Genomic DNA, 57,671 nt, shown 5'->3' on the forward strand with positions numbered 1-57,671 from the left:
CCCGGTGTATGAAAGCCTGCTGGCTTCCGACTCGGCAGCCCAGGCGCGGGAGGCGTTCAAACAACTGTCGGGGCAACTGCAATCGGATGTGGCGGCGGCGCAAATGGCCGACAGCCGTTACATTCGCGAAGCCGTCAACGGCCGCCTGCAACAGGCTCAGGCGCAGGACTCCAGCGCGCAGATCCTGGCCACCGACAACGGCGGCTGGGTGCAACTGCTGGGCGGTCGCGATAACGTCAGCGGTGACAACAATGCCAGTGGCTATTCGTCGTCCACCAGCGGCGTGCTATTGGGTCTGGACACGGATGTAGGCGATGGCTGGCGCGTGGGTGCGGCCACCGGCTACACCCAGAGCCACCTCAATGGCGAGTCGTCGGCCTCGGCGGACAGCGACAACTATCACCTGTCGATCTACAGCGGCAAACGTTTCGATGCGATTGCCCTGCACTTGGGCGGTGCCACCACCTGGCACCGTCTGGACACCTCACGGCGCGTGGTTTACGCCAGCCAGTCGGACCATGAACGAGCCGACTACAGCGCACGCACCGATCAAGTGTTCGCCGAGATCGGTTATACCCAGTGGGCCGCGTTCGAACCCTTTGCCAACCTGACCTACCTGAACTACCAGAGCGATTCGTTCAAGGAGAAAGGTGGCGCCGCGGCCCTGCATGCCAGCAAGCAAAGCCAGGATGCAACGCTCTCCACCCTGGGTCTGAGGGCTCACACCCAACTGCCGGTCAGCAGCACGTCGGCGGTGACCTTGCGTGGCGAGTTGGGCTGGGCACATCAGTTCGGTGATACCGATCGTGAGGCTTCGCTGAAATTCACTGGTAGCGACAACGCCTTTGCGGTCAATAGTGTGCCGGTGGCTCGCGACGGTGCGATCATCAAGGCCAGTGCGGAAATGGCCCTGACCCAGGACACGCTGGTGTCGTTGAGCTACAGCGGTTTGCTGTCCAACTGCGGTAACAACAACGGGATCAACGCGGGCTTTACCTTCCGCTTCTAACCCAGGGAAGTTGTCCAGCGATAATCTGTGGTGAGGGAGCAAGCTCCCTCGCCACAGTGATGCATGGAATAAACAGCCCTGCGCAAAATTGACTCACAGGTTTACAATTGTCGCTCCTGATCAGGAGTATCCCTGTGCTGACTCCGGTTAGATGCGAGTCAAGCGCCTTGATATCCCCACATGAAAAGGTAGATGGTGCGACCGCTCATTCCGAACTTACTCCAGGTTGCTGATTACACTAATCTTGCGACGGGCGATAAGTTCAGGTTCATTTCACCATGTATTCCACAGTTTATAGCGGCGTTGATAAAAGTCTCCGCGTCGATGCGCTCCAATGAGGTAGGCGCTCCAGTTCTTAGCAGGTAGTACTGCTCATTGGCACACACCAACTTTTCTCCGCCTCCTATTGAATCCAGCTCATTGCAGCAACGAAAGATTCCACGTACCTGGAGCCAAACTTTTCGTTCGGTACGTTGTACAGCAGAGCATTCGCCCGCCGCATTGAAAATGCAGATTCCTTGGTCATACTACATGTCGTAACTACTATTGAATTTCCTATAGCGGCGGTACTGCATTGCGACGATGACAGTTACAGCCACAGTTGACACTTAAAGGCAGCATTAAAACCTACTCTCTGGCATCCGATGCGTAATAGTCGACTTATGGATGAGGAGGGCGAGGCAGTTCCTATCGGAACACCTTATACCGGTTTTGATGAGCCGTTGATTCCTGTGCGTTCCGCGCCGACATGGCAGTACTAGCTCCACCTAAGCAGAGTGCGCGCTGATTTGTTTATTCGTCGCCATTGGTTCAAAGCAGCAAGCTGAATAATTTAGGTGTAGTCCTATAGAACCCTATGATGGTCTTTGCTTAAGTATGTTGTCTTATTAAACATCAAGCGATATTCAAGTTGGATAAATTACCTCCCCGCCTTAAATTTGTCTTTCTGTCCCTTCGTCACGTGGTGCCGATCCTGGGACTTGCCGCCATAACCGTGCAGCCATCCCTAGTGGGGAGTGAACGTCAGGTCAAACCGACGGACGGCACCCAGACTCTGGTATTCGTGCGCCACGCCGAAAAACCCAGCGAGGGATTGGGGCAGCTGAACTGCCAAGGGCTCAATCGCGCCCTGGACCTCGCTATAATGCTGCCTGAGCGTTTCGGCAAAGCCGACTACGTGTTCGCTGCCAACCCCTCGCGATATGTTAAGGAGGGGCGTCAGGACCAACGCTATAGCTATATTCGCCCGCTGATGACTATCGGCCCCAGCGCCATCCGCCTTGGCCTGTCGGTAAATATCGACTTTGGGGCAAACGACACTGACGAACTGGCGGACGAGCTACTGCGCAAGAAATATCACAACGCGACGGTCTACACCGCCTGGTCTCGTGGTTATCTCCCGGAACTGATCAATGCCGTAGCAGGCAAGGCCCTTGGTGAGGAGGGGATGATCGCCGAGGATTGGAGGCGTGATGATTTCGACACGCTATATGTATTAACCCTGACCTGGCGCGATGGCAAGGCGAGCCTGTACAGCCAACGCCTGCTCCAGGGCCTCAACCATGGTGAGCCTACTTGCCCAGCCTGATTCGCGGATTACTGCCGGGCTTTGGAGCCGATACCGGGATGACTGGTGGCTTGCGGTGTACAGGGAAGGGTACGACCGGCGGGTAGTAGCGAGACACTGATCTGCCACTCTTCGAGCGTCAGGCGCAGTTGCTCGAATACGTCGTCGCCGTAATAGCTCTCAGGCTCCGGTGGCGAGCGCGCGTATGAATTCGTCCACCTCCAGAGGTAACGACAAGGCAAAGCCCTGTCCCGTGCGGTACCCGTACTTGAGCAACGCCTCAACCTGCGACGAAGATTCAATCCCTTCGGCGATGACATCCAGGTCCATGGCCTGGCCTATCGAAATCGCCGCGCAGACTGCCGCACAACAGCCGCAGTCATCGGCCATACCTTGTACGAAGCGGCCATCAATTTTGAGTTTGGAAAATGGCATTTGAGTCAACAGGTCTATCGAAGCAAAGCCACACCCAAAATCGTCCATTGCAATCGGAAAGCCCCACATGCGCAGAGAACCCAACTCCATCGACAAGGCAAGCCAATCATGAACTGGCACATCTTCCGTCAATTCGATCGTCAGCAGTGAAGTGGGCACGTCTGCTTCTCGAAGCCTTCGCGCGAGTGATTGACCAATCCCAGTCGTGGATAATATCGAGGCTGATGCATTTACCGCTATCGGCACCGCAATACCTTGACGGTGCAGATCGCTCAACAGCGCTATCACTCTAGTCAGCACTGTGTGGAAGAGCAGTAGCTCCACACCGGCTTGGCGGGCCAACGGCACAAAGGTTGCCGGCGCAATATTACCTTTGGATACATGGTTCCAACGCGCCAGCGCTTCGGCACCTACGATCTCGCCGGTTTGCAGGTTGAGTTGTGGTTGCAGCACTATTCTGAGGTCGATATTGGCCATCAGGGCGCGCATCAGCTCAACTGCGCTGGGCGCTTGATTTTTGCTGTGCTGGCCTGGCCCGACATGAGTGCTCTCCAAGAGCGCGCAGGCGACATTCATATCGATATTTGCACTAGCCAAGTCGAAGAGCAGGACTTTTACACCCGCACGTCCGGCTACTCGTGCATGCCATTCCAGGGAATTCTGCTCCTGTGCGTTGTACCATATGACAACAGGCAAATTCGACAATATGCATTGCCGCCTAAGATCCAGCAGCAATGACGGCAATGCTAGCCCCTCGGTACGCTCCGCCGAGATACTGTTCAGCACGACGTCAAACCGTCGCGTGGCCAGTACAATTGCAGCTGCACTCAAGTTCGCTACGAACTGCGCCTCGTAGGTGAAAGATGGGCTGTAGCCGATAACGTCAACTGCTCCTACAATCAGCACCTGAGGCAAAGTTTTGTAATGCTCCGTCTGCATCGGACTCGATGGCATCGTATCTGCCCATAGAAATATATTGATGCCAAATACTGTACGTAGTCGTGCAGAGTGCAGACTATCGGAATGGGATTAAAAGGCGTTCAATCATCCCCTCATGGTGAAATTCTGTCTGATCCTGTGGATGACGCATATTGCCCCAGTAGCTGCTCCAATGTGAGAAGATCCGTCTGTACAGAGCTAAAGGCCCCGACCTTGAGGCGGGCCTCCATTGATTTCGCCAACGATGCCATATCGGGTTGTTTCAATATCGCGAAGGCACCAAACAATCGATGCGCGTAATGAGTCGCGTCTTCCATGTCAGCCATTTCAACTGCGGCCCGTAACGCATGCATGTCGCTCCAAAGGTGCGCGAAAGCTGTTCGTTCATCTGTAACGAATGCGGCCTCATCATCAATATGTGCCAGTGGCAAATCTGTCCAGAGTTGAAGTGCATCTCTTAACTTGCCCAGCTTGATGGGTTTTTTCAGTACGCCGTCCATGCCTGCTTCGAAGCAGGTGGTGGTGTGTTCATCATCGGTCGATGCGGAGATCGCCATGATTGGCGTAGGTACAAGGGCGAGCGACGACTCTATGGCTCGCCACTGGCGGGCCACCTCATAACCGGAAATGCTCGGGAGATCACAGTCTAATAACACAATGTCAAACGTGTTTTGCTCAAGTGCAAACAAGGCTTGTTCCCCATCGGGTGCGAGTGTCGGGCTGTAGCCCAAGACTTCGAGCTGGGCGTGGAGGACGGCTTGATTCGCAGGCATATCCTCTACCAGCAAGACCCTGAGTACACGCTCCGTCGCTGGCACATCAAATTGTTGTCTGGATAGGCCCTGTTCTTGTAGGTGGAGCGGCGGAACGTAAATATCACAGGGTAGCCGCACTGAGGCGATAGAGCCTTTACCAGGCTCGCTCTCGAGATCTATAGAACCACCCATCAATTCCAATAGTTGCCTGCAGATGGTCAAGCCAAGCCCGGTGCCACCAAACTTGCGCGCAGTATTCGTGCTTGCTTGGGTGTATGGTTGAAAAAGCCGTTGAAGAGAGTCGGCGTCTATTCCGATACCTGTATCCACTATGCGGATTTGTAATTGATGCCGGTTTAGCGGGGGAGGGCTGGGATCCAACCGTATACTGATCGTCACGCCACCTTCAGGCGTGAACTTGATCGCATTTGAGATGAGGTTATGCAACACCTGTTCAACGCGAAACCTATCCAGCATCAGATGGGGTTCAATGGGGTGTTCTTGTATCAGCTCAAGCTCAACTCCGTTCTTCGCTTTCAGCGCCAGCAAATCCACAACTGAGCTGGTCAGCTCCATGATATCGACGGGCCCCAGATCCAGTTGAAGCCGTCCGGCCTCGAGCTTGGAAATGTCCAGAACGTCATCCAACAAATACAACAAGTTCTCCGCACCGCTGGAAGCAACCGCCAGTAAACGAAGAGACTCTTCTGGCAGCTCGGGACGCTGCATCAGCAACTCCATGGAGGCGAGGATGGCATTCATCGGCGAGCGAATCTCATGGCTGAGGACGGCCAGAAACATAGTTTTCTCTTTCTCGCTTCGCATGGCCAGTCGCCGTTGCTGCCTAGCGTGAACCGCAAATCCTGCGATCAACAATAGTCCAGTCAAGACCAGTGCCATTTGGAGGCCGTAATAGCGCAATAGTACGTCTAGCGACGGCCTGCCATAGTTGTTGGCCGACTCGAGCTCGTTCTGGACCATCGCATCGATTTGCTCCGCGGTCAGAGATGCTAACACCTTGTCTATAATGTCACGTAAGATGGGCAGATCACGTCGTACAGCCATGGAAAGTTCCATTGGCAAACGGGCTATCCCACCGGATACATACAGTTCCTCATCATATTTGCTACGTAAAAAAGGCAGCAGCACAGGTGCAACGTCTAGCGCCGCATCAGCCTGCTTGTCAATGACTGCAGTAAGCGAATCTTCGGACGTTTTCGTCCCAAGGATTTTGACAGCTGGGTAGAGTGCTCTGATTGCGCTCTCATATGAGCTGCCCTTCTTGACGGCAACAATATGCCCGTCTAGTCGATGTAGATCGAACACCGCCTGACTGTTTTTACGTGTTACAACTATTGTTGCGCCCGTATAATAGGTGTTGGTGAAGAGGGCTGCGTCGATAATCGATTGCTGCGCAAACATCGGCGTGATCCCGGGAAGAACATCTACTTCGCCCCGCTGAAACTTCTCTATCCTACTCCGACCGAGACCCGAATCGGGCACAGGCTCAAATCGAAGGCCTGTGCTGTGTTCGATGAAGTCTATGTACTCGGTGGCCAGTCCCATGAGCTGACCGTCCTCCACATATTGTATCGGCTTCCAGTTAGGCTCGACCGCCACATGGACGACCGGGTTTGCAGCAATCCAGGCGCGTTCTTCAGGGGTGAGATCCAGAGGATGGGAGAAAACTGACGGTAACCAGACCAATAAAATCGCTGGCCAAAACGCCGCTCTCCGCTTCATGGTGCTTTCACCTGGTACTTCGCTTGGAAAAAGTCAATATTGAAGATAACAGCCGACCTGTCGGATTTTTCTGCATTTTTTCTCACGGCCATGCCTCCTGGAAAGCAGTGAATGACCTCACGCTTTTGATCGAAACCCTACCGTTGGCATGAGCGGCCGTCAATTATACTGTACTGCTCGCGCGCCACGAGCGAGATAAGAATAAGAGTTGTCATCTCACATTATTTTTAAGAGCAGTCTTATAGTCTGAAATGATCGGGCGTTGTTTAAATGAGTTGTCAGTACACTCATGAAGCGATCGTCAAGTTGAAAAACTCGCCCCTTACTCTAACGCCTCCCCCCCGAGTCAATCTGGTCGTATTAAGCCACGATGAACAATATGTGTTACGCATGACAGAGCGCCTGAACGGTAGTGGTCTTTTCCATATCGAGCACGTTGAGTCGCTGAGCAGGCTGCGCCTGCGTAAGCAACCTATGGACATCGTTATGGCCGAGATTCATGCTGATCATGTCGACAGTCTGATGCTACCGTGTTGGGTCGGTGAACTTAACGCCTACGGCCGGGTACGCAGAGCTCCCCATATTGTCTGGACCATAAAGGCCTGTGCGCTTGATGATGCGACTTCGTCGGCCGCTGCCATCGAGCAGGGCCGTACGGATATCGTCAAAGGTATTTCCAGTATAGCCTTGGCCTCGTATGCCCGACTCGCCAGAGCATCGGGCATACGGGTTGAGATCGTTGCCGAGAATCATCCCACTCAGCTTCTACAAGTACTCGAAAAGCTTGCTACTGCCGAACACTTGCTACCGCAGCTGTCGCAATCTGACAGATTTGAGTTGTTGATCAGCGAAGACGAGGTCGTGTCAGTGATAACGTCGGGTGAAAATCTGCGTGTGGTGCTGCAGCCGCAATATAACTTGGCCAGTCGTCAAGTGATCGGTGCCGAAGCGCTGATACGCTGGCAACACCCAATCCACGGCGACATCCCCCCGATGATCCTGATCCCGATGGTCGACCAGTTAGGGTTAGGCCTCTTGCTGTTCAGTCATGTAGAGAGAGCGGTGATTGAAGTCCTCGGTACGCTCGATCGTCTGGGTATAGATATTCCCATCGCTATAAATGCCTCGGCCCGCACGCTGTGTGCCACCGGACTGGCTACCCGGTTGGCAATCAAGATGCACAAGGCCGGTTTGCCTGCCCGGCGATTGAAGATCGAGCTGACTGAGCAAATCACCCCTGGAAACGAACTGGTGTTGTCAGCGTCCATCATGGCACTCCGAGCGAAGGGTTTTCTGATTTCGCTCGGAGACTTCGGTGCCGGCGCCGCAACGCTCGCTCTGTTGACGCACATACCCTTCGATGAGATGAAAGTCGACGGAAAGTTAGCTGGAATTGCTGAGCAATCGCCACAATCGAGCGAGATCATTTCCGGCATCGTTAACCTTGCCCGCTACTTCAACTTGAATCTGGTGACCGAGGGCATTGAGGACCCATCCAGCATCGAGATGCTCAACCGTCTAGGTTGCAGCGCCGGACAAGGATTGGCTCTGGCCCCTCCATTGGAGCAGGCTGATTTCCTGAGACTCGTCGCGCGATAGTGCACGACAAAAGCCTGGGTGCGACTTTCCAGAACTGTGTGTTTGTACTTAAAAATTCTCGATCAGGTGCCAGTATTGACTATTCTCATTTTAGTCTTTGAGTTACCTGGTCCATACCGAGTGACGTCCGAACGCCATGAAGTCTATACGTGTTGCATTACTCGACGACCATGCTGTCGTTCGCCAAGGTCTTGCCAGTCACCTAGGCGACGCCCCCGGCATAGAGATCGTCGGGATATATAAAAACAGCCGGGAACTGATGCGCGGCATGTCTACAGTGCCCGTCGATGTGCTTTTGCTGGACTTCGTTCTCGGTCGCGACGAGCTTGATGGTGTTTCACTGATTCGCGCTTTGCGGGTTCGCTTTCCTGCCTGCCGGATCCTGGTGCTCTCAACTCACCACGATCCTGCCACTGTCTCGCTGGCCCTGCGGGTTGGAGCGCGCGGATTCATTGGCAAGGATGAGGATCTGACATGCCTCGCCAAGGCTATCCGGGTGGTTGCTTCCGGAGCTATTTACCTAAGTGCAGAAGCTTCTTATAAAGTAGTCGATGGCATCCAGCAAAGTGACAATTCACCTCAATTAATCAGCAGTGACACTAACGTGCTGCAATTGGCTTTACTGTCGGCGCGTGAGCAGGAGGTGATCCGCTGTTATCTCGACGGCATGACCATCACGGAAATCGCCGAGAAGTTCAACCGTAGTATAAAAACCATCAGCACGCAGAAAGCCACAGCTTTTCGCAAACTAGGAATAACCTCTAACAATGGGTTGTTCAAGATAATGAAGACACTAGAGTAGCCTGTGAAGTTTTACGCATATCCGTAGGTTTATTCTTGAATTTGAGAAAGCTCACAAGTTATTGCCTGTGAGTTTTTTTGGCGGCAGCTACATGAAATCTGTAAAAGGAAAATCATGATGTCAGAAAAAAGCGGAGGCTCGAGGAGAACGGCGAGGAGTTTTTCTCTATTATGGAAGATGGTCTACCTCGCTAGACATCAAAGCAGCGTTAGGATTATTTCACGCCGACAGCATCATGATTGATGCGGCGGGGAAAATGCATCGTGGTAAAGACGCCATTGCCCTTGAGTAGGAAGGGTTCTTCAGCCTCGGATTTCCTGTATGCAGTACCAGGCGACATTTGTTTGTCTATGGCGATATGGCTTTGCAAATTTCTGATTGGAGTCTTAGTCGTGTCAGCGAGGACGGAACGATAATAAACGTAGGGGGTACTGCGACCGATGTTGTATGTCGCGGGCATGATAATATCTGGCGTTGCGCAATCGATAATACATTTGGAATTTTAAGTCGCCATCTGAAGTAGATTGTTAGGCCCGGGAATGAGTAGAGAAATAGCGTGGGGCAAAAGCCCGTAGCGAATAAACGCTACGGGCCGATTTTGCATTACAAATAGACTAACTCTAGCGTGGCTGAACCGTCCAGAGACACATCGCTGCTCAGATCCAGTTCAGAACCTTTATTCAACGCGGCCTGCACGTTTAAAGTACCTGACAGAGTCTTGAATGCGATTGGAGCGCCAGCAGTTGTTGCCGACCATGACATGAGAACTGAACCATCATTTGCAATACCTCCTGAACTTGAGTTTAGCCATGTAGTGCCGGAGTCTTTGCTGAAGGTTGATTCAACTTTGGCGCCGTCAGCAGTGAAGTCATTTACGGCTAAGGTCATCGCATAAACACCAATATTTTTTCCGGACGCATTGCCCAAACCAAAGGCGCCGACTTCATTCAAGGCTGGCCTGATTTTCTTTACTGCTCCAGGGACTCGTGTGCCCGCACGATTATCTATAGCCTTCAGCGCAACTTTTGTCGGTGCATTGCAAACAATAGTGAATGCAACATTTTTTTCAGGCAACAGGGTAAAGTCGTTTGCGCTCAAGTCAGTAGAACTGCGTGTGCCGTAATCGATAGTGCCACCACCCGCCAATGTCGGAGTGCAGGCGTTCGGAATAATAGTGCCAATTACTTTTACCTCAACCGATGCAGCATGTGCACCCAAAGAAAAGGCTGTCGCAGTAGTGGCGAAGGCCCATGCGGCGAGTTTTGGATTGAAACGCATTTTTATTTCTCCGTTACGAAAAGTTAGGTAGGCCGCTCCAATGGCAGAGTGGCTGGCTTCCATTCCAGCTGAATGCTATTTTCTTATTAATAATGTTTGCGAAGCTCTAGGAACAAGCCTAAAAATAAAAGTCGATATGCAATCTTCTATTGTGTATCCAGTGTCAAACTACCGAGCCCTTCAAGTACGGTGATGTCGCGCGCATATGTCTCTGTGTCACTGATATACGTTTGAATTTCAACCTGAGCCAAAAAAACTTTGCCAACAGCCCGCTGACCTTGAACCATAGTTGTCACCACTTCATTTGGGCGCAGTAGCTCCGTTGGCGATAACGGCCTGGCACTGCCAGCCTGAGCGAGTTGCACGGTATTTCCATCCAGCGTTGCGTTACTCAGCGTGATTGTGAAATGGCCTTTATCGGCAAACCGGTAGCTATTCAAATCCGCCGCTTGTCCCTCAAACCGCAATCCAAAGCGGGTTTCTTCGCGACAGACCACCGTCAGGTTTAGTTGCCGGTTTCCGAGGGCAATCGGAGCACTCCCGCGGATATCCATATCGCTCCGGTTAAGTGTGCCGTAATCGACCTCCGGGTTGCTCAAACGCATTTCGCAGTCGGCCGCGAACGTACTACTGGCAACCAGGGTAAGCGCAGTGCCAAGCCATCGCGCGCAATCTGCACTGGTGCTACGGCGCATGACAAACAGCCGGTGCAACATCGTAAAAAGCGTCATAGTCAGTCTCCTTGGGGAAGTCGATCTTCAGCAGGCAGGGCTTTTCATCAGTGAGAGAAACCCTCAGTACTTCAGTAGGGGCCAGGTCAGAAAGAAAGATGACGCCCTTGTCCAGGACCGTCGTAAGGAAGTGGTTTTTGTCATCAAGTACCGAAGAACCTTTGGGCAGCGGTTGTCCTGCTGTGTCGGAGGCGTTAATCAGGATGCGTTGAACCTTGATGACCTTGAAGTCGAGGTGACTCACCGAACCACGGCCGGCGCCAATTCTCTGGAAGCCGTTCTGTAGGTCGATCCGTTTCGGCAGCGATTTTGTTTGCACCTCGACGCGGCTATCTCGATAGGCACTCAGTTGTGGTACCACTGCTTTGCCTTTGTAGTCAGTCCATACCGGGCCATAAGGTGTCGACACCTTGACCCCGGACAGGTCGCCGACGTCCACGATGCCGAAGGTGTCTTGCACCGGATATGGCGAGAAGGTCACCCCATCTTGATGTGCTACTGCGCCGCCGGAGACTCGAGCGTTGTAGTTCTCGCTGTCCGGGCCTTGGGCATAACCCAGGTCCACGCTGGTGAAGCGAGGAATGGCCGAGAGGTTGGCGGTAGAATAGTTGTCACCCCGGTCGCCAGTGCTCTCGGTGCTAAGACGGTAATTGAACTGGTCATTGATGGTTTCGGAATACGTTGCACCAAAACGCTGGTTGTCGCCGCGTCGGCTGGCATAGGTGCGCACGCTACGGGACTGGCCCAGGGGCACGCTGACGCTGAAGTAGATTGCGTCGTCGCTGTCACCCTGACTGTTGGACGAGCCGCTTAATGCGGTTTCCACGGTGGCAGACACAGTGGCATGTTTGAACGTTTTCCCCCAGGAGCCCACCAGGCGGTTGGTAGAGTCGCCATTGAAGGTACGGCTGGGTGAAATGGACACGTTGAAGCTGCCCAGCGTGCTATTGGACCAGCCCAGCGAGGCACTGTATTGGCTCTTGTAGCGGCGGTTGTACCAATCGTGATCAGCACGCAATGTGGTGTCGGACAGTTCTCGATAGCCGGTGGTCTGCTGGGTAGCCGACACACTGCCCGACACGGCCTCGGTGAAACGCGTGCTCAAGGTGACACTGGCCTGGGTGCCTTTTACGTCTTCCTTGGCTGTGTGGGAGTAGAGGTTACGCACACTCAGGCTGGTGTCCTTTGCGAGGTTGGTGTCCACGCCCCATCCGGTGGATTGATAGTCGGGGGCTGCCATCAGCCCGGTAGTAGCGGTCAGGCTTTCACTCAGGCCCCAGGTACCGGTGCCGGTAATCACCCAGGGTTGGCTCTCATCATTGGCGCCCTGGTTGCGTATCTTGCCGGCAGAAAAGGTGTAACCAGGTCGGACTGTAACAGCGTTGCGAAATGACGCTGCTGACACGACGTAGTTTCGCTCTGCGCCAGTGATGTCTCGCACTTTGACGTCCAGATCGGAGTTGCTGTTGAGCAACGGTATATCGCTCAGGCTGAACGGTCCTTCCGGCACTATCGTGGTGTAGATCAACGCACCGACCTGACGTACTTCTATCGTGGATTGTGTATTGGCGATGCCCTCTACCCGTGCCCCGGAACGGGCCGACCCCAGTAGCGCCGTTTCGGGCAGTATCTGCACGCCGGTAATCGCCCCCCCGGAAAAAAGCGGGTTGTTGATATTGATCTGCCCGACCTGCAGCAGGGCCTTTTGCTCGGTGAATGTGCGTTGCGCGTATGCGTATAAATGTTCGAAGCTCTCTCTGTCGTCGCTCTTGCTATAAAGCTGGTGACTGCGAACGATCCAGTTACTCATGTTGAACCCCAGATCGGTCGAGCCCGACAGGTAGTCGCTAGACTGCGAACCGAATTCCGAACGCATGGCCATTACGTCATAGTTGAAAAGGGCAGCAGTGCCACCACTGCTGAAGTTCGTAGTCTGGGACGCATCGCTCTGTAAGGCATGCTGCGGGACCACTAGAAAAATCTCATCCTTGTTCGGGTGCAGGCTGACCTCGGTTTGCGGGTACGCTGCCACAAAGTCATAACGTTTTTCGGTGGCGTCCTTTGAACTCAGCACGTACTGCGAACCGGGAACCTTCAGACGGGCCTTGGTCAGCAATGCCTCGTCAAAATACAGCTCTCCGTGGTTGTCGAACCGGGCATCCACTCTGCCCAGCTTGACCCCGTTAACCACCAGTGAAGCCACGTGCGCGCCCTCCGTAAACCGCGCGGGCTCGCGAAAATAATCAGCCAGTTTGGGGTCAATGCCGCGTGCTTTAAGGGTTTGCATATCGAACCTTGCGAAATCGCCGCTGGCTTGCCCAGCCCTCTGCGACATGTCCGCCTGGGCGGCAATCGGCGTAAGCAAGAGTGCGTTCCAGATCGCGTACGCAAGGGGCGCAAAGATCGGTAGGAAAGGGCGCGTGCTTTGTTCAGGCACGAGTTTGCAGCGGCCACCCTTATAGGTAGCCAGGAAAGGCTTTTTCATGGTTTAGGACTGCTAGGTAGAAACAGGCGGGGAGTGCAAAAGCTGTTGACTATTGCGCGTGCTCAGTAACTAGTAGTGGCATCGATAGGCGCTTCGTACTTATCGACAGAGAAACCATAGACCGTGCCAGGGCCGATGGTTACCGAGCTTGAGTGGATAGCTTCAGGTGCCAACGCCATCTTCAATGTCTCACCAGGCAGGACATAGGTGCGTGGCAGCAAGGCCGTCTTGCCCGAAGGCTTGAGTTTCAGCTCTTGAGACAACCGCACGACATAGGCGCTGTTGTTGATTACCACCAGCTTGCCGTTATGGATACCCCATTTCAGCAACTTCCAAGGCTCACGGTTAGGCTCCAGACCTTTGGGGTGAACGATCAAAGGTAGGTTCTGACGCATGCTGACACCGACAGTCGAGCGACCTTGGCTGTTGAGTTTTGGAGCGATGCCTTCAAAGATTACGCGCTTGAGTCGCTGGGTTGTCACCGGCTCGCCTCCTTGACGCAGGAAACGCACAAGCTGGGTTTCACCGGCCTCAACGCGGGTGACGGGTGGAGTCAGCACTACCAGGGGCTCGGTGTCCTCGGGAATATTCTCGATAGTCGAATACAACAGTGCCGGAGTGCCGTCGGTGTTCTTGACGTTGATGCTGGTTTCACCTTCGGCCTCATACAATATCACCACAGAGGTCTCAGGCTGCATACCGGTCGCGTAAATGAACGGTGCGGCTAGCGCTGCAACCGAACCTGCCAACAGGGCACACAAATGTTTTTTGGAGATAGTCATGTCTATACCTCATTGAATTGCCGCCAATCGATGAGTTCAGATGGGGCGCTCATTGAGGTGAATTATGAAAGTCCGGTACTAAGCAAAACATCGGAATAGGATTAAAAGTGAGATGAGCTGCCGATAAATCGTGCCTAGGAGGCTAAGCCCTCAAGAACTCGATGGCATAAGCTTGAGTCAGCAAACAAAATCGCCCCCTCAAATGACCAACCATAAAGCAGCTACAGTCCTAGCAGCGGTCCAATAGCGAGCACACAGCTCCTAGCAAGGCTCATCGAACAGGTGTTAATCCGCCGAGCTTCATGGCACTCCTAGCGGCTTCTGAACTGAGGAACTTTAATAGCTCGGCAGCCTCCTCTTGCTGCACGCTGCCCGTGATGATGGCCGCTGAGTACATTGTCATTTTCTGAACCTGATCGGGGATAAGCCCAATCACATCGATGCCTTCCATGTGCATCAGCTCACTCAATTGTTGGAAGCCTATCTCCGCTTCGCCACGGGCTACTGCTTCTGCGACAGGCTTCGCGGAAATTGTTCTGGTCTTGATCCTCAACCTTTCTGAGATGTGCATTTGAGGGAAGAGAATACGTGACAGGTATGTTCCGCTGGGCGTATCCGATAGAGCCAGAGACGTTGCGTTATCCAGCTCTCGGCGTTTGGCATAGGTGTAGAAAGCCTGGATCGCACGCAGGTGCGCTGCGGCCGTGTTGTATGCACGGTGCCTGAGTCTGAGCTGGACGTAGATAAATGGTACCAGCTTGGGCAAGAGCGCCTCTGGACCATCCTGCACAAGCAGTGGCACGCGCTGACCGGACGAGAAACGACACTGAACCAGCTTCATTGGCTGCCACCTCATTAGGACGCACCATGAACACAAAGGACATTGCCCGTTGGGAGAATGGACACCAGAAGCGGGAGTACGCTGAAGTAAAACTCGCAGCAAAGTTCCTCAGGACGATTCTTTTAAATATCAAGGGGTTCGAAATATCTCTTGAGGAATCTGAAAAGCATTTGTCCAAACTTAGACTTCAATATTTTTGAAGTAAAGATGCATTAGAGCGTGCCTTTGTACTAATTAATAGTCTCAGCACTCACCTGAACACAATATTAGGTATTGCGTACAGCACTAAGATTGGCGACACACTCACCGCATCGCGATCCACCTGCGATGTGGGGCACGAACCGCCTTCGCTGGGAAAGATCACGAGCGGGACGAAAAATCGATGTGCAGTGATTAGTTTGATAAAACATAAAATACAGTCCGCTTAATAAAAAAACTGGGTAATTCTCAGTGGGCTGCAGACTTAGCCTTCAAGCTAAATCAGATAGTTGGCTTCGCTCGTCCCGGCTTGTACGTTATATATGTCTGCCTGTATACACTAGATAAGTTGGCATGTATATGGGAAGGAGGGCTGAATGTCACGGATTTGTGGGCGAACTGACCCGTTGACGGAGCCGTGAACCTATGCGATAGCTTAAGTGTTCACTGGAACTTAGGAACTTGTCATGCCCTCACTCAAAAGCCAAATGCGTGGCAAGCTAGCTTCAGCCCACGGGAAAAGAACTAATACCTCGAACAATCTATGGATTTGCTTTAGCCCAAAGCTTGATCAGGATATTTCTCTTGCCAGCAATAATGAGTTGGTATATTGGCTTTCTATTTTGGAGTCTGATCCCAACATCAGAAGCTTCGAATTTGGTTCTATTGTACAGGTTAGGCTTGGGGATACAGAAAAATATCGATCTCTCGAATTGATCAAGGTTGTATTGAGGGATGGTAAGGAAGAATATCACCATATTTCAAGTGCCGCTGACAAAGAGGCAGAATATGAAGTCGATTGTTTAGACAAAAATGGTGAGCCTGGAAAATTCCTGTACAAGGCCGTAACGGAGGATTTTATAGCTCATCATTCGAAGTATGCTGCGACATTATTCGGCATCTTACCTTTTGTTGCACAAATTCGCGGCAAAGCATGGAAGTTCGAACAGGACAATATTCTTAATCTCTTGAAGATGATGCGTGAGGGTACCGTCGGAGAATTAATCGAACAGTGCATACAGTATGACACTATGATTGTAATGGGCGTCTTCGCTAAATTCATACTACAAGGAAAAGTAGTGGTTCACGACATAGTGGCCAGAGGCTTAGGGCGCGCTACAAGATGGGCGCTGAAATGAAAGGTAGACGTCCACGTTCAGTGATAATTTCCGGAATAACAGCGACGCAACCGTGGCCTCCTGTTTTGATCGAACTGTTAACTGCGGACAGTGGCGAACTATTTAAAAAGAGGAAATTTGCAGTTGATCTATATATAAAAGGTGAGGCGCTTGATTCTATCGAGAGCCAGACGGGCGTTCGAAGGTCTGACTTGTCAAGGCTAATTGAACGGTGCATGAAAATTCATTCAGACGGTTTGGTGTATGGTTATCGTGCTTTGATTCCCCACATCAGAACCACGTCTTACACTAGAGTTACAGCTCCGGAAAGCAATAAGCCCTCCGGACGCGGAGGGTATGCCGGCGCTTTCGAAGCCTTGTTGAAAAAATATCCAGAACTACACGAAAAGCTAATTCAAAAAATACTCCCAAGAAAAAATGGATCCAAGATAGTTGAAAGAAATATAAAGCCTGCAGCTTTGCATTCTTTCTTTGTTAAGTATCTTAAGGATAATGGGCACCCAGAAACTGAATGGCCCTTTAATGCCGATTTGCAGGGTTATAGAAGCATCTGTAGCCTTATAAAAAAAGTCGAGGGGAAAAACTATGCCATGTCCGTTGTGCTAAATGGGCGGTCGCGCGCCATGGCACAGCTATCAGTTGGGACTGGAGTTGAATCCATCCTTAAACTCGAAAAGTTCATGGATGTGTTTGAGATAGACACGTACAAGACGGATGCTATATTTGTAGTCGGGATGAGAAACCCTAGCGGTCATCTTACCTATGTCACTCTAAAACGATTGTGCTTTATCGCAATAGTTGAGCGCGCTTCAGGTGCTGTTTGGTGGTGGCGAATAGTTTACAAGCCTGAGGTGAATGCTCAAGATATCATTCAGGTCATCACTGAGGCACTGAGGGCACAGCTACCAAGGCCGAGTACGAATCTATTGTGTTTAACAACCCCAGAAGGTGCTGGATATCCTGGTGAGATATTTCCCCAACTTCACAATGCCTTGCCCGCCAGCATATTCTTCGACAATGCGTTAGCACATCAGTCGGCAGATGTCTCGACGGAGCTACGTAGAATGCTCGGGTCGTCCTTATGTTATGGTGCGCCAGGCAAGTTCGAGATCAGACCGAGTATCGAGCGTTTATTTAGAGATGTTGCGGCTATGATACAGCGTTTGCCTAACTCCACAGGCTCGAAGCCGGGAGAAGGTAAAGAGGCTGCTGATACGGCCATAAAATACCATGTAGAAGCCGATGCTGTTGAAGAGATCATGGACTACTTTTGCGCTAGGTATAACTGCCTTCCAGCTGAAGGGAACTATGGTACAAGTCCGTTGAAACAGATCGAACAGATTCTAGCGGCTGACGATCAGTCCTTCATCCCAAGAAGACCTCTTGAGGAGGTTATCCCGCTACTTACGTTCAAAAAAACAACGCAGAAGGTCAAGGTCAGGGCGTACCCAGAAGATGGCGTGCGACCATTCATCGAAATCGAGCGAGTAAGGTATAAAAGTGAGCTTCTGAGTAATTCGATGTGGTTGAAAGGCGAGACCCTGACGGTGCTCATAGATGAAGCTGACATGAGATCTGTTGAGGCTTATCTTCCCGACGGGCAAATACTCGGAGAGCTCAAGGCAACGGCAGGATGGGACAAGATGCGGCATAGCCGGGCTACGCGAAAAGCGGCTATTAAACTAATCAGAGATAGAGTCATTATCCTCGCGCATTCGGACTGTCCCATCACGGCTTATATGAACTATCTTAATGCCAAGGCTCAAGGCTTGAAAAAGTCTAAGGATAAAGTCGCTGTAACTCCAAAATCTAAGCAAGATGCGGCTGCCGCTACCGAATTCAAGAAAGTTTCGATGGAGGCCCAGGCGGATATTGATCAACTGGTTGGAAGTTTAAAGATTGATGGCCGACCGACAACCAAGGTGGATACTCCAGATCCGACTAAAGGCTACAATTCTATTAAGCCACCCCGAACCATTACGCGCAAGAAGTCTCTTGATTAAAGCGGAGAGATACGATGAGCGATTATGAACCTCATGATACTAAGGCTCGTGATTTATTAATGAATAGCCACCCATTAGTGCTCGGAAAATACCTTGTCGTCACACCGACCATTAACTGGGCATATGATCAGATCAGCGAGCAAGTCTGGCTACGGATGCCAAGCGTGTATTTCCAGTCCCTTTCTCGTATGGGGAAAACGCAGTGCGCCACGGCTATCGTCAAGTTCCTGCGTGAAGAGTTTCCGGAACGATACATATTATTTTTAACTGTCGACGTGACTGGTGAAGAAAACATCATACAAACGATGGTCAAAGCTATGAAGCTTGAGACTAGGGTTAAAGAGAAGCTAAGCAATCTGCGAGACGCAGTGATGAACCATATTATTTGCGAGCTGGCAAGTCTAGGGGATACGCACTTTATTCTCGTGGTCGATGAAATGCAGGCTTTAACCTATAAAGACCTTCAGCATCTGCAAGTAATCCAGAACAGGCTGAGTCTTAGTGAAGTACAATTGACGACGATCGGGTTTGCTCAAGAGCAAATAAAAGGATTGATAACTTCTCTCCATAAAGGACGGCATATGGCATTATTGGGCCGATTCTTCAGTCGGAAAGTGGAGTTTGTTGGCTGTGTATCTGCAGACTGGTTGAAGGAAACGCTGAGCGCATTTGATCAAGACATGACCTACCCACGGGGTAGCGGGTGTAGTTATACAAGGTTCTTTCTGCCAAAAGCATTCGACTCAGGGTTTAGATTAGATAGTCTTGCTGAACTTATTTTTAGCGAATCCATTGAACATATCAAAAGCGTTGGTGCTTCGCTGATTCCCACCGAGAACATGTTTCTGGCCTTGGCGTATCTTCTTATTAGCGCTAGGGACGATGATGCAGATGGATTTGAATTAACTAAAGAGCATGTAATTAAATCTATCGTTAAGTCTGACATGCAGCAAGTCTCTGCATTAATGGGAGATAAGTTGCCCACAGGGTACGAATAATGCACAACGGTTCCGTGTTTTCGTTTATCAGAAAATTGGCTAGTTGCGAGTCGCTCTGGCTGATCTTGCTAAAAATTTTGGTAATCAACCGTGTTCAAGGTAAGCAAGTTGTTGAATTGATCAAAAATGAAAATATTGACTGGGGTACCCAAAAATTTCGCTGGTGGGGCGCTGGCTCAATTAGTCAGGAGCGATTAGAGAAAGCGATACAGTTGCCGGCAAGTGCATTAACTAACTCGTTCATTGAAAATGTAGTGGGCAGGCGAGTTGGATCGAAGCAGGCCATCCGTCACTGTGAATTGTGCATTGCTATGGGATATCATTCATCACTATTTTTTCTTGAGGAAATTACCCACTGCCCATGGCATGGAAAGCAGTTATTAGCTTGCCGCAGCTGTTATTTTGCGCTTGATTATTTAGATCGTTCCAGCGTACATACTCGTGATTTTTTATTAGGCAATCATTGCGATCACGTTAAGGCGATTATAGAGCGAATGCCGGTATGTGATCTGTCCAACCCAGTGTTTAACTTTGTTGAACGATGACATGAATTTTTTTTAGATTGGCTGAAGGCTGCAAAGGATCGGTGTGGAAATGATCTATACCGGTGGCTGGGGCTAACGGGATACTATAGTTCTAAAGATACTGACTATATTTTAAGGTTTTTAGAGCCAAAGATCGACGTGCCGACGGGTTTCGATGTTATAACAGACTATCCAGTGTCTAGGTTGAATATCCCTCACGCAGCCACAGCTTGGTGTCAAAAGGATGAGCCATTAGTTAAAGGTTGGCAGAGTATTCGCCAAGAAAAAATTCGTGACATGGGTATGCAGTGTAGCTTTAAGACTGATCAAATTGCGTGTGTCAAATCGATTTGTAGATATGTCAGAAGGCGGTATCTGGCAAGGCACCGCCGGTGCTTCAAGTCTTTCGCTTCCCTCAAAGCAAATCATCGCATGGGCTTAGAATACGAACACACTTGCTGTGTTTCCGTGGCCTACGCATGTTGGCTTGTGAATATTCATGATGTACATACCGTTGATTCAGCTTTGAAAAAGAAAGCTCGTGCCTACAGGATACCTCGATCGGAGCCAGTCTATCCTAGACCAATATCGCTGCTCGCTAAAGATTTGAATCTCTTACTTGCGCAGTTTTATGAAATATGGGCAGGTCTTGTTGTTTCGGAGCAATCGAATGAAACTATTGTTATTTTGGAGAGCGTGAGACTCCACCCATGGGCCTCAGCCAATATTGCATCTATAGATAACATTGTCACTCAAGATGAATGCTTCGGCTCTAGCGATTACGGGTTATACTACCCGGCGCCTAAGTACTTGTCAGAGATGACTGAGTTACGTTGCAAACGCAACTGTTTGAAAGAGAATTATGCATCTCCTGATCTTATCGCCGATCAGGGTGAGTATTTTTTTTCCGAGCAAGGTAGGCTATGTGTACTTACAGATCGGCGATGGCGGCTGGGTTCTTATAGGTATTTGAAGATTTAGTAATCGCTTTAGCTAATACACGATGCCGGCGTTCGTTGAATAATAACAGTAAGGTGAAGCTATGCCCGCAAATCCTTATGTCCGCAGGGACTCTGCATGTTTCCCATAGGGAGTTTTATCCACCTGTGCGAGCACCTCTCTAGGCTCCGGTCGCATATGATGCGCAGAATCAATTCTTATTAGCTGCAGCTTTTGTCACCACTTATCATTTTTAGATGATGTGCGACCCGCTGCCTCGAAATGCCCAGGCTTTTGGCCACCTCGACAGGAGCCAGCCCTTGATCGCTAAGCGCTTTGATTTTTGCTCTTAGCTCCCGCGCTGCAGCAATCCCCGGATGCGGGTCTCGGGAAGGTTGGGACGGAATTTCACAGGTCATTAAACCATCTGCGGAGAGATCTGCCTCAAGGTGATGCAGAACCTCTTGCGGTGTCTGACCACGCTGCGCTGCATACGCTAGTACCAACAGGGTGAGGGGATCCACTCCGAGCCCTTGAGCGAGGTTTTGGCTAACGTCGAGTGTCACTGAACGGCGGCCTGCTTCCAATCGGCTGATGTAGGAAGGGTCGGCAGCCTCTGCTAACGCCTGCTGCGAAGACTCGCGGCGCATTCGAAGGAATTGCAAGGCAGAGGCGTAAGCGTTGCGAAGTGACATAAGCGTTCCCGGCAAACGGAACGATATGCTGAATTTGCTTTGTCAAAAGCAAATGCCTATAGTCATGGCCTTTGACGGACGACCGATCGCTAGCCCGTATGGCCCGCAGTCAGGCAGTCGCATCAATATATGCTTGAATCGAACATCAGCTCTGCCAAGCATCGAATTGGGCCTCGACCCGGTTAGTCGCATCCCGGCAGCAAGGCCAAAATCACCAGCTCATGAAAGTCCTGATCTACTCAGACCTGCACAACGAATTCGACCGCTTCATCCCCCCAGATGTGTCGGTGGATGTGGTGATGCTCGCCGGCGACATCGATCTGCAAGCGCGGGGTGTTTTGTGGGCAAATGAGACCTTCAAAGCTCCAGTCGTGTACTGCGCTGGAAATCATGAGTGCTACAAAGGGCATATCGATCGAACAATCGAGAAGATGCGAGCGGCAGCGGCCCCTCACGTTCACGTGCTTGAAAACGAGTCGTGGGTCTTTGGGAATGTGAGATTCCTGGTGGGTACCGCATGGACGGATTTTTCTTCGACGGGCGATACGGTCGCCGCATCCATGACCTGCGGCCGGGTGATGAACGACTTCAACATGATCAGAGCCGACTCGAATTATCGGCGCCTGCGGCCGGCCGACCTTATTGCCAAGAACCACGCGACACGGGAGTTTCTTAGCCTGGAGTTGAGCCGGCCATTCGCGGGGAAAACATTCGTTGTCACTCACCACGCTCCATTGGCTGAGGTGGCGGGCGATGAGCACGATGGGCATGTCAGCGCCGCGTACTACAACACATGGCACTCTCTGGTGGAGCAGGCCGACTTCTGGGCGTTCGGCCATACCCATTACTCCATCGACACCGTATTGAGCGGGTGCCGACTGGTGTCGAACCAACGAGGTTATCCAGGTGAAGTCTGCGGATTTGACCCAGGCAAAATCATTGAAATTGTATGAGGTATGGAGAACAGCGTGAGTGCCTGTGAATTGATCGAACTCCCAACGGGGGTTGTACGGGCGAGCGCCATAGGGTGGGGCGTGACCGTCGATGGTTATTTAGTAAACGCAGCGCGGGTGGGGGATCGCTACGCGGCCACTGTCTACGGAGACCAGTCAGGAACGATTAGCGATGGCATGACTGTCGTCACTCCCTCGGTTCGCGCTGTCGAGCAGCGCGGCGGCTTCACGCTGGTGCGTAGCCGGAGCGGCGATGATCACTATGTCATCGTCACCGAGCTCCCGGAACGTGATGCTGGAGACGCTTGAAGCCACTGTGCTGCAATACCAGCGCGGGGCAGGGGGCGAGATTCACGAGGCAGGCTGGCTGACTAGTTGTATCAGTACCTGAACTTTGGTGATTGGCAATCTATGTCATGCACTAAGGGCGCACTTACCTGTTTCGAAACTTTTATATAGCCAACTCCCAGCAGATAACGTTCCACAAATACTTAAGGAAAGGCATGTCGGAACTCAAAAAAATTACAGTTGTTGTCAAGAATTTCAATCTGAAAGCGAGCGGAGATATTGACGCGCTTTTTACAATGGTGCGATGCGAAGATGAGGAAGGAAATACTCACCACTTCAAAGAGGTTGTGATGCTGAACTACCTCAAGAGACATGGTGCGATGACTACTGATACCCCCCGAACTTGGTTCTTCAAGCATTTAGGAAAAAAATCAATCGTGCTTGTGGCATTTGAAAAGGGCAATGGGAAGGTTGAGTACGACCTTGATCATATGCGACTCGTTGCCAAATCGACCTTCCTGAAGGGCATTGTGTACGGGTTGGCTGCAGTACCCGCAGGGGTGATTGTTGGCACAGCCACGTACGGTATTGGTTTGCTGCTTATTCCTGTGTTCCTTTTTTACAGCTACAGGAATATTTTCAAACTCCCGAAAATGCTGCGCCGTAAGACCTTGATCAGTGATTTAGCATCTCATGGTGTTGTCGTGCAGTGATGACGAGTGCGTCGCACAGGCACTGGTTTGCGCAGTTGCACATGGGTCGACCTGGGCCGCTCAGCAAACCGATCGACGGGTACTTGGCGGGTCTGAACGACGTCCGCCGGTGCGACCTTGCGCGAACGCTGGGATACTCAGCCATCGGTGACAAGGAAGCGATCGGGGAGTTGCTCACCAACTTCATCAAGCAGACGGGCGCCGATGAGGTGATGATCGATTACAGGATTTATGACCCTGTCGCACGCTGCCGCTCCTATCAGTACGCTGCGGAAGCGATCTCGTACTAGCTTGCAACCAAAAATGCGGAGGAATTCGCGCCCTCTTGAATTCCTCTGAGGTACTTGCTCAGACTAACCTGTCGCGCCGGTAAGCGCCGGACACTGCGTGGAGGAGGGTGTCAAGCTCTGCACTGGTCGCAAACCGGGCTTCAAATTCCCCTGTTTCACCAGCGAACACGTACTCCGCACACTGGCAATCGTCTTCACCCTCATCGCAGATTATGCACGTGGGGTTGCAAGCGTTGATCAGGGCATCAATCGGGTCGTCGTCATCGATCCCGCTGTGCGCTCCGAAATCCATGTCTTCCATACCGCCTCGGGCGAACTCCGCGACTGCCTCCTCGTCTTCGAAGTGCCAAGTGCATAGGGCTTCCAAGACCGGAAGAAGCACGACTCGGACGTAGTCAAATCGAAATCCGTCCAGGAGGCAAAGGATCCTGCCGTCGTCCTCAACTAAGCATTCGAAGCTGACCTGGCCGTACTGCTGAATTAATTCCTCATAGCGTTTCGGCTCAATGCGTATATGTTTCATGGCGTTGTTTACTGCATCCACTAGCGTCATCTTTCCGCCCTGGATCCGAGCACCAGCAACTGCATATTCAGCGTCAAACACCTGGATCAGAGCTCCCCGGCCCTCCTTTAAACCGAGCGCGCGCCGGATAGCGATGATGTAGTCGATAGCGTGTGCGGCGCAGAGATTGGCCCCAATAACCTGATGCAGCTTCAGGCAGCGGTTATCAGAGTGGCTTCTGAGCTCTTCAAAAACGGGGAGGAGGAGTGTGTCCAAGTACTTAAGATAATCGGCGCAGGCGCTCCTGCAGGTCTCTGAAAATTCGTGATCCAGGCTGTCGATCGCGGTGCTTTTGCTCATTGAGTGCTTATGCTCAGCTTCGGGAAGTTGTAATCGTGATTGTACACCGGGGCCATAGGGTGGGAGTGGGGGCACGTGTGGCGGTTACCCGTGCCTTGGGGAAGGTAGACATTATCCTGGCGCTCTGCCCAACACTTTGGGGCACACCACTCGCCACATCGGCGCTCCGGCATAGCCCGAATCCACTGTCCGCCCATCCCCACAATGGGCGTCCGCTTTTGGTCGAAATTTCGACGGTCGAAGCCATCCAACGTACGGGTCAAGTCCATCGCAAGCGCAGATCACCTCGACTGCAAATCGCTATCAAACCCACGCAATTATGCAGCGCAGTGGCTCTGACGCCTGCGCCTGCTGGCCTGAGGCGCCTGAAGGCGTGCACAATGGTGGTGAGTAAGCGTCGGAGTTGTCATGAGGCGCGGCCTGAGACCAGAAAACCATCGAGCAAGGAGTGCCTATGCTGCAAGCCGCGACCGGAAAGCTGTTCACGAACCGTGAAAATCCAAGGAAGACGCTCCTGAAGGGAGTCGTCTACACCAACCTTGATCTCGCAGTGGTAGACCAGGTCACCACCAAGGTAGGGACGCTGACCAGCATGGACACCTCGCATACCCCAACAGCGCTCGGGTATGAAATGACGGAGTACATGGAGGCAGCTGAACCCGAGCCGGGCGTTCTCGTCTCGCGAACCATGGGCGCCTACATCGATGACTTTGCAGATGTGGCTTCTTTCAGCCTCCGGGCCATTTGCTCGCCTGATGTCCATATTGCCGAGCGCCTGTTGAATCAACGGCGCCGGCCAGGGCAGCCGCACCCCAGTGAACGCCTTGCGCGTTTTTACGATGCCTCAGTCCGGGCGGATCTTGCCGAGATTGCAGCCTTCAACGAGTTCACCGAACAGTTGATCGGACTGCAGCGCGTGACCTACATGGCGGTCATTCAGTCGATCAGAACCTACGTCGCTGCCGTTCACAGGATGAGCGACGACCTCAACCTTGCATACACACTGCTGGTTATGTGCATCGAATCACTGGTTCAGAAATTTGATGGACACGAACCCCAGTGGTCGGACATTCCCGAAGAAAAGAGGCGAGGGGTGGACAAGGCTTTGGATCGTATCGATCACGACTCTGCGCAAGCGGTGAAGGACGCGGTACTAGACGTCATTCATCCACGCCTGAGTTATCGGTTTGGGCAGTTTATCCTGGCTCACCTGCCGGCCGATTACTTCACCGTACAAGCAGACGCACAAAAACACCCGATTGGGCGTCGCGATTTGGAAGCCGCACTACAAAACCTCTATGGCGTGCGCTCCGGCTACGTCCACACGCTCAAGCCTTTGACCAAAGAATTTCTTCATTTCGCCAGTCACCGGGAAACCTGTGAAGACGATGACAAGCTCACCTTTACCTTTCAGGGGCTATTTCGCCTCACACGTGCGGTGATCATTGAATACGTCCGCAAGGCGGAGAAGGTCGATCAAGAGCCGTACCATTACGAGTGGGATAATCCACACCTGCTCAGAATGAAGCTTGACCCATCGCTCTGGATCTACAATCCCGAGGCCTTCAATAGCCAGACGCCCAGACACCATCTAGAAGGGCTCGTGCTTCTACTTGATCAATGTTTGGTCGACTTCCCCAATCGCAAGCTTCATCACCCAACGCGCGTCATCGACAAGGGATTCAGCATTCAGTCCCAGATGGCCGAAGCCATGAGAGTGTCGTTTTTGGGGTTCGCCTACCTGTCCGATTTCTTCTTGGGAACAGAGCAGACACACAGGGTGTTTTCCCAAACTGAGGTCGACCTTTTGAACCGGCCAGGCGTTGACTCGTTGATCGCCCAGGCTCTGATGGGAAGTGATACTGGCTGGGCACCTTCCGAGCATAAGAAGCAGCTCGACCAATATTACAAAAAACGCCACACGAAGACCGGTATCAAGGTGTCGCATAACGTGGAAGCGTGCATGGGGCTCGCGCTGGCCGAGCGATACCGACTGGCTGGCGACTCGCCTGGTGCGTTGGCAGCATTGAGTGCAGCCGCGAAGGACTTTCCGCACCTTAAGCAACTGCGCCATATGGGCGAGGAATTCGACCAGGAGAGGCCGATCGACTGGCGCTCAATCATCTACCCAAGATGGGCCGCTCCGAGAGCCACGCTTGAATGCAATGGCTTGTGAAGGGCTTGTAGACGACTGTCTACAAGTTGGTAGACGACTGGTCAGTTTGTAGTAAACGTCCAATGCTGCCCACACGATCCGGAAGCGTGACTACACATGGCGCATCGCGATCGGTCTCTCAATCCAGAAATCTGCGCATGCTGCGCAGCTAGCCGGGCTCTGACGAGCAGCCTGGTTGAGCGTTATCCCCGTGAGCATCGCCGATAGCCGTGTGCAGCAATCCTAGTAGAATCTGCTCATCTAAAGATGCCCCCCACCGAGAATTACGATGACTTCAGATCTAAGTGAAGAGGAAATGCGCCGGGCGCTTTTTGGTGATGCTGAGCCCGCACCGCTGGTGACGCCTCCACCAGTGCCGGAGGCGACTGGTGAACTCGTGTTCGAGAAACCGAAGGCGTCTTTGCAGAAAAAGAAGGTGGCAAAGGCCTTCACACCCAGGTTGCAAGTGACCCTGATGGTCGGCAACGAATACGAAGGCAAGATGTTTGAGTTGATCCATCAAGCCGACACCCTGAGCAAGTTGCTGGCGGAGCAGGAGGCGGTGAAGGCTGCCCGGAAGAAATTTCGCTACGTCGAGGTGGTGGAGGTTAAGTCGATGTAGTCGCTGACGCCGGCATGATCACCTGATGCTCGGTGGTTTGAGCCTGAGTGATTGTCCACGTGCGACGCTGGCCCACATCAGGGTGGTCAGGTTCATCTCCATCCCTTCCTCCATCCTCTTACGAGATCAATCCAACGATCACGCTTGGTACTCTGCCCTCGACTAATTTAGTGCCCTTTGCGCGCGAATCCTGCGGAACTCTGTGCCATCTTTTTTCTCATCTCGCAAACCCTTAGGCTGTTTCGACAGACAAGGAGAATTGCTATGTCCCCACTGGCCACTGCGCTCATGAATTCCCGGATCGAACATTTGATGTCCAGATTCAGGGCCGCAGAATGCGCAGGCGTGAGCGAACGAACCTGGAGATATTACGAGCAGGGTCAGCGCTCACCGCGCAAAAGCGTCGTACGAAACTTTTTTGACCGATCGGGTATTTCGATGCCCTCGAACATCGCCAAGCTGCTTAAGGTTGCGCGATCAGCCCGCGTGCTGAGCATTACATCTCTCAAGGGAGGGGTCGGTAAGTCGCCCATTACCGTTGATGTAGCAGCATGTTTGGTGGAGCGAGGAAGCAACGTCGCAATCATTACGCATGACTGTTGTTATGAGGATGACGCTTCAAATGGGAAGCACCCCAAGGCCCATTCACTGGCTGCCGGTGTCGACTTCTTTGGCTATACAGACGTATTTTTTAGCGTGGCCGAAAAAAGCAGTTTCACCAAGCGACTGCGACACATCGTGGATCATGGATCCCCCATGGATCGCAGCGGACTGGAGCTCGAAATGGGTGGAACGCTGGGTTCAATGGTCGAAAGGATTGCTTCCTCCAGAATGTTCAAGGACATCAAGGCTGACTATGACTATGTCCTGCTTGACCTAAATCTCAAGGTCGACCTCATTCGTGCCCATTCAGACCTGGTTGTGATCATTATCGACAGCGCCTGCCATCAATCAGTGGATAGCGCCCAGCGATTGAATGTGCGATTGCTCACAAGCAAGGGCGGACGCCGTACGCCGAGATGCTATGGGTTAGTCACGCGCAATGATGTAGGTGGCAGAAGCCAAGAATTGGAGGAGTTTTTTGGAGGCTTGGAGATTCCTCCTGCGCTGGTAGAAGGGCTGGAAGCAAGGCGGCTCAGCTCCAGTAAATTCCGAGAACATATTCTCAAGGACATCAAGTCCTTGCCTTTGACTCGCCTGATGACTCACTTGACCAACGCTCATGAAGTCGTGATCGACAAATACAACTATGACCAACCATTCATGGAGGGTTTTTCGTACTTCGATTCCGTCCTGGATATCTCCCCCGAATCGCATGCGGCGGACGAGATACGTCGATTGGCGGCAGAGCTCGTTGATTATCGGTTATAGCCATGCGTACGCCTGCAGATCGGCAACTCGAAGTTGATAGGGCCGTTAACCGAACCGCAGGGCACTGTGACTGATCACCATCGCTATGATCTGGCCGAAACTCATGATGCGGGGCTGCTCTGCCTTCAACCCACTCTATGATCAATCAGGGTGGCTCATTAGGGTCGGTGTTTAATTTTGGGCCGTTGGGGCCGGATCTTTTTTAAGGTATGAATGACGATCCCACAGGGGCACGAGCAATTGTTCGCTCGCGATCAATCGTCGTAACGGAGGAAGGTTTGAGTAAGGAATACGTTTGGGGCCCTTCGTTTTTCGGCCGGATACTGTCGATGTCACCACCATGGTCACTGCGTCTTGCAGACGGTTTTTTTGAGCTGGATGTTCATGGCGAGCGCGTTGTGATTCGATCCGACGAAGTATCCAGCATGCAAGCGACAAGAGGTCTGTTCTCGGGCCGAGTGAGTTACCCGGGCGGCAGCGTAGGCGGGTTACCGAAAGCTTCAGTTTCGGGGCTCAACGCGGTCATAAAAGATGTCACCAAGGCCCACGACCGATTGCGCGAGGAGACGCTGCGTGAGGCCGAGAAACGCACCCTGGCGCGGCATGAACGCTTTCGAATCGCGTACATGCAGATTCGAGACTGGCTTGGGGAAGCTGCTCGTATCTTCAATGATGCGATGGCCCAGCGGCGATGGGTAACTCATGAGCAGCAGATGGGTTTGCAGGCAACCAGGCCAAGATTGGGAATCCCTGAGACAGATTTGAATGAGCTACTTCAAGACCATGACTTGAGGGTTGCTCTTAGCATTCGCCTTGAAGATATCGAGCGCGTGCTTACTTTCTGGCGAGCGGACTGGAGCATTAAGTGGCGCGAGTTCAACAAAGAACACACCAAACGAGAACTCGTTGCTTGTGAACCGCTCCTGTCAAAGGTCGAAAAGCGGCCTCTGAACGATGAGCAGGCGCGGGCGGTGATCTGCTTTGATAATCGCGTTCTGGTTGCGGCCTCAGCGGGCTCCGGCAAGACCTCTACCATGGTTGCCAAAGCAGCGTACGCGATTGATCGAGGTTTTTTTCAGCCAAAAGAAATCGTCATGCTGGCCTTCAACAAGGATGCAGCCAAAGAGCTGGCGAAGCGCGCTGAGGAGTCGTTCAAGCGGCTGAAGATGGAGGGCGCCACGGTACGCGCCAAGACGTTCCACCGGCTCGGCCTCGCCATCATTGGCTATGCCACCAAAAAGAAACCACGAGTTCCTGAGTGGGTTGTAAAAGAGCCGTTGGCATTTAAGAAGCTGGAGGAATTGGTCGATCATCTCAAGGACAACTCGGTGGCATTCCGCAGTCGCTGGGATCTGTTCCGCCTAGTGTTCGGTCGGGATCTTCCTGACTTTAAATCCATGAAAGCACCTCCAAAGGCCGGGACAAAAGCTGGCCGGCTCAATCCGATCCAAGGTGATCCGGTGAAGAGCCTGGAGGAGTGCATGATTGCGAACTGGCTCCACTATAACGGTGTCGAGTACGTCTATGAGCGCCCCTACGAGCATGACACGGCTACTGCGACTCATAGCCAATACCGTCCTGACTTTTACTACCCAAAGATTGGCCTGTATCACGAGCATTTTGCTTTGGACGAGCAGGGACAGCCACCGGGGCACTTCGAGGGGTATCTGCAAGACGCGATATGGAAGCGCGCGCTGCACCGTGAGCGTGGTACCCATCTGATCGAAACAACATCGCACCAAATCCGACAGAACACGTGGGTTGAACATCTCACGCAGGAACTCACCAGCCGGGGGATTGAGCTCGACCCAAACCCTGATCGTCCCGTTCCCCCAGACCGCCAGCCGCCGCTATCCACTACCAAGCTGATTGGTCTCATCCGCACCTTCATCGCCCATGTCAAAAGTAACTGCCTGACGGAAGATGAGTTGCTCAAGCGGGTGGATGAGCTTCCTATGGGGTTGTTCAAACATCGCTACAAGATGTTCCTCGACATATTCTGGCCGGTTATGGAAGCGTGGAACAAGGCCCTCAAGGATGATAAAGGTCTCGATTTCGAGGACATGCTGGTGCAGGCCGCCGAGCATGTGGAGCAGGGCAGATGCGTACCGAACTTCCGGTTGGTCATGGCCGATGAGTTTCAAGACGCATCAAAAGCGAGAGCGCGCCTTTGTCGGGCGCTGGTGAGCGTCCCGGGTCGCCACTTCTTTGCTGTCGGCGACGACTGGCAATCCATCAACAGATTCGCTGGCGCTGACGTGTCGGTGATGACTGAGTTCAGGGAGTACTTCGGATCTGGTCAGTTGTTGAAGCTGGAGCAGACCTTCAGGTGCCCCCAGGCTTTGTGTGACGTATCCAGCCGCTTCGTAAGCAGAAACCCGGTGCAGCTGACTAAGACGGTGTACTCGAAAACTCCCGCTGTGGGGCCTGCGCTTAGGGCGGTAATGGTGGCGGATGCAGATAGTATCGACCACGGCATCAACAGCTTCCTAGAAGGCCTAGTAGCTGGGCTGAAAGATGGCACGATCCCAAAAGCAGATGACAGGCTGATCAAGGTCTGCATTCTCGGAAGGTACAACAAGGAGATCAAATTCGTCCCCGGCAACTGGAAGGCGCGCTTCGGTCAATTTATTGAAGTGTCATTCTTAAGCGTACATCGCTCCAAGGGTACCGAGGCTGACTACGTGATCTTGCCATCGATGGTGAGCATGAAGCGTGGCCGCAGCTTCCCCAGCACCATGACTGACGACCCAGTCCTTGGTCTCGTCATGCCCAATGGGGATTCTTATCCGTTCGCAGAAGAGCGCCGCCTCTTTTACGTTGCGTTGACCCGGGCTAGACGTACAGTGGTGATGTACACCGTTGCGAGCAAGGTCTCGATTTTCATAAAGGAACTGGCGAGCGACAGTGCGCTTCAGGTTGAGGACGTACACGGAGCTCCGGTCAGGCTCCATCCATGCCCCCGTTGCTGCGTCGGCGACTTGGTCGTGCAGGAGAGCAAGAACGGCCAGTTCGTTCGATGCACCAACTTCCCGGAGTGCGATTACAAGCCTCCCAAGAAAAAGCCCGTGAAGAAAGCTCGGTATACAGGCAATCGATACGGCAAAAAAAGGTTCCGCGTGTAGCGAGACTCAAAACTAGAAGGTTGAGGGCACGCCGCCTCGGGATCGTGGTCGCGCCTGAGACGCTTTGGGGCAGACTTTTCAGCCCTCAACCTCCAGCCGTAACGTGTCAATGAGCTCGCGCAGCCCCGGAGGCATCTGCTGACGCCCAGGGTAGTAAATGTGAAAAGCGGGCTCGATGGGCGTAAGCGTCCGGCGAACTCACCGAGCTTACGTCTGGGCCTATAGCACTACGCCGTTTTCGGCGCTCAAAGCGGTGGTTTACGACTTCAGCCCAAGCCGTGCCGGAGAACATGCACGCAACTTTCTGGGCGACTAGAACGGCAAGCTGGTCTGCGACGATTTCGCTGGATACAAGGCTGATTTTGAACAAGGCATCACTGAAATCGGCTGCATGGCTCGTGCTCGCCGCAAGTTCTTCGAGCTGCATGTCGCTAACAAAAGCCAGTTGGCCGAACAGGCGCTGCACTCAATTGGCGGTTTGTACGCGGTTACCGGCCTGACTTACGCAAGGTGAGTTGGGCGGACGCTTATGGATAAGCGGTGATAGGCTTATTCACTAACCTCATGGTGAAGGTCAGCTCGTTAAAATCAGCTAAGCCGTCCAGCTTGATTCAAAAAATCGAGTGGTATCCCACCATGCCCTTTTTTGGTAAAACCTGAAATTACTGAACAATCGGTTAAATTACGATGGGCAAGGGAGCTGTGTGGTGTTGACAGAAATTCGTCAAGAATCGTTTGCTTCGATCTATGCAGAGCTGGAGCATGAGTTTCCAGACAGACCTTGGTGCAAGCAAATAACAAGGTTGGGGTATGGGATGAAAGAAAACCCCGTCTCTACCGAGTGGCTGCAAACGTCCTACGTATTGTCCTATGGGCTTAACGAGTACCACCTGCACGGATTGCAGCCATCGTCAGCAGCGTGGCCATCTGTTTTAGAGGCCATGAAGCTAGTCGGGCAAGCACTTCACCTATTGGAAAGCGGCGCCGTCGGCGGGCCGGAATCACTTAAAGCCAGGTTATTGGCGGCCTTCAAAGAACCCGATGAATATCGAAGTCTGAGCTTTGAGCTTTTTGTCGCGAATCACTTTCATATACGCGGCGTGGGCATAGAGTGGCCAGATGAACATTCCGGCATTGAGACATTCGACTTGCTTGTACACGATCCATTAATAGGGGCGGTTGAAGTGGAATGCAAAACCTTCTCAGTCGACAAAGGTGATGCTCTCCCGATCGCGTCCATTGATGCTTTTGCTAATAAATTGATCAGGTTTCTGGAGCCTGAATTGTGCCTCGAACCCGATCAGTTGGTCTGCGTTTCTGTCGTTTTTAATCAGAAGATCCCCAAGAAACCCAAGGAGCTTGACGCCCTAATAGGCTCAATTAGCGAATGCCTTTTTGAGCGTAAAAATCTTGATGATGGTCTGCCAATCGACATTTCCGGGATTTGTGAAATCTCAATCAGAGGGGCTTTGATGGAAGGCTTCCCATTCGATCAAAGAGGATGTCATTGGCAGGAGGCAATGGACATGTTACTCGGCTCCCAAGTGCCTAAGTGTCAGCCGCGTACGTACGCTAAACATTTGCTCAACGGAGGCGGGCTAGGGCTAAGAGTGGATACTACGATTCCAAGCAAGTTAGATGATCGGATCATGAATGAGTCCAAGCGCGCAATTCGCTCACAGATGACAGGAACGCGACCAGGAGTGCTGATCTTGAAAGTAGAGCGGGAGTCAGACCTAACGTTAGAGGCTAGCGCGAGGGACAGTGAAAATCGTTATCGCACCTTAGCAGAGAAGCTGATGAAAAGTTCCAAAAATAGTCATCTTTCAGGAGTTGTGTTCGTCAGTGCGCCGAGATGGGCGAGGGTGAGTCAAAAAGTACACAAACCGCGCAGTTCTGCTTATTATTTCGATAACGAGAATTGCCATTATACACCTATATCGTTAGCTCGCTTTTTCAATCCATAAGTTTCACGCCATAATGGTAGGATTTTGGCCGCAGTAAGATAATTGAATTATCGCGTTATTTCCATTTTTAGTGATAAGGTGGCTGACATAGTTTAGGTCGCCCCAATCAATGTTTTCGCCACATTACGGATTGATTATAGTATGAAGTCGTACCGGACAAGGATCGCTCGGCCAGGGCAAGAAGTCTCAATAACTGAAAAATCTATATTTCAGATGTCCGATCAAGTTTCTAGCGTGTACTCGGATATGCTCATTGATGTGTTAAGGGAGCATAAAGAAGGGGCTGTTAGTACCTGGGCCCTAGCAGTCGGGTCTGACGGAAACGATTATTTTGACTTGCTCGCTAAGGCCAAGGCTCATTATAAGACTGTGCTAGAGGCCGATGAAAAAATATTAGCGACGCTGCGAGACTATTTTTATGTTGATGGGGCTATAAAGCTAAGCAGGGATGACCTCATTGAAATAGGTGGCGTGCTTAGTCCGTTGGCGACTGGCTGCGATGAAACAATGTTGGCTGCGAGTGACAAGCAGTATTATGACTACGCGAAAAGCCTAATTCATTGCTTTGCATATGCGAAATCTTCGGGGATGGTGTTTAGAAGCCCCGAATATTACTTTGCTTTCGATAGCGTCTCCATTGGACTTCAGGGGCGTAACACATCCATTAATGATCTTCAAATTAATCGCTTTGATTTTGAAGATTTTTGTTCTGATTTGTTGAGGCACTATAGTTTAATTAATCAGAATATTGGGCTGCTGGACGAATATTTTTTCTCTGATTTCAAGCAGTCCATTGAGAGTAATAAGAAAAATTTTTGCCGAGAGATTCTTTGGGCAATAGCTCCCAAAAAAATAAAAAAAATTCGAGAGGAGATGGCGAGTGGTAAACATACTTTGGGGCACGCCGATACAGACCGATTCTTTATGGATCAATGGGAAATCTCAATTGAGCGGCTTGATGATTTGCGTGAGCTGATCAATCACTACAAAGTTCATAACACGCCGAATATGCTTGAGCATATTTCTGAGTTTATGGCCAAAGAAAGTCTTATGATAAGGTTTGTAAAGGCAACACTTGGCTTGGATCTTGATGTCGCTTTTAACAAATTTATTACCGTACGCCCGCCTAGGTCGATCCGCAAGTTTCTTCTAGGATTGTTGGATGCTAAAATAAATATTTTTGCTTTTTTGCAAAATATTTCTCAGATTATGTGCAATAAGCATTTCCTTGATCCTGAGCACTCAGGGAACCTAGTGTTTAGCCGCGACGTTGTCAGGGCCATTAAAAGTAAGTGCCCTGCGAAATTTAAAGAATTTAAGGGCGCTCAGTCGACTATCAGGCTGGGCGGTGAAAGCGTGACCTTGTTTGCTGAGCTTGATGACAAGGTTGGTTTGTACGTTGATATTTTACTAAATGACAATAAAATATCCTATACGAGATTGGTTGGTCAGCTTTGGACTTCTGATCCAGAATCTGGGGATGCCGGGCTGCAGGCAATAAATGGGCCGCTAGGCCTTATGAAGATTTTCTTTGAGCTTCTTCAAGAGTATGAAAAAGCTTGCGAGCAACGAGAATCTTCGCAGGAAAAAAAGAAAAATTCAAAGGGAAGGCTATACACAAAGAGCACGACTCACTTGCATGCAAAAAAAGCAGCATTGAGTAAATTGATACGAATCTATCGGGAGGAAAACGATCCTCTTGTTATGATCAAAACCGCACAAAATGCCATTAATATTTTGATTCGGAAAGGGTTTGATCAAGTAAGCGATGTTTTGCATGTGATGAGTGTAAATTATGGCGGTACATTGGTTGGCCATTTTGCTAAACACACCTTTGCCAGAACTATAATAAAAGGACAGGTAGTGGCCAATGCAGGGTCAGTAGTTTATTCAATCTATGATGTAAAAAATGCCAACTCTTTTTCTGAACTATCAGATTATCCGTACGCCAAAATATTAAAGGACGCCACCGTTGGTGAAGGAGTTAGGCAAAAATTGGAATCTAAAAATTGGCTGCTCGTCTTTGATGATAATACGAACAGCGGCGAAACCTTAGATAATCTTCGAAATCTTGCAGCTGAGTCTAGGTTTTACGGTCGTGTCGATGTGTTTCCTTGTAGGGCTAGTGCGTCGGTCGCACGTTACAAGGCATCGCTGAGCGATCTGCAGAAGCTAGAGATGATTGGAGGGTCAGCAGTAGCTTCTAGAAAAACAAAAGTTAACGCTGAGTCGACGAGGTATAAGGAGCTGCTGGGGACGATTGCAGGTGCCAATCTATTCAAAATCCTTCGACGGGCAGGACGATTAGACTCTGAAGGACGCTGCCAGATATAATTACTTTCAATTTAATCTCTTATTCGGCCTACCCCATGGTGGGTCGACAAGAGACGCTGCTCAACCATCGCCATCAAAGCTGGAGTTCGGAAGGTGAGTTCGCCGGACGTACCGATGGGCGCCCAGTCAGGCAAGACCACCTGAGGCTCGCCTCGCTCAGGTGGTCGCGCACGCGATGTTCCACTCAGTACGTAATGTCGCAGTGCGCCAACGCCATCTCTATGCCGAAGGTAGTCTCGTTGGCGCAGAGCTGACCGGGAGCATCAATGACTCGGTGATCACCGATGTTGCTCAAGGTATCGAACTCGCGTTGCGCTACGACGTACGCGGCAATGACGAGTTCTTCATTACCAATGATGAGACCGTGATGCGCACTCCAAGTAGCGAACTGCTCTCCACTCCAAAGCTGGCGCGGCCAAAGCTACCGCCTGACCATCTTCTTTTGACGATGTCAGAGGGGCAAACGCACTTGCGCCATTCCTTGCCAATCCGTCCAATTGGGTAAGAAAGGCCGGCGCCTTGATGTCGGCCGCCAAAATGCGAATGTCAGCGTCAATCTGCTGAGCGTCCTGCAGGATCACACCTGTAGCAGTAACCTCGCTAACTGCGTTTTGAGCAGCACTTGGTGCGTTCCGGAAGGGCAAGGAGGATGCGTGGCCCTGCCTCTACAAGATAGAGTTTGAGGGTTTACACCGTATCATTGGATTAAGCGCATGGCATGGTGAAGCTCTGCGCACAACTCTACGCCGGCTACGATGGCAATGCTCATTGGCCGGGCTTCGTCGGTGGTATGCGCGGTCAGGTACCGATTCAGACGCGTCCGATGGAGCTTCTCCGCCTGCAGCGGCTGTCCAGAAACAAGCAGTGCTGCTGTACCCCTTTAGTGCCTGAGCTCTCTGAATCAGTGATCCTGCAAGGGGGACTTCGGTAATCGCGAAGCCTGTCCCAAGCTCCTCCCCATAGAGGATTGAGGTCATACTATTGCCATGCCACGAAGAGGGAGCTGGAAAGATCTCTCTTCATCATAGAGTCTAACAATTCGCGCTTGGTCAGTCAGGAGTCAGATATGAGGGATAAAGCCCATCCTTTCCCCTTTGATGCGCAAGCAGAAATCGTCATGAAGACGTTCATGCAAGCCACAGGAGAGAAACTCAATCGGGCACAAAGACAGGTCAGTGGGGGGGATAACGTCCAGCGATTCAGCCACGGTGGCTCGTGGCAGTCGCATCACAGTTACGACCCTGATCGTGTCGACCAAATGCAGACGATCGAGCACGAAACAAGATTGCGCTTTGAGGACATCATGGGAGCCCGGCTAGACGTCATTGAGCGTACAGTTGATGAAATATCCAGCAGCATGGCCGACAGCTACGCCAAGGCGTTCTATAAGATGCTCTCCGATACCTGCGAAGAGCACGGCAATGGCATCGATGGTTCCGCGTCCAGCCTTGGCGAACAGATGCTCAAGGCTATCGAAACAGTCGAATACTCGGTTGATCGAGATGGTCAGGTATCGCTTCCAGAGTTTCGCATGCATCCCAGCCTCGCGAAGCGCCTTCACACAGATCCCTCGCTGCATGAGCCAGAATTGCTTGCCAGGGTCGAGGAGGTGAAGAAGATCAAAATCACCCAGGCGTTGACAGCGGAAGTCGCGCGAAAATCTAAATTTCGTAGTAGGGGGCAGTGATGGGCGCCAGGGTTTTGCTGTGCATCGGTTGTGACAATTACCAGTCTCCATCGCTCAGCCAATTGTCCGGGGCCGAGCGTGACGCGCTCTCCATCCACTCTGCACTCTCGACAGGGCCATTGAGCCGTATCCAGTCGGAGGACGCGTACTTGCTACGCTCTCCTGTCAGGAGTCAGTTGGATGCAATGCTGCTTGATATTCAGGACAAGTACGATGAAATCGACAGCTTCACGCTATTTTTCGCCGGGCATGGCGGTGAGGCCAACGACAGCTATTTTCTCTGCCTCAGCGACACCCGTGCAGATCGTCTCTCCACCACGGGTTTTGCGCTCAGTCGACTCTTCGAATACTTCAACGAACTCAAAGCTGCCCACTGCAATGTGATCATTGATGCCTGCCATGCCGGGGGCATGGTGTCCAACCTCGGTATCTTGCTCAAGCCGGAAGTGATTGGTAAGGCCAAGACATTTGGCGTGTCGTTTTTTGTATCGTCAGCGGCAGATCAGTACGCCAGCGAAACCAGTCAAGGCGGGTATGGAACCCTTGCACTGCTCAAAGTGTTGAGTGGCGAGATCGATACCGGGTCGCGAGCAGGCGTTCTTGATTTACTGGATATTGGTCGACCAGCTGCACAGTTCGTGTCGGAGCAGACCCGGGGAGGACAGATGCCATCCGTGTGGGGCGTCAACCTATACGGTCATATGCCGCTGTTCGGCAATCCGCATGCTTCCGACAATCCGGCGTCCTCTTTGTTGGGGATCACAGGCATCTCACCCGCGTCCCCGGCCGGACAAGCCATCAGTGCTCATTCCACCGAGCTGTACAAGCTGATGTTTGCCCCGGAACATGAACTCACCGCCGAAAAGCTTTTTCCTGTCCTTTCCACGTGCGTTGATCGCCTGGCCGACATACCCAACGCAGCCGGCGCGTTTATCGGCGGCATCTGGCAATCCTTGGAGAAGGGCGCAGGGCGCCACACCAACAGCTTTTCTCGGGTCGATCTGAGCGCAACGTGCGCAGCGTTGCTCCTTCAGTCGTCCCAGAAGGACAATGCCTCTCGCGACTGCATTCTGGGACTCGCTCACGAGATCGTGACAGAGATTGAGTACCGGCTGTGGGACATCGTCAATGGGCTTCGAGAAAATCCTTGTTCGCTGTCCCGGCATGGCATCCCCGATCTGTTCTACCTCCCGCAGCGCATTTCTCGGATTTTAGGCTGGGCAGGCGCAGCTGTGCACTTGGCTCGGGAGCTTGGTGTCAGTGACGCTAATCTCAGAGACGCTCTGGAGCAAATGAGTGCCCCACTGGTGGAGCACTACGCTAGCGCCTGTGCGGGCATGAGTGAAGACGAAGCACCGTACTGGGCCGCCTTCCTTACTGCCATTAATACGGATGACGCGAATGGCCTTGGCGAATTGGTCGTCAGTACGCTGACTAACGCGCTCGTTGAGCACGAGGGTCGACTTGCCCAGCCGTTGTTGTCGGCAGAGAACGTTTTCGGCTATCTCAAAGCACGCGCCGACAAAGATCCCGCCGAGTTGAAGCGTTTGAGCAGCTCACCCTCGGAGACCTTGGCGCTTGTCCTGCTCATAAGCCGTCGTCATTCCCTTGAAGACGAGCTGGATTACAACCTGGCAAGCCTCGATCACGCACACCTCAACATCTTCCTTCCGCAAAGCTACCTGGAGTTCAGCCAGCCATTCGTTCGTAACGGTATAAATCACGTCTTCCAGGTCGGCCAGAAGGTATGGAAGGTGGCGGATGTCGTGCAGCGCTGGGAGGAAGCATGCAGGCCCCAGATGCTTCAGGATACATCGCTGCAAAATCCTGCAACGCGGATCGGTGCCATCTGCGCATCACTGATCTTCCCCGATCGAGTGCCATGGTTTCTGCTCAGCGACTGATGACCTCCAACGTAGTTGGGGCTTATGAGTCCGGTCAACCGGGGGGGGGGTGAGCAGTAATTGCCTGCTCAGTCCCCCAGATCAGGCCTCACGATTCTGCGTATGGCGTAAAGCTGCAGACTTACCTCGTGCAAGCGTGAGTTGAAACTGTCCAGGAACACATCGGTCACTTCGAAGTATTTGCCTTGACCGTCCTTGCGGCGATGGAGGATCTGCTCACCCTCAGGATTGGTGATGGGGTAGGCATGGACAATGTCTGAGCGTTCGGCGTTCATCGCCTGAAACAAGTCAGCCGCCAATTGTCCAGGTGCGACGACATCGGGGTAGGACAGAGCCCCTTTCTCCACTGCCTTTCGAAAGGCGTTAAGCAAGCCTGCGCCCATCTGCTCCTCAAGCTTCGTCCGGTTCAAAGTGGGATCAAGGTGGCAGGTAACCTCGGCCATGAAACTGGCGATCGAGGCAAAACCGTACAAGGCAATACCCAAACGAAACAGGTAGGTATTGCTACGAGGTAAGGCCACGCGGCCTAGGCTTTTAATGGCGTCGAATTCTGCATCAGTGCTCATGGTTTACATATTCCTAGCCACCTCCAGTAGGCGGCAATTGTCTGATCATTCAGCGATGCATGATGCGCGCGTTTTCAGGAGCCTAGGTGATCCCGAGAATGGCTACTCTGTAAATGACAACCGTGCATCAACTATGCACAAGTCGCAGCCTGGGACGCTTGCTAAACGTCCTTGAACCAGAGAATACACTGCCAAACTCCAACACCAATCCCGATCAGCGCGCCGACGAGGGCAATCGCTTTCGCTGATCTGCCTTCGAAAATACGGTCAAGCGCAACGCCGAAGCCTCTTGAAGCAGTTCTGAGTTTTCCGGTTACCATTTTCCGGATGGTGGAGTTCAGAAACCCTACCTTTGACAATGTCGAGTTGTGCATCCTGATGAACTCTTTGTTCTCGAAGGCCTGGATCTCCTCTTTGCCCTCAAGGAAATGCCGGGGAATGCCACCGTTAAGCTCCATCAGGGACTTCATTTTGGGGTGATTCGCATAACCAGAGCCATAGCGGTCGGCCAGGAGGTCATTCAAATTCAGCCGGCGCTCCACGGGGATGACGGAAGCATCTCTTCCGCCTAGTGCTCGGTACCGGTGCTCAAGGTGTTCGAATCCGTAGGTAAGGTTTCGCATATTCCAGTGCACCCAGTACTTGTCGCGCCTGTCACGGACGAACTGATAAAAACCGGTTAGCAACTGGAGCTCTACCGCGTCGAAATTCCCGAGAACGTCCTCACGCCCGATTCGAAGCTCTTCAGCGATGGAATGCGTCGAGAAACTAACGGCCTGACCGGTAGCGTAATGCGTAATGGCAATGGAGGTGATACGGGGGGAGAGGCCTTCGTTATCGTCGTACAGGCTCTGGCAGGAGTAGTGAATGGTGTAGAAAATCTGAGGGGCCTTCTTGACCTCTCGAATGAATGCGCCGCTATCCGTAATGCTCATTGACTCTACTCGCGGTCAGTCGTGCGTCGAGGCAGATTACTCAACGCTTCCGCGCCGATGATGGAGCGGAAATCTATTCCCTGCAATAAAGCATGTTTCAGCGTGGCACGCCGGCGACAGGGTGGACTGACGTCACTCCAAGTCGCCATAAATCACTGCTGGCCGTCCAAATGGGTAATTGCACTGATTTGACCACCTGTTTACATTCGACTTGACCAGCCATTTGCATCGGATGTGACCAGCGCACGGCTACGTCTTGACCGGCAGGAAACGGCCCAGAGTGTGTAAAAACGCTTCGCCAAGATTGAAGTGCGCGCGTCTACGTTAAATCTGAAATTTATCTGGACGTCAGCAGATGTGGATTTCGCGTAGAAGCGCGACTTTAAGTCCGGTTTTGAGTACCTGTCGCGCTCAAAAACGTTTTTACACAGCCTCGGCCAGAAGCGGCCCGTCAGAAGGAGTAGCCAGCCTGCCGAATCAGACTGGAATAAGGCATGAGATCCGCTATAGTTACACCTCGCTGGCTTGTTCAATCGGGGGTAACTCGAATGTCAACACGGCGGTGCAATTCTCCTCCTACAACGAGCTCGCATAGAGCATTGAGGATAAAGTTATGGGAAAAACAACTAAATTCGACCACGACAAGTCCTACAAAGTTATTGCATTCCAAGCCGTCAACGATATATTGGAAGCGATTGAGAAGGCAAAGGTTTTAGATGGGACATATCCGAAGTTCACTGTAATCATAGAGGGATCGAGCGTCAAAACCTTCGAAGTACCGCAGTCTAACGTGCCTGAAATTATTGAGGTGTTGAAGCTTAGCTCTGCGGGCCAGGATGATTAAGCGGCGATGTCGAGCTTTCAGATGGAGCGTAGCGTTAAGGTTGAAATAGCTTTAGCGCTGGCGACAAGGTCTTGCGCCGAACAATCGCTTGAGATTGCTATAATCGAGTATGGCGATCTGCTTAAATCCACCGTCTGCACACTTACCGATAGGTACGGCAAGTCGTACGTGGGGAAAGGTAAAGGGATTGGTCGCCAGTCAACGGCTTCTGCGCTGTTTGAAGCCATCGAGCATTATCAATATGAGCTTGATCGGGTTATTAGGCGCTCGAATATTGCACCACTCGATCGCTCCAGCTCCGATGCAGCGTTCTATTTTGGTAGCCCAAGATTAGAGCTCTATCCTGAAATTGACGATGTACCATTAAGTCGAATTCACTTCGAAGGCCTGAGTGATAGTCAGGCTATTCAATATCCAGCGTTTTTGACGCATCCGAAGTTTCGTTCAGAAAACTCGATTGAAGAGGCTTTCCTCGGGAGCGCCCGCTTAAGGCGTTACAGCACTAACTCCGGCACGGCCAGCGGTGTGAGCAAGAGCGAAGCCATTCTTCATGGTTTGCTGGAGCTCATTGAACGAGACGCTCTCAGTACAAAACTTTTACGTACTGTCTTCAAGGCTAATGCAGACCCCGTGCGCATAATAGATATCGACACACTTCCACAGGAGTTAAAGGAAATTTGCGTGTTGGCGGAGAACGAGGCCCGGGCGACGCTCAGACTATACGACATGACCAGCGATATCGGAATCCCGTCGTGTCTTGCAGAGATCAGACAGCTGGAACCGCCGTATGAAACATATTTCGGCAGCGGCTCGTCTCTTTCGGTGGCCTATGGCATCGAGAGAGCTGTTCTTGAGGCCGTGCAGGGATTCCACGTTTATAGCTTCGAAATGGATCGCGCGCCGTTGGCGCGAGAGCTTCATGGTCAGCGGCTGACCAAGTATCAGCGGTGTCTTCTCGAGTACGGAATCTTTAGCTATCGAGGTGGCTCGGTGTCGGTTGTCGCTGTTGATCTGATGAAGCATGACCGCAGCGAGCTTTGCGATACCCTAGAGGGGCAGACAAGCTATGTCATTGAAAGGTTGTCCTCTGTAGGAGTAACAGTCTACTCGCGAACCCTCCACGACAGTACGGTGTGCGTGACACAAGTTGTAGCTCCCTCTTTGGAGCGATTTTTCTTGGTATCGGAGGGCTTGATACTTGCTCCAGGTGGCCGGGGCGCTCTAGCGCTCGAAAGCATGTGAAGCACCGGGTTCTTGAGGTAGTAAATAAACTCTGCCCAGAGTGCATACTTGCTTTTGTCTGTGTCAGGCCTTGACGATCGACAGCCATCGGTCAGGAGCGATCAGTTGTCAGCACCAATAGCTGCCGGTGACGAGGAGCTGAGCTCAAAACCGTAGACTGGTCGTAGACACCGATTCGGTAACTCCGTAATGTGCGCAGAAGTCACACCCCGTTGCCTCCCCGCGATATGTCGAATTTGCTAGCACGACACTCACGTGGATTAAGGAGTGAAGCAAGAACAACAAGCGGCACTAGAAAAAATGACGCAAAAATTACCCACCTAATCGCCAAATTAACAGTAGAGTCAAATGCAAAATTACTGGGCACCCACAAAAATTATCGGCTTTTTCGGTATTGCTTTTACTTTTATGGCGGCAACTACAAGCTACGTAGGTGCAAGCAGCCCAATTCTGATACTAAACGAAAATCAAATTCTTTATCTATTTTCAACTTCAGCACAAGTTTTAGCCGGCGTCTATGGATTAACTCTCACGGGCTTCATATTTTTCCGCAATGAGCTAAGTCGTGAAGAGATTGAAGATGAAACTTTGGTTGAGGCTGTAGAGAGCCTTAAAAGTAGATATTTTACTTTGTTGCTATTTGTAACTCTATCTTCCGTCGTTACCTTGCTACTCTCAAACCTGGCTATATCATACGAGGGTGCGGGAACATCATTTAGTACGATAATTATAAATTCAGCTCAGTCCGCATTTGTAATAACATTACTGGCTGTGACCTATTTTATTTTTGAGGTCATATCTCCCAAACGAATTGAAAGAGAAAGCAGGAAGCTTCAGAGTCAGGTTGACCCTTCAAGAGAGGAAGCGAACAAAGGAAGCCTTGAAGAGTTCTTGAAAAACTACAATCAAATCGAGGAAATTATCGCCAAGTACGGATCAATATATCAAGCAACATCTTCAATAAAATACACCAACCGACCTCGCCGATATGTTTCCAATGCAAAACTAACCGAAATGCTTTTCCGAAACGAAAAAATTAGCGAGTCGCTATATAGAGAAATCCGGGCTCTAATAACTCTTCGCAACTCGATAATTCATGGTGCGGAACCGGTTGTCAGTGATCACGTTGTGATCAACTCTTCAACTATTTTGAGTGAGCTACAGAGAGAATTGGAACTAGGTAATTGACGACCAGCTGGTATTCAAAATCGTCTCTTCGCTCAATAGAGATGGCCTAAAGCCAGACCCTTACCCAAATTTATCCAGTGTCTGCTATTGGCCGGTTAGCGACCGTTGCTGCTATTAGCCATCCTTGTCCTTCCACACGTGGAGGACTTGTCATGAACATCATCGCTACCTGCAGCCGTCAGCCCTGGAACAAAGGAAAACTGGTCGGGCAGAAAACCCCACTCCGACTGAGAGATATCTGGGCCATCCGAGTAAGGCTTCAAATTGCGGAAAGAGCCCGAGATCTGGCTCTCTTCGATCTGGCCATCGACAGCAAGCTTCGAGCCTGCGATTTAACCAAGCTCCGCGTGCGCGATGTCGCTCATGGCGAGCACGTATCATCACGATCCATGGTGATGCAGCAGAAAACGCAGCGGCCTGTGCAGTTTGAGATCACTGAGCAAACACGGTCTGCTCTCGCGGCTTGGATACATCAAGCCCAGCTACGCAGCGAGGACTGCCTTTTCCCTAGCCGGCTGCATACCTCAGACCATTTATCCACTCGTCAATACGCTCGTATCGTCAAAGGCTGGGTGAAAGCCGTTGGCCTTGATCCAGCCATGTATGGCACTCACACAATGAGACGTACGAAAGCATCACTAATCTATCGCAGAACGAAAAACTTACGGGCGGTTCAGTTGCTGCTCGGCCATACGAAGCTGGAGAGCACTGTTCGATATCTGGGGATTGAGGTCGATGACGCCTTGGAGATGGCAGAACAGACTGAGGTTTGACCATGTATAGCGACGGTCGAGGTCAGGCCGTCGCTAACCGGCCAGAAGCGGACTGATGAGCGGTAAATAAATCTGTCCCCTTTTCGTTGGGTTGCGAAGCGACCCCAAAAGAAAGAATGCGGTGACTCAGGCACTCTTCGACTGCTGGTTTTTTGGGGCTGCTTCGCAACCCAACGCGGGACAAGCCCGCTCGCCACAGGTTACTTATTGCCTGTTCTACCTAAATACCTTGAAAGCTCTGCATCTACCTCGCAGCCAAAAAGCTAGGACAAATCAGCGACAGGGCTGACGCTACTGTCTCGTTCTGCGATGCTCAACACCACCGGTAGCTGCTGCTCCACAGGTACCTCGTCGGTCTTCTCAAGAAGTTCACCCAAGTCGAAAACGGCCATTTCGACATAGCGTTTTATGCACATCCGCTCATAGGAAACGCTGCGAATACCGTCCAGTACCAGCCAGTTTAAGAACAGTGCGCCCATACCCAGCACCACGATCACCGAGCCCTTGCCCCATGTGAACAAAGGCGTGGCTTTAATAATTTCCGTGCACAACGCGATCATCAGGGCGATCAGAGAGGCGAAACTCAGGTTCTGGGATAAAGCAGGCCTGGCGGGTTTTCCGGTCAGGCCCGCATAAGCTGACAACTCGCGTAGTTTCTCTACCGTGTAGCCCTCCTTGCGCAATCCCTCCAGAAAGAAGGCATAACAAAGGGTGTTTTCCCGTTCAAGGCTCGGCTGCTGGTCAATCGCGTGATCTGCAAACTGCTGCGGGTAAACCATGCGCAATGCCTTAAGGCGCGTGACATAGAGCAGAAGAGCCCAAGGAGCCAGTGCCATGTAGGTGTAAGGAATTAGCGTAGGGTTCTTGATGCCGAACATTGCGAACACAAAAAGCAATGCGGTTGACCCTACAGCTGACCACATTGGCCATAACTTGCGAGCATTGTGGAGTTTGAATATGTGTTTATTGGGTTGTTTACGACTGATTTTATAAAGGGCCTCGAGTTGAGCCCATTCCTTGAGTTTCATGACCCATCCTTATTTTTAAAGTCGTGATAACCGAGCGGTACAACGTTGCCCGCAATTGCCACTGCTGACAACCCACAGCCAAAAAAGACGATCGAAAGGCGACAGATTTATTTTTCTATCACTGTCCGATTTTGGCCGTTAACTGCTCTCCTGCGCTGTGCCGAAACCTTAGGAAAGACGCCACGGTCACGTCCAACACAGAGGAGGAATAACCATGTCATCCATGCAACAGCGTAGTCGCCGATGAAATCACTAACAGCACCGCCAGAATCCGGTTCAGCCATTGCAACTGCGTTGGATTGCTGAGCCAGCGCGCCGCGCTGCGACCCAACAACGCCCAGATCGCCAAGGATGGCAACGACACCAGAAAGAACGCCAAGCACAACGCATTCAGGCCCAGCCCTTGTGCGGTAAACACGCTGATCACGGCAATCGCCATGAACCACGACTTGGGGTTCACCCATTGCAACAAGGCTGCGCCGAGCAAGCCCAGCTCAGGCGTTGTCTCTCCCGTCTGCGTGTCGATGGCGGTCACAGGGGCGTTGAAAATTTGCCACGCCAGCCATAGCATCCAGCACAAACCAAAAACACTGATCGCCGGACGTACGCCGGGCAGCATCAGCGTGCTTGCACCCGCGCCTGCAACCCACACTAATGAAGCTGCACCGACCCCAGCGCCGAGGATTATCGGCGGGCATGACCGCCAGCCGCGCCGGGCGCTCGTGCTGAGGACGATTAGATTGGTCGGCCCCGGGGTTATTGAGGCGACGAAGGCAAAGAGAATAAACGCAAGCATGGTAGGCCCTTATATAATCAAAGGCTTACTGTGTCGGGTATGGGTGTGGCGGTCTTGTACGTTTGTTCAGCGCCGATTCGCGCCAACCGTCCGTTGCTGATATGCGCCCGGCGTGATGCCATAGGCACGTACGAACCAGCGACCCAGATGACTTTGGTCGGAAAAACCAAGCCGGCTGGCGACTTGCACAGGCTGCATCCCCGCAGCGAGCATCTGACGACCTCGGCTGAGGCGCAACTGGATTAACCAAGCGTGGGGCGCTAGTCCATAGGCAGCTTTGAAAGCGCGGGTCAGGCGGAAACGGTCGGTGCCGCAGACTTCAGCCAGGGTATGAAGGCTAACATCCTGTTCATGGTAAGCCATCAGGTAATCGCGCGCCTGTCGAGCAATCATTGGGGCGCGGGATACGATGGCGGGTTGAGGCCGGAGATACAAATGAGCCGCCAGCCGTTCCAGCAACATATCCAGTGCCACATCACGAACCATGCGTACGTCCTGTTTATGCAGCGCATTAAACGCGAACAAGGTGGCCCGAGCCAACTCGGGATCGTCGTTCAGCACGCTGCCAATGCTCGGCAATCCAGCCTCGCGACCAGGCAGTTGCAGGTCATCAAGGGCTTGTTCGAGCCACGCCGGTTGCAAATACAGCATTCGGTAGGTGAATCCGTCAGGACTTGGCGCATCGCCATCGTGGATGTCGCCCGGTTCAAGCATGAAGACCTTACCCGGTGTACTGTCGTGCCGCATCTTGCGGCTGTTGAAACGCTGCACGCCTTGCTCGGTGAAGCCGATCAGGTAGGTTTCGTGCCAGTGCGGATCATAGGCATGCTTGTGCCCCGCGAAATGCGCATGCAAGGTTTCAATGCCGGTTTCCCGGTCGAGGGCAAGGTCGATCCATTTGCTCATGGTTTGAATACGGTGGTGGTCAACGGCCAGTAATCCACAAGCGACCGGCCAAGGCTAGAAGGTTTGTGCAGCGTGAAGCAGACGACGATAACCTGCTTTTTCGTACAGAGTCTGAATTTCCCAATACGCCTTATGTAGTGTCCTGCTTACTATCTTGGCCTGACGCAGCACGGGCCGAGTTTCCGCTTTTGGCCGTTAGCTATCTTTTTGAAGGGCTGCTATGGGTCGATTCATGGCGGTCAAGGCGTATCCGTGCGCTGGTCACATCCAATCTAAATGGCTGGTCAAGTCGAATGAAAACAGGTGGTCAAATGCGATGCAAACGCTTGGTCAAGTCAGGTGCTTTTTCGCATCCAAAGCCTCGGTTCACAAATCCGCACCACTGGCACCCGTATTAAGCTTGGAGCCTGATCCTAAGTCGGGGACATCATGACGGTCAAAGCAGTGATTTTGGATGCGTTCGGAACAATCCTTTACAGCCAGGCACCGGTTCAACCTTATCGCCTGTTGTTCAAGGAGGGGCTTCGCCAAGGAAGACGTCCCACGCCGAATGATGCCCGCCTCGTAATGACGCTGAATTGCGGTCTTGAGGGTGCGGCGGAGCACTAGGTATCCATCTGCCTCAGGGCCGTCTGGCTGAGCTCCAAGCAGTGCTGGATACCGATTTGGCAAGCGTGGAACCCTTCGCGGATGACTTGGCCGGCATCGAGTTGCTGCAGAAACATAGCGTGGCCATCGCTGTATGCTCCAATCTCGCTCAGCCCTATGGTGCAGTAGTAAGTAGCCTGTTCCCCAACCTTGATGTCTACGCATACAGCTATCAATTGGGCATCCTCAAGCACGAGCCTCAGATGTACAACTGGGCGTGTGATCAGCTGAGTGCTATCCCGAGTGGCGCGTTCAGATCCGGCGAAGTGGTGCACATGATTGGGGACTCCATCCGATGTGATCGTGATGGCCCAACGGCCTTGGGCATCACGGGCCACCACCTTGATCGTAGGGGAGGCGGGCAGATGACCAGCTTGCTGCATTTCGCTGAGATGGTTGTCCTGAACAACAGCCATTGATTTGAGATACAAGGCGTGGACAAAACTCCGTGGGCTGGGCCCGTCAACGGCCAGCACTCTCCGCTAAGGCATCGGGGGGCGCGAGGCGGAGAGGGCCCAGCCTAGCGGTTCAGATGATCTCTATCTCGTCTGCTGCGAGCCAACGAGCCTCGACTACGCGCTCTTTGGCGATTTCCGGTTGAGCTGTATAAACCACAATCGCCAGGCTTTTCTCTGCCCGGCTGCAGGTGACGTAAAGCAGGCGGCGCGTTCGGGATAGCGCATCATCCTTTCCAGCGCGCTGATTTTTGATATCACTGTCGGACGGAGCCTTAACGCCCAATAGTTTTTCGTAGCTGAAAAGGAACCCTCCGGCCTCTTCATCATTGAGAATCACCATGACTAGTGGAAACTCCAAGCCTTTGACACCCTGGTGAGTATCGAAGGGTGACAAGCCCTGAGCGTATCCAGCGAATGCGACCATTTCAGAATATCGGCGCCCCAAGAGGATGCGGTAGGCGTGCACTTCAAGTGCTTCACGATCAACTGTCTCAGGCGGTTCTTCATCAGTCACACCCTGCTCCAGGGCAGCTGCGAGACGATCGGGTATTTCAAGCAGACCTGTTTGCGCCAGCACCAACACGACATCGGCCAAAGACGGATCATCACCTGCAACCAAATCGCACAAAGTTTGGCAACCGGCACCGACTTGTTGAAGTAACCCCAACTGATCAGGGGCCGCTTTCATGTGCTCACTGTGGAGGAGAGGTGATCTCTTCCGCACAGCTTCCATGAGCGCGAATTCGCTGTTCCTGGCGCCGTCCAAAATCGGCATGACCCCGTCAAAGAACAATTTGAGAATCGGCAGCGTTCCATCCAGCAGGCTGGTACGCAGGTGCTCAACTGCGTAAAGAGGCGTAAAAATGCCCTCAAATCCTAGGCGCCGGCCGGCCATTTTGTGCTCAAGTATCAGTGTTTTTCGCTCAGATGCTCCTGCTGCCCACTGCTCATCGCCCGTAATTTGTGCCATTCGTTCAGCAATCTGGCTCTCCAACTCAAAGCCGCCATTTGCAGGTTGCCGGGTACAGAACATGCGCACTGCCCCTTGAATCGCACCAGGCTTTGGAGCCTGTTGATGATCATCGGCGGCGCTGCGGATGACGTTGATGAGCTCCACTACCCTCGTTGGACACCTTCTATTTACTGGCTTTTCGGGAGTGGCCCAACCGGCCGGTATTGCCTGTTCCAATTGCTCTTTACCATCGTTGTAAATCCGCTGCATGGTGTCGCCCAAAAGCCCAAGACAAAACCGATTCGGGATTAGCGATTGAGCGGTCAGGAACGCGTCCATGAGAGGGCCGTAGGTATCCTGGCTTTCGTCAATTAGAAGTACAGGGTGCTGATCGGCCATCACGTCCAGCAAAGGCGGACGCTGGATAAATGCAGCCGCCATCTGAATGACCTCGGCGTGATTCAAGGCTTGGCGTCCCCGATTTTCTCCGGTGGGGCTGTAGGTGAAGCTAAAAACCTCATCTAACGCAGCAAGCCGGCGTGTTTTACTCTCTAGCGATGCACGATTGGCGCGAGCGGTTTTGTTGTTGGGATCCCGAGCTTTTGCGAGTTTGTCTTTGAGTTCCTCGATACTTTCAGCGAGCTTGGTGCGAAGCCACTCGCGGATGTCGTCATTGAAACCTTGGATCATTCGCCATGAAAATGCGTGGATGGTTGAAACGACCACCAAGGGATCGTGCTCCAACCGGCGAGAAATCTCCTCACATGCTGCGTTGGTGTAGGTAATGATCGCAACCTGACGTCCTTCGAAGGTCAGTCTCTTGTGCGCGCGCGATTTCAGCTCCCTGACAGCGGTGACCAGAGAATGGGTTTTCCCAGACCCCGCGCCAGCGTAGAGGAAAAAACTTCGTGGGTGATCCAGATCCAGGCATTCTCGGATAATGTCGTCAGCATCACGAATGGGGTTATCGCGCTCCGGCGCTGACGGACTCATTCTTCTGTCACCTCGACGATTGCGGGTGGAACCACCAGAAGGTCTTTGCGTTTGAGCTCCAGCTTCGACTGCAGCCAGGTCAGCCCTTCATGGATGTAACTGGGAACCACGAGTTGACTGAATTCTGGATCGCCCAGGATCTCCAGGGCGAACTCAGCCTTGTCGCCTGTACGCAGCTTCTCGAACAACGCTTCAGCCAGTACATGAGTCGTGTCGGCGGTCTGGATGGCCTCGCTGAACGCACGCATCAGCCCGCGACGTGATTTTCCAGCAAATTGCTCGACGTTACTCAATACCAGGCTGTCCTCAAATGTATTGGGCAAGGCCTCGGCTTGTGCTCCGGTTTTTGGTAGACGAATGGTGATAGGGGTTTGGTAGGCGATTCTGATCGAATAGAGCGCATCGATCTCTTCCACCTTCTGCTCGGCCGGAAGGTCTAGCAATGTATCCACATCATGACCACGTCCAACCACGCGCATCCAGTGGCGGACGGTAGGGTTATTCGTGACTTGCCCGGCCCCGCGAGCAACAGGCTGTGCCGCCTTGGCTTTTCCTGCGTCCAGGTCTGTGATTACCAAGGTCGCAATCCCCAGGGCATCAATTAGTGGCCTGAGGCGATGAGCATGACTTCCGCCGATGTCGAGAATAGTGATGTAGCACTGGTCGAGAAACTTGAAGTGCTGGCGCAGGAAATGGGGAAGAATCATGCGCTCCGCTGCGCCTTCGACCAGGATTACCGCGTCAGCGAAGAAAAGATCGGCATGATGCGCCCGGAGGTATCGTGTGACGAATTCCTTGGTCTTCCCGCGCTGGCCAAACACCGTGCTCAGGTTTGAGACGGTGGATACGGGTATGGGGATATTCGCCATCCCGGATGGGAGGCGCCGAAAGTAACGAAGGTGCTCGTACTCGATTTCATGTGCGACATGGCTTGAATGGGAACTCACAACCAGCTGACTTCTCAGGTTTGGAAACTCCTCAAGCAGAGGATCGTTGCACAGCACGTGGTACGCATGCTTGATGAAGGCTTGCTGCACTTGAACGTGCAGGTGTGCCTCGGGCTCTTCGACCAGTACTAGATGGATTGGCTCAACGTTGGCGGCGCTGCGCTCCTCAGGGGTACGAGATTTCCTAAGCCAGTCATCTCGAAACGCCATGAGACGGAATATCATGGAAATCAGGTTTTGGTAGCCAAGGCCATTGGATGTCTCGGGGAGGCTCAGGCGAGGTTCCCCTGGTGCTCCTGCGACAGAGTCCAACTCAAATAGTACAGCGGCCTCATGATCCATTCCGTCTGTTGGCCCGAGACGAGTTGCGACTTTGATGTTCGGATCGCTGTTGTTCGGGTAACCGAGGCCTGCGACCTCTCTGAGTGCTGGCGCAAAGCTGACAGTGAGCCTGCTGTCGAAGGCACTTTGAGCCGCTTCAATCGCCCGCAGGGCCTCCAGGTCATGCACATCCGGGCTATCACCGGGGTCAAGGTGGCGACGATAATACGCGCGTAATTGTTCAGAAAGCTTCCTGCCGCTTCCGGGTTTGCTTTCGTCTTGTCCCTCATCGGCGCTGTCCCCGAAACCGCGCTGCGCATTGATCTCGTGAACTCTGATCAGGTTAAGCAGGGGATTCCGCTCCAGCGGGATTGCCGTATCACTCAGCGGCTGAAGATTGGCAGTCCTGGTTTCTGCGTTAGGTGGCGAAAGCTTATCTGGATCAAGGCGGTACCATCGCACTTTGAACGCCTTGGCCAAGCGCCGGTTGAGGTAGTCATGCAGGTTCTGCGGCCATAATTGGAGGGTCGGGCGCACCTGGCCATCCGCAGCTTGATTTTCAATTTCCTGCAGCAGCGTAGCGACCCGTTCCCGTTCTTTTCGATAGTCGTAGTAGAGCGTTGGAAGATCATCAGGCTCTAGCCGAAATCGCATACCCACCATGCCGCCTGACCAGGAGAAATTGGGAATCAGGTCGCGGATGTGGTGGAGCTCGCCCTGAGCTGCTCGTATCCAAACGTCCAAGGTTGGCAGCCACTCAGCCCACGCGTTGGATGCTGGAATAGCGAAGCTGTCATCGGCCTGTTCCCACTCCTGGCCAATCGCATCGAGCGTAGCGATATGGCAAAGAGTGAGATCCTGCAGCCGGAACGTCGTCGGCTTAACCAGGAATTTGCGTAGTGCCAGCATTGCTGATGATTTGCCGCTGTTGTTGGCGCCCACCAGAAGGGTGGTTTCGGCCGCCAAGTCGATTCTAACGGATTTAAGCTTACGGAAATTCGCAAGCTCCAGATGCTGGATGCGCATGGGATCCTCCCTGAGATAAGGCGATGGCCGTGAGCCACTGCTAGGTCATGGAACTGTAGCTGACGACTAGTAGAAAGGGCACCAAGCTCAATCCACTGGCTAATGCTCACTGGTTTGTAGTTCCGGAGACGAAGTGCCAACATAGGCGGCATCCAAGTCAGTCGCTGAGCCTCGTGCTCCTCAGGAACAGGGAAGAATGGAATTCCATATCATAGGCAGGGATGACAAATTCCCGAGCGGGAAGATCAGCACGGCGTATCTCAAATTTGACCGCTGGAACGATCACAGCTTTGTCACGATGTTCCATGTGCTCGTATACGACGAAGTCGGCGAGGCCCACGACCTTCAAAACGTCAAAATAGGGTTCAAAGGGCAGGACACCGCCACTACGACGCGCTCCAAGCTTCCCGACACTTTCCAAAACCTTCCTGAAGGCTTTTTCTCACTGGGCACTGGTGTCGAGTACTACCAAAAAATCGCCAATTCGTCTTCTGGGGATCTGCGGTTCAGCTTCCTTCCAGCGATGAACGACATCGTTGCCAATCCTGAAATCCTCGAAGCGATAAAGGACGAGCCAGTGCTCTCAGTCTCTTTGCTGCGGGATGTCAGCTTGACCAGCGTAAAGAACCAGTTTGCGCGAGTCCTTCTGGGTGGCGCCGTCCGGACAAACTTTTCTTTCGTTTACACGAAGCAGGCTGACAACTCTACTGCGGGAATTGAGTTGAGCTTCGACGTAAACGTTGACTCAACGCCCCTGACGAATGTCCATGCGCTAATCGGGCGCAATGGCATCGGGAAAACCACTATCTTGAATGGCATCATCAAAGCCATCCATGAGGGCCACACTGGTGCGGATGCGATCCATCAGGTTCAGTTTTGGGGCCAACAACGGGCGATCATTGCCCCTGACTTTTTTAGCAGCGTGTTGCTCGTATCGTTTAGCGCGTTCGACCCTTTCGACCCGCCACCAGAGCAGCCTGACCCCGCTAAGGGCACCTGCTTTTTCTACGTCGGATTGAAGTCAAAAGGTGGAGACGCGTGGCATGAGTTGAAGCGTCGTGATGTCTTGAAATCTGACTTCATTGAAGGGATGAGAGGTTGTCTACGAGATACGTATAAGCGTAATCGTTGGAGGCAAGCCGTCAAAACCCTGCAGTCTGATGAGAATTTCGCAGGTTTGGGATTCGACAGGCTGCTGTCCTTGAGTGGCGAGGAATGGATGACCGCAGCTAACGAGATTTTTTCTAATCTCAGCTCTGGCCATTCCATCGTTTTGTTGACGATCACAAAGCTTGTAGAGCGGGTCGAGGAAAAAACTCTCGTTTTAATGGATGAGCCCGAAAGCCATCTGCATCCGCCGCTTCTATCGGCCCTAATCCGGGCGTTGAGTGAATTGCTCCTTGATCGTAACGGTGTAGCGATCGTGGCCACCCATTCTCCTGTGGTGCTTCAGGAAATACCCGCCTCATGCGTATGGAAAATTCATCGTTCTCACCTGGTAGCCGCCGCACAACGACCAACAGTTGAGACGTTCGGCGAGAATGTAGGAATTCTGACTCGGGAAGTTTTTGGCTTGGAGGTGGCGTCTTCCGGCTTTCACACCCTGCTTGCTGCAGAAGCCGCCGAGGGGCATAGTTTTGATGCCATCCTACGAAAATTCGGTGGCAGACTGGGGCTTGAGGCCCAGGCAATTCTTAGAGCGCTTATCGCTGAACGTGATTCTGAGGGGCAAGTATGAAGCACCTCACGGGCCCCGACTGCTCTCCTGAGGACGCGTTTCTGACCTGTACCTCCGCGATCATCGATGATCAACAGAGAGAAAGGATGAGAGGTATCCTTCCAAGTATAAGAACCAACGCTGCCGAGTTCATTGAGCGAGCATCCGTAGGATCCACCTGGCAGCTACCTTCTTTAAGGGTGGGGCGAGGGGAGGATCCCTTCGTTGTCGATGACATTCGGAAAAGCGAATTGGTCAACTTGTATGAATATTACATGGTGCAGAGGGAGCCTGGTCGAGCACTCTACGACGCCATCTTGGTTGCTGCCGGTGATCACTGCCCTACGTGTGGTGGGATAGGGCAACCACGAACACTGGATCATTATTTGCCGAAAGCCAATTATCCAAAGCTGGCAATTGTCCCCCACAACCTGATCCCAGCTTGTCGCGATTGCAATACTGACAAGCGCAACCCCCTGGTCGACCACCCGCACCAGCAATTGCTTCATCCATACCTGGACAAGCGGCAGTTTTTCGAAGAGCGGTGGATCAGTGTTTCCGTGACCCACACCGCGCCCTGCACGATTACTTACTCCGTTAATCCACCGGAAAACTGGTCGGAGGAGGACAGAGCACGGGCAGCCAACCATTTCGAATTGTTTGGCATCGCCAAGCGCTACAGCATCCAGGCAGGCACAGAAGTCGGCTTTCTAATGGATATGCATACCCTTTACTTTACCCGACAGCCTCTTGGTGCTTTTGCTGACTTCCTCCGTTCAGCCGCCAGCGCCGATGACCTGCTGGTAAATGGATGGAAGAAGGTGCTCTACGAGGCCTTGGCGGATGACCCGTGGTTTTGCAATGCAGAATTTCGTTAACGGGTTAGCCTAGAAGGGGGGATGGGGGCACTCATCTGTAGGCATTTCTTGAGCAAGGCTTAGAAAGTGTTGAGGCGCACTGTCCCCGACCGCACGGCAAGTCCTCCAAAAGATACGCTTGAATCCACATACCTCAGGGCAGACTTCATGTCCTTCCACCCGACATAGCCCATTAGCGCCTTGATGTCCCAGCCATTCGCCGATGCCCAAGTCGCAAATCCCCGGCGCATCGAGTGGCTGGTGTAGAGCGCCTCGGGCAGGCCAGCTTCCTTGAAAATACGGCGCAAGAGCGGGATCAGGCTGTGGGGCTGAATGGCTTTGCCCGAAAGGTTGCCCCAGCGGTCGATACGCTGGAACACCGGCCCCTTGGTGAGTCCGGCAACAGTAATCCAATTGATGTACGCCTCGACAGGGCAGAGCTTTGTCAGCGCCGGCGTTTGAAAGGTCTGGCCTTCATGAGCGCGGTCACCCTTGGTGTAGGGCAAGTAAAAGCTGATGACCTCACCGCTTGAGGCCTCTGTATTTTCTACAGTGAGCCTGGCGAGCTCGTCGCCCCGAAATCCTCTCCAGAATCCAATAAGCACCATTGCGACCGACCGACGGTGGCGCACGAGCGATTTGTAGTCGCCACGCTCCAGAGCAGCCGCCGCTTCACGTTCCAGCCATTCAATCGCCTGCTCCAGATGCCTGATCAATAGCGGGGCGGCCTGCTTGACCCTGGTGGGGTGCACAACCCTGATGCCTTTGATCATTTGGCGCACGTTTGGAGATTTCGTCGGATCGGGAAAGCCCTGGGTGATATGCCACTGCGCCAACGCCGCCAAGCGTTGCTTGAGGGTGTTGAGTGAGAGCTTGTCGGCGTACTCCGCCAGGTAGCGAACGACTCCTTCTCCCGTCGTGGGGAGATAGCTACCCCACGTGACCTCGAAATGCTCAATGGCCGCCCGATAGCTCTTGCGCGTGTTTTCCCGTGTACCCGCCTGTAGGTATCGATTTGCCTTGTCCATCTTTTTTGACCTTGAAACCGGGTGTGTTGGGGCCCTGACCAGGCGACAAGGACGGTCAATGGGCCGGATCAATCGTCTAGAAGCCATAAGGCTCCATTATAGGTTCCTAGAACTGGCTCGTAAAATCGTCTAAAATTCAATCAAAGGGATATGTAGTTACATGACATGTAACTCGGTACGAAATCGTAGGAGATGAATCATGGCTCGGGGCGGCATTAATAAAGCATTGGTGCAAAAAGCGCGGAGTGCGCTGCTGGCGCGTGGCCTTAACCCGAGCATTGATGCCGTACGTGTGGAGCTGGGGAATACCGGCTCTAAAACCACAATTTCTCGATACCTGCAGGAGCTGGACGCTGCGGATCCACGTGCCCAGTCTGATTCGAACCGACTCAGCGATGAGCTCTCCGGCTTCGTGGCTCAGCTTCTTAAAAGGCTGTTGGAGGAGAGCAATGCTGTTCTGGCAGAGGAGCGCACCTCACATGCCCAAAGCTTGATTGCGCTGAATGAGCAGATCGAGGGGCTTGAAAATGAGCTCAGAAATGCTCGACAAGAGACTGCAAGCCGCGATGCTGTGCTGGCCAGTCAGTCCGAGGAAATGAACACGTTGCAGTCATCGCTACAGGCAGAGCTCAATCGCAATGCGCGCCTCAGTCAGAGCTGTACTGATTTTGAGCTGCGCGTGAAGGAGAAGGGTGACCTGGTGCGATCGCTGG

Annotated in this window: 44 protein-coding genes and 2 pseudogenes (2 of these 46 cut by a window edge); 29 read left to right on the top strand and 17 right to left on the bottom strand. The window is 52.4% G+C overall.

The window, feature by feature from the left end:
- Both HYE77_RS22090 and HYE77_RS22095 read left to right on the top strand, forming a co-directional pair.
- Positions 1–1,009, top strand: partial view of an autotransporter domain-containing protein gene (locus HYE77_RS22090; RefSeq protein WP_256347458.1) — the 3' portion only. It extends 2,636 nt beyond the left edge of the window; only the last 1,009 of its 3,645 coding nucleotides appear in the window; the start codon falls outside the window, past its left edge; it ends in the stop codon at positions 1,007–1,009.
- A gap of 973 nt (positions 1,010–1,982) precedes the next feature.
- Entirely contained in the window at positions 1,983–2,597 is a 615-nt protein-coding gene (locus HYE77_RS22095) for a histidine phosphatase family protein (RefSeq protein ID WP_371316584.1), read from the top strand.
- 159 nt (positions 2,598–2,756) lie between these two features.
- Here the strand turns inward: HYE77_RS22095 and HYE77_RS22100 are convergent, their stop codons facing one another.
- Positions 2,757–3,950 carry an EAL domain-containing protein gene (locus HYE77_RS22100; RefSeq protein ID WP_177069333.1) on the bottom strand — a complete coding sequence of 398 codons (1,194 nt, stop codon included), beginning with the start codon at positions 3,948–3,950 and terminating at the stop codon, positions 2,757–2,759.
- Positions 3,951–4,063: 113 nt separating this feature from the next.
- Entirely contained in the window at positions 4,064–6,448 is a 2,385-nt protein-coding gene (locus tag HYE77_RS22105; protein WP_177069334.1) for an ATP-binding protein, read from the bottom strand.
- A gap of 270 nt (positions 6,449–6,718) precedes the next feature.
- Between HYE77_RS22105 and HYE77_RS22110 the strand changes: the two genes are divergently transcribed.
- Positions 6,719–8,047, top strand: coding sequence for an EAL domain-containing protein (locus HYE77_RS22110; protein ID WP_177069335.1), 1,329 nt, complete (start codon positions 6,719–6,721; stop codon positions 8,045–8,047).
- A 136-nt stretch (positions 8,048–8,183) separates the two neighbouring features.
- Positions 8,184–8,849 carry a response regulator transcription factor gene (locus HYE77_RS22115; protein WP_177022821.1) on the top strand — a complete coding sequence of 222 codons (666 nt, stop codon included), beginning with the start codon at positions 8,184–8,186 and terminating at the stop codon, positions 8,847–8,849.
- 603 nt (positions 8,850–9,452) lie between these two features.
- On the opposite strand, the gene HYE77_RS22120 is transcribed toward HYE77_RS22115, so the two are convergent.
- The 5 genes from HYE77_RS22120 to HYE77_RS22140 all read right to left on the bottom strand — a co-directional run bounded on the left by HYE77_RS22120 (position 9,453) and on the right by HYE77_RS22140 (position 14,966).
- The gene (locus HYE77_RS22120; RefSeq protein WP_177022822.1) at positions 9,453–10,127 is read right to left on the bottom strand and encodes a DUF1120 domain-containing protein; all 675 of its coding nucleotides are present in this window, start codon (positions 10,125–10,127) and stop codon (positions 9,453–9,455) included.
- A gap of 146 nt (positions 10,128–10,273) precedes the next feature.
- The gene (locus HYE77_RS22125; RefSeq protein WP_177022823.1) at positions 10,274–10,858 is read right to left on the bottom strand and encodes a hypothetical protein; all 585 of its coding nucleotides are present in this window, start codon (positions 10,856–10,858) and stop codon (positions 10,274–10,276) included.
- Positions 10,812–13,343, bottom strand: coding sequence for a fimbrial biogenesis usher protein (locus HYE77_RS22130; RefSeq protein ID WP_177069336.1), 2,532 nt, complete (start codon positions 13,341–13,343; stop codon positions 10,812–10,814). Before HYE77_RS22130 ends, HYE77_RS22125 begins: the two co-directional genes overlap by 47 nt.
- Before the next feature lie 62 nt (positions 13,344–13,405).
- A complete protein-coding gene (locus tag HYE77_RS22135) occupies positions 13,406–14,125 on the bottom strand; it encodes a fimbria/pilus chaperone family protein (protein WP_177069337.1) in 720 nt (239 codons plus the stop codon).
- Positions 14,126–14,396: 271 nt separating this feature from the next.
- On the bottom strand, positions 14,397–14,966 hold the full coding sequence (locus HYE77_RS22140) for a substrate-binding domain-containing protein (protein ID WP_177069338.1): 570 nt from the start codon (positions 14,964–14,966) through the stop codon (positions 14,397–14,399).
- Between the two features lie 665 nt (positions 14,967–15,631).
- Between HYE77_RS22140 and HYE77_RS22145 the strand changes: the two genes are divergently transcribed.
- The 4 genes from HYE77_RS22145 (at position 15,632) to HYE77_RS22160 (ending at position 19,849) form a co-directional block, all read left to right on the top strand.
- Positions 15,632–16,303: a hypothetical protein gene (locus tag HYE77_RS22145; protein ID WP_177069339.1), complete on the top strand. Its 672-nt coding sequence runs from the start codon at positions 15,632–15,634 to the stop codon at positions 16,301–16,303.
- Positions 16,304–16,368: 65 nt separating this feature from the next.
- Positions 16,369–18,306, top strand: a complete 1,938-nt coding sequence (locus HYE77_RS22150; protein ID WP_177069340.1) for a hypothetical protein — start codon at positions 16,369–16,371, stop codon at positions 18,304–18,306.
- 14 nt (positions 18,307–18,320) lie between these two features.
- The gene (locus HYE77_RS22155) at positions 18,321–19,304 is read left to right on the top strand and encodes a hypothetical protein (RefSeq protein WP_177069341.1); all 984 of its coding nucleotides are present in this window, start codon (positions 18,321–18,323) and stop codon (positions 19,302–19,304) included.
- On the top strand, positions 19,304–19,849 hold the full coding sequence (locus HYE77_RS22160) for a hypothetical protein (protein WP_177069342.1): 546 nt from the start codon (positions 19,304–19,306) through the stop codon (positions 19,847–19,849). The genes HYE77_RS22155 and HYE77_RS22160 overlap by 1 nt, the downstream gene beginning before the upstream one ends.
- Before the next feature lie 1,139 nt (positions 19,850–20,988).
- On the opposite strand, the gene HYE77_RS22165 is transcribed toward HYE77_RS22160, so the two are convergent.
- Entirely contained in the window at positions 20,989–21,462 is a 474-nt protein-coding gene (locus tag HYE77_RS22165; protein WP_095108342.1) for a transcriptional regulator, read from the bottom strand.
- A 221-nt stretch (positions 21,463–21,683) separates the two neighbouring features.
- Here HYE77_RS22165 and HYE77_RS22170 point away from each other — a divergent pair, with 221 nt between their 5' ends.
- The 3 genes from HYE77_RS22170 to HYE77_RS22180 all read left to right on the top strand — a co-directional run bounded on the left by HYE77_RS22170 (position 21,684) and on the right by HYE77_RS22180 (position 23,416).
- Positions 21,684–22,415: a metallophosphoesterase gene (locus HYE77_RS22170; RefSeq protein WP_095108341.1), complete on the top strand. Its 732-nt coding sequence runs from the start codon at positions 21,684–21,686 to the stop codon at positions 22,413–22,415.
- Between the two features lie 15 nt (positions 22,416–22,430).
- The gene (locus tag HYE77_RS22175; RefSeq protein ID WP_371321562.1) at positions 22,431–22,724 is read left to right on the top strand and encodes a hypothetical protein; all 294 of its coding nucleotides are present in this window, start codon (positions 22,431–22,433) and stop codon (positions 22,722–22,724) included.
- 194 nt (positions 22,725–22,918) lie between these two features.
- Positions 22,919–23,416, top strand: coding sequence for a hypothetical protein (locus HYE77_RS22180; protein WP_095108339.1), 498 nt, complete (start codon positions 22,919–22,921; stop codon positions 23,414–23,416).
- A 348-nt stretch (positions 23,417–23,764) separates the two neighbouring features.
- Here HYE77_RS22180 and HYE77_RS22185 read toward each other — a convergent pair whose 3' ends face one another.
- Entirely contained in the window at positions 23,765–24,568 is an 804-nt protein-coding gene (locus HYE77_RS22185; RefSeq protein WP_177069344.1) for a hypothetical protein, read from the bottom strand.
- Between the two features lie 454 nt (positions 24,569–25,022).
- Between HYE77_RS22185 and HYE77_RS22190 the strand changes: the two genes are divergently transcribed.
- The 10 genes and pseudogenes from HYE77_RS22190 (at position 25,023) to HYE77_RS22235 (ending at position 39,733) form a co-directional block, all read left to right on the top strand.
- Positions 25,023–26,744, top strand: coding sequence for a hypothetical protein (locus HYE77_RS22190; protein ID WP_177069345.1), 1,722 nt, complete (start codon positions 25,023–25,025; stop codon positions 26,742–26,744).
- Positions 26,745–27,012: 268 nt separating this feature from the next.
- Positions 27,013–27,345 carry a hypothetical protein gene (locus HYE77_RS22195; RefSeq protein ID WP_177069346.1) on the top strand — a complete coding sequence of 111 codons (333 nt, stop codon included), beginning with the start codon at positions 27,013–27,015 and terminating at the stop codon, positions 27,343–27,345.
- A gap of 264 nt (positions 27,346–27,609) precedes the next feature.
- The gene (locus HYE77_RS22200; protein ID WP_177069347.1) at positions 27,610–28,716 is read left to right on the top strand and encodes an AAA family ATPase; all 1,107 of its coding nucleotides are present in this window, start codon (positions 27,610–27,612) and stop codon (positions 28,714–28,716) included.
- A 278-nt stretch (positions 28,717–28,994) separates the two neighbouring features.
- The gene (locus HYE77_RS22205; protein WP_256347462.1) at positions 28,995–31,841 is read left to right on the top strand and encodes a UvrD-helicase domain-containing protein; all 2,847 of its coding nucleotides are present in this window, start codon (positions 28,995–28,997) and stop codon (positions 31,839–31,841) included.
- Positions 31,842–32,031: 190 nt separating this feature from the next.
- Positions 32,032–32,331, top strand: a pseudogene (locus HYE77_RS22210) (transposase); the annotation flags it as partial.
- Positions 32,332–32,548: 217 nt separating this feature from the next.
- Positions 32,549–33,808 carry a hypothetical protein gene (locus HYE77_RS22215; protein WP_177069348.1) on the top strand — a complete coding sequence of 420 codons (1,260 nt, stop codon included), beginning with the start codon at positions 32,549–32,551 and terminating at the stop codon, positions 33,806–33,808.
- 246 nt (positions 33,809–34,054) lie between these two features.
- Positions 34,055–36,142 (top strand): hypothetical protein, encoded by a 2,088-nt coding sequence (locus HYE77_RS22220; RefSeq protein WP_177069349.1) that lies wholly within the window; start codon positions 34,055–34,057, stop codon positions 36,140–36,142.
- 283 nt (positions 36,143–36,425) lie between these two features.
- A pseudogene (locus HYE77_RS32995) lies at positions 36,426–36,536 on the top strand (NAD(P)-dependent oxidoreductase); the annotation flags it as partial.
- 672 nt (positions 36,537–37,208) lie between these two features.
- Positions 37,209–37,829, top strand: a complete 621-nt coding sequence (locus HYE77_RS22230; protein ID WP_177069350.1) for a hypothetical protein — start codon at positions 37,209–37,211, stop codon at positions 37,827–37,829.
- Positions 37,829–39,733 carry a caspase family protein gene (locus tag HYE77_RS22235; RefSeq protein ID WP_177069351.1) on the top strand — a complete coding sequence of 635 codons (1,905 nt, stop codon included), beginning with the start codon at positions 37,829–37,831 and terminating at the stop codon, positions 39,731–39,733. The genes HYE77_RS22230 and HYE77_RS22235 overlap by 1 nt, the downstream gene beginning before the upstream one ends.
- 68 nt (positions 39,734–39,801) lie before the next feature.
- On the opposite strand, the gene HYE77_RS22240 is transcribed toward HYE77_RS22235, so the two are convergent.
- Both HYE77_RS22240 and HYE77_RS22245 read right to left on the bottom strand, forming a co-directional pair.
- On the bottom strand, positions 39,802–40,299 hold the full coding sequence (locus HYE77_RS22240) for a hypothetical protein (protein WP_177069352.1): 498 nt from the start codon (positions 40,297–40,299) through the stop codon (positions 39,802–39,804).
- Between the two features lie 161 nt (positions 40,300–40,460).
- Positions 40,461–41,234, bottom strand: a complete 774-nt coding sequence (locus HYE77_RS22245; RefSeq protein WP_177069353.1) for a hypothetical protein — start codon at positions 41,232–41,234, stop codon at positions 40,461–40,463.
- 613 nt (positions 41,235–41,847) lie between these two features.
- Here HYE77_RS22245 and HYE77_RS22250 point away from each other — a divergent pair.
- The 4 genes from HYE77_RS22250 to HYE77_RS22265 all read left to right on the top strand — a co-directional run bounded on the left by HYE77_RS22250 (position 41,848) and on the right by HYE77_RS22265 (position 45,281).
- Positions 41,848–42,078: a hypothetical protein gene (locus HYE77_RS22250; RefSeq protein ID WP_177069354.1), complete on the top strand. Its 231-nt coding sequence runs from the start codon at positions 41,848–41,850 to the stop codon at positions 42,076–42,078.
- Between the two features lie 6 nt (positions 42,079–42,084).
- Positions 42,085–43,320 carry a YcaO-like family protein gene (locus tag HYE77_RS22255; RefSeq protein ID WP_177069355.1) on the top strand — a complete coding sequence of 412 codons (1,236 nt, stop codon included), beginning with the start codon at positions 42,085–42,087 and terminating at the stop codon, positions 43,318–43,320.
- Between the two features lie 348 nt (positions 43,321–43,668).
- Positions 43,669–44,508 carry a hypothetical protein gene (locus HYE77_RS22260; protein ID WP_177069356.1) on the top strand — a complete coding sequence of 280 codons (840 nt, stop codon included), beginning with the start codon at positions 43,669–43,671 and terminating at the stop codon, positions 44,506–44,508.
- 152 nt (positions 44,509–44,660) lie between these two features.
- Complete coding sequence (locus HYE77_RS22265; RefSeq protein WP_177051056.1) at positions 44,661–45,281, top strand: tyrosine-type recombinase/integrase; 621 nt, start codon at positions 44,661–44,663, stop codon at positions 45,279–45,281.
- 263 nt (positions 45,282–45,544) lie between these two features.
- Here the strand turns inward: HYE77_RS22265 and HYE77_RS22270 are convergent, their stop codons facing one another.
- The 3 genes from HYE77_RS22270 to HYE77_RS22280 all read right to left on the bottom strand — a co-directional run bounded on the left by HYE77_RS22270 (position 45,545) and on the right by HYE77_RS22280 (position 48,011).
- Positions 45,545–46,309 carry a hypothetical protein gene (locus HYE77_RS22270; RefSeq protein ID WP_177069357.1) on the bottom strand — a complete coding sequence of 255 codons (765 nt, stop codon included), beginning with the start codon at positions 46,307–46,309 and terminating at the stop codon, positions 45,545–45,547.
- A 217-nt stretch (positions 46,310–46,526) separates the two neighbouring features.
- Complete coding sequence (locus HYE77_RS22275; protein WP_177069358.1) at positions 46,527–47,105, bottom strand: LysE family translocator; 579 nt, start codon at positions 47,103–47,105, stop codon at positions 46,527–46,529.
- Between the two features lie 66 nt (positions 47,106–47,171).
- Positions 47,172–48,011, bottom strand: coding sequence for an AraC family transcriptional regulator (locus tag HYE77_RS22280; RefSeq protein WP_177069359.1), 840 nt, complete (start codon positions 48,009–48,011; stop codon positions 47,172–47,174).
- A gap of 650 nt (positions 48,012–48,661) precedes the next feature.
- Between HYE77_RS22280 and HYE77_RS22285 the strand changes: the two genes are divergently transcribed.
- Positions 48,662–49,078, top strand: coding sequence for an HAD family hydrolase (locus HYE77_RS22285; RefSeq protein WP_177069360.1), 417 nt, complete (start codon positions 48,662–48,664; stop codon positions 49,076–49,078).
- Positions 49,079–49,187: 109 nt separating this feature from the next.
- Here the strand turns inward: HYE77_RS22285 and HYE77_RS22290 are convergent, their stop codons facing one another.
- Both HYE77_RS22290 and HYE77_RS22295 read right to left on the bottom strand, forming a co-directional pair.
- Positions 49,188–51,062, bottom strand: coding sequence for a UvrD-helicase domain-containing protein (locus HYE77_RS22290; RefSeq protein WP_177069361.1), 1,875 nt, complete (start codon positions 51,060–51,062; stop codon positions 49,188–49,190).
- A complete protein-coding gene (locus HYE77_RS22295; protein WP_177069362.1) occupies positions 51,059–53,356 on the bottom strand; it encodes an AAA family ATPase in 2,298 nt (765 codons plus the stop codon). Before HYE77_RS22295 ends, HYE77_RS22290 begins: the two co-directional genes overlap by 4 nt.
- A gap of 196 nt (positions 53,357–53,552) precedes the next feature.
- On the opposite strand from HYE77_RS22295, the gene HYE77_RS22300 reads away from it, so the two are divergent.
- Both HYE77_RS22300 and HYE77_RS32655 read left to right on the top strand, forming a co-directional pair.
- The gene (locus HYE77_RS22300; protein WP_177069363.1) at positions 53,553–55,094 is read left to right on the top strand and encodes an AAA family ATPase; all 1,542 of its coding nucleotides are present in this window, start codon (positions 53,553–53,555) and stop codon (positions 55,092–55,094) included.
- A 254-nt stretch (positions 55,095–55,348) separates the two neighbouring features.
- Entirely contained in the window at positions 55,349–55,951 is a 603-nt protein-coding gene (locus tag HYE77_RS32655; protein WP_371321563.1) for an HNH endonuclease, read from the top strand.
- A gap of 59 nt (positions 55,952–56,010) precedes the next feature.
- Here HYE77_RS32655 and HYE77_RS22310 read toward each other — a convergent pair whose 3' ends face one another.
- Entirely contained in the window at positions 56,011–56,958 is a 948-nt protein-coding gene (locus HYE77_RS22310; RefSeq protein WP_177069364.1) for a tyrosine-type recombinase/integrase, read from the bottom strand.
- A 199-nt stretch (positions 56,959–57,157) separates the two neighbouring features.
- Here HYE77_RS22310 and HYE77_RS22315 point away from each other — a divergent pair, with 199 nt between their 5' ends.
- Positions 57,158–57,671 carry the 5' portion of a DNA-binding protein gene (locus HYE77_RS22315; protein ID WP_177069365.1) on the top strand. The gene runs 491 nt beyond the window's last position, so only the first 514 of its 1,005 coding nucleotides appear in the window; it begins with the start codon at positions 57,158–57,160; its stop codon lies beyond the right edge, outside the window.

This window comes from Pseudomonas sp. IPO3774 (assembly GCF_013386835.1).
Classification (GTDB): Bacteria; Pseudomonadota; Gammaproteobacteria; order Pseudomonadales; family Pseudomonadaceae; genus Aquipseudomonas.

Coding starts and splice junctions, on each gene's coding strand:
- HYE77_RS22100 (WP_177069333.1), bottom strand. CDS start 3,950: ATGCAGACGGAGCATTACAAAACTTTGCCTCAGGTGCTGATTGTAGGA.
- HYE77_RS22105 (WP_177069334.1), bottom strand. CDS start 6,448: ATGAAGCGGAGAGCGGCGTTTTGGCCAGCGATTTTATTGGTCTGGTTA.
- HYE77_RS22110 (WP_177069335.1), top strand. CDS start 6,719: ATGAGTTGTCAGTACACTCATGAAGCGATCGTCAAGTTGAAAAACTCG.
- HYE77_RS22115 (WP_177022821.1), top strand. CDS start 8,184: ATGAAGTCTATACGTGTTGCATTACTCGACGACCATGCTGTCGTTCGC.
- HYE77_RS22120 (WP_177022822.1), bottom strand. CDS start 10,127: ATGCGTTTCAATCCAAAACTCGCCGCATGGGCCTTCGCCACTACTGCG.
- HYE77_RS22125 (WP_177022823.1), bottom strand. CDS start 10,858: ATGACGCTTTTTACGATGTTGCACCGGCTGTTTGTCATGCGCCGTAGC.
- HYE77_RS22130 (WP_177069336.1), bottom strand. CDS start 13,343: ATGAAAAAGCCTTTCCTGGCTACCTATAAGGGTGGCCGCTGCAAACTC.
- HYE77_RS22135 (WP_177069337.1), bottom strand. CDS start 14,125: ATGACTATCTCCAAAAAACATTTGTGTGCCCTGTTGGCAGGTTCGGTT.
- HYE77_RS22140 (WP_177069338.1), bottom strand. CDS start 14,966: ATGAAGCTGGTTCAGTGTCGTTTCTCGTCCGGTCAGCGCGTGCCACTG.
- HYE77_RS22145 (WP_177069339.1), top strand. CDS start 15,632: ATGCCCTCACTCAAAAGCCAAATGCGTGGCAAGCTAGCTTCAGCCCAC.
- HYE77_RS22155 (WP_177069341.1), top strand. CDS start 18,321: ATGAGCGATTATGAACCTCATGATACTAAGGCTCGTGATTTATTAATG.
- HYE77_RS22160 (WP_177069342.1), top strand. CDS start 19,304: ATGCACAACGGTTCCGTGTTTTCGTTTATCAGAAAATTGGCTAGTTGC.
- HYE77_RS22165 (WP_095108342.1), bottom strand. CDS start 21,462: ATGTCACTTCGCAACGCTTACGCCTCTGCCTTGCAATTCCTTCGAATG.
- HYE77_RS22170 (WP_095108341.1), top strand. CDS start 21,684: ATGAAAGTCCTGATCTACTCAGACCTGCACAACGAATTCGACCGCTTC.
- HYE77_RS22180 (WP_095108339.1), top strand. CDS start 22,919: ATGTCGGAACTCAAAAAAATTACAGTTGTTGTCAAGAATTTCAATCTG.
- HYE77_RS22185 (WP_177069344.1), bottom strand. CDS start 24,568: ATGAGCAAAAGCACCGCGATCGACAGCCTGGATCACGAATTTTCAGAG.
- HYE77_RS22190 (WP_177069345.1), top strand. CDS start 25,023: ATGCTGCAAGCCGCGACCGGAAAGCTGTTCACGAACCGTGAAAATCCA.
- HYE77_RS22195 (WP_177069346.1), top strand. CDS start 27,013: ATGACTTCAGATCTAAGTGAAGAGGAAATGCGCCGGGCGCTTTTTGGT.
- HYE77_RS22200 (WP_177069347.1), top strand. CDS start 27,610: ATGTCCCCACTGGCCACTGCGCTCATGAATTCCCGGATCGAACATTTG.
- HYE77_RS22220 (WP_177069349.1), top strand. CDS start 34,055: ATGCTCATTGATGTGTTAAGGGAGCATAAAGAAGGGGCTGTTAGTACC.
- HYE77_RS22230 (WP_177069350.1), top strand. CDS start 37,209: ATGAGGGATAAAGCCCATCCTTTCCCCTTTGATGCGCAAGCAGAAATC.
- HYE77_RS22235 (WP_177069351.1), top strand. CDS start 37,829: ATGGGCGCCAGGGTTTTGCTGTGCATCGGTTGTGACAATTACCAGTCT.
- HYE77_RS22240 (WP_177069352.1), bottom strand. CDS start 40,299: ATGAGCACTGATGCAGAATTCGACGCCATTAAAAGCCTAGGCCGCGTG.
- HYE77_RS22245 (WP_177069353.1), bottom strand. CDS start 41,234: ATGAGCATTACGGATAGCGGCGCATTCATTCGAGAGGTCAAGAAGGCC.
- HYE77_RS22250 (WP_177069354.1), top strand. CDS start 41,848: ATGGGAAAAACAACTAAATTCGACCACGACAAGTCCTACAAAGTTATT.
- HYE77_RS22255 (WP_177069355.1), top strand. CDS start 42,085: ATGTCGAGCTTTCAGATGGAGCGTAGCGTTAAGGTTGAAATAGCTTTA.
- HYE77_RS22260 (WP_177069356.1), top strand. CDS start 43,669: ATGCAAAATTACTGGGCACCCACAAAAATTATCGGCTTTTTCGGTATT.
- HYE77_RS22265 (WP_177051056.1), top strand. CDS start 44,661: ATGAACATCATCGCTACCTGCAGCCGTCAGCCCTGGAACAAAGGAAAA.
- HYE77_RS22270 (WP_177069357.1), bottom strand. CDS start 46,309: ATGAAACTCAAGGAATGGGCTCAACTCGAGGCCCTTTATAAAATCAGT.
- HYE77_RS22275 (WP_177069358.1), bottom strand. CDS start 47,105: ATGCTTGCGTTTATTCTCTTTGCCTTCGTCGCCTCAATAACCCCGGGG.
- HYE77_RS22280 (WP_177069359.1), bottom strand. CDS start 48,011: ATGAGCAAATGGATCGACCTTGCCCTCGACCGGGAAACCGGCATTGAA.
- HYE77_RS22290 (WP_177069361.1), bottom strand. CDS start 51,062: ATGAGTCCGTCAGCGCCGGAGCGCGATAACCCCATTCGTGATGCTGAC.
- HYE77_RS22295 (WP_177069362.1), bottom strand. CDS start 53,356: ATGCGCATCCAGCATCTGGAGCTTGCGAATTTCCGTAAGCTTAAATCC.
- HYE77_RS22300 (WP_177069363.1), top strand. CDS start 53,553: ATGGAATTCCATATCATAGGCAGGGATGACAAATTCCCGAGCGGGAAG.
- HYE77_RS32655 (WP_371321563.1), top strand. CDS start 55,349: ATGGTGCAGAGGGAGCCTGGTCGAGCACTCTACGACGCCATCTTGGTT.
- HYE77_RS22310 (WP_177069364.1), bottom strand. CDS start 56,958: ATGGACAAGGCAAATCGATACCTACAGGCGGGTACACGGGAAAACACG.